General features: G+C 58.8%; 59 protein-coding genes (2 of these 59 only partly in view). 19 read left to right on the forward strand and 40 right to left on the reverse strand.

Features of this window, described 5'->3' with window-relative positions; translation table 11 throughout:
* Positions 1-983, reverse strand: partial view of a rod shape-determining protein gene (locus tag Q0837_RS05790; protein ID WP_298466344.1) — the 5' portion only. It extends 61 nt beyond the left edge of the window; the window shows 983 of its 1,044 coding nt (coding positions 1-983); its start codon is at positions 981-983; its stop codon lies beyond the left edge, outside the window.
* Positions 984-1,171: 188 nt separating this feature from the next.
* Here Q0837_RS05790 and mutL point away from each other — a divergent pair, with 188 nt between their 5' ends.
* Both mutL and Q0837_RS05800 read left to right on the forward strand, forming a co-directional pair.
* Positions 1,172-3,001, forward strand: coding sequence for a DNA mismatch repair endonuclease MutL (gene mutL, locus Q0837_RS05795; protein ID WP_298466346.1), 1,830 nt, complete (start codon positions 1,172-1,174; stop codon positions 2,999-3,001).
* Between the two features lie 227 nt (positions 3,002-3,228).
* The gene (locus Q0837_RS05800; protein WP_298466348.1) at positions 3,229-4,371 is read left to right on the forward strand and encodes a hypothetical protein; all 1,143 of its coding nucleotides are present in this window, start codon (positions 3,229-3,231) and stop codon (positions 4,369-4,371) included.
* A gap of 22 nt (positions 4,372-4,393) precedes the next feature.
* Here the strand turns inward: Q0837_RS05800 and ychF are convergent, their stop codons facing one another.
* The 5 genes from ychF to Q0837_RS05825 all read right to left on the reverse strand — a co-directional run bounded on the left by ychF (position 4,394) and on the right by Q0837_RS05825 (position 8,231).
* Positions 4,394-5,494, reverse strand: coding sequence for a redox-regulated ATPase YchF (ychF, locus tag Q0837_RS05805; protein WP_298466350.1), 1,101 nt, complete (start codon positions 5,492-5,494; stop codon positions 4,394-4,396).
* Between the two features lie 77 nt (positions 5,495-5,571).
* Positions 5,572-6,564: an SDR family oxidoreductase gene (locus Q0837_RS05810; protein WP_298466352.1), complete on the reverse strand. Its 993-nt coding sequence runs from the start codon at positions 6,562-6,564 to the stop codon at positions 5,572-5,574.
* Positions 6,565-6,702: 138 nt separating this feature from the next.
* Positions 6,703-6,930: a DUF3918 family protein gene (locus Q0837_RS05815; RefSeq protein ID WP_298466354.1), complete on the reverse strand. Its 228-nt coding sequence runs from the start codon at positions 6,928-6,930 to the stop codon at positions 6,703-6,705.
* Positions 6,931-7,062: 132 nt separating this feature from the next.
* Positions 7,063-7,473: a topology modulation protein gene (locus Q0837_RS05820; RefSeq protein WP_298466356.1), complete on the reverse strand. Its 411-nt coding sequence runs from the start codon at positions 7,471-7,473 to the stop codon at positions 7,063-7,065.
* Positions 7,474-7,574: 101 nt separating this feature from the next.
* A complete protein-coding gene (locus Q0837_RS05825) occupies positions 7,575-8,231 on the reverse strand; it encodes a CPBP family intramembrane glutamic endopeptidase (RefSeq protein ID WP_298466357.1) in 657 nt (218 codons plus the stop codon).
* A gap of 167 nt (positions 8,232-8,398) precedes the next feature.
* Here Q0837_RS05825 and Q0837_RS05830 point away from each other — a divergent pair, with 167 nt between their 5' ends.
* Positions 8,399-8,725: a hypothetical protein gene (locus tag Q0837_RS05830; RefSeq protein WP_298466359.1), complete on the forward strand. Its 327-nt coding sequence runs from the start codon at positions 8,399-8,401 to the stop codon at positions 8,723-8,725.
* A gap of 12 nt (positions 8,726-8,737) precedes the next feature.
* On the opposite strand, the gene pth is transcribed toward Q0837_RS05830, so the two are convergent.
* The 10 genes from pth to Q0837_RS05880 all read right to left on the reverse strand — a co-directional run bounded on the left by pth (position 8,738) and on the right by Q0837_RS05880 (position 14,861).
* The gene (gene pth / locus Q0837_RS05835) at positions 8,738-9,304 is read right to left on the reverse strand and encodes an aminoacyl-tRNA hydrolase (RefSeq protein WP_298469804.1); all 567 of its coding nucleotides are present in this window, start codon (positions 9,302-9,304) and stop codon (positions 8,738-8,740) included.
* A gap of 175 nt (positions 9,305-9,479) precedes the next feature.
* Positions 9,480-10,157, reverse strand: a complete 678-nt coding sequence (locus Q0837_RS05840; protein ID WP_298466361.1) for a 50S ribosomal protein L25/general stress protein Ctc — start codon at positions 10,155-10,157, stop codon at positions 9,480-9,482.
* A 115-nt stretch (positions 10,158-10,272) separates the two neighbouring features.
* Positions 10,273-11,199, reverse strand: coding sequence for a TraB/GumN family protein (locus Q0837_RS05845; RefSeq protein ID WP_298466363.1), 927 nt, complete (start codon positions 11,197-11,199; stop codon positions 10,273-10,275).
* Positions 11,199-12,122 carry a TraB/GumN family protein gene (locus Q0837_RS05850; RefSeq protein ID WP_298466365.1) on the reverse strand — a complete coding sequence of 308 codons (924 nt, stop codon included), beginning with the start codon at positions 12,120-12,122 and terminating at the stop codon, positions 11,199-11,201. The genes Q0837_RS05845 and Q0837_RS05850 overlap by 1 nt, the downstream gene beginning before the upstream one ends.
* Positions 12,123-12,187: 65 nt before the next feature.
* Complete coding sequence (locus Q0837_RS05855; RefSeq protein ID WP_298466367.1) at positions 12,188-12,895, reverse strand: hypothetical protein; 708 nt, start codon at positions 12,893-12,895, stop codon at positions 12,188-12,190.
* Complete coding sequence (locus Q0837_RS05860) at positions 12,873-13,076, reverse strand: helix-turn-helix transcriptional regulator (protein ID WP_298466369.1); 204 nt, start codon at positions 13,074-13,076, stop codon at positions 12,873-12,875. The genes Q0837_RS05855 and Q0837_RS05860 overlap by 23 nt, the downstream gene beginning before the upstream one ends.
* Entirely contained in the window at positions 13,073-13,504 is a 432-nt protein-coding gene (locus Q0837_RS05865) for a hypothetical protein (protein WP_298466371.1), read from the reverse strand. Before Q0837_RS05865 ends, Q0837_RS05860 begins: the two co-directional genes overlap by 4 nt.
* Positions 13,505-13,569: 65 nt before the next feature.
* Positions 13,570-14,019, reverse strand: coding sequence for a hypothetical protein (locus Q0837_RS05870; protein WP_298466373.1), 450 nt, complete (start codon positions 14,017-14,019; stop codon positions 13,570-13,572).
* 1 nt (position 14,020) lies between these two features.
* Positions 14,021-14,425: a hypothetical protein gene (locus tag Q0837_RS05875; RefSeq protein ID WP_298466375.1), complete on the reverse strand. Its 405-nt coding sequence runs from the start codon at positions 14,423-14,425 to the stop codon at positions 14,021-14,023.
* Positions 14,426-14,519: 94 nt separating this feature from the next.
* On the reverse strand, positions 14,520-14,861 hold the full coding sequence (locus Q0837_RS05880; protein ID WP_298466377.1) for a UrcA family protein: 342 nt from the start codon (positions 14,859-14,861) through the stop codon (positions 14,520-14,522).
* Positions 14,862-15,170: 309 nt separating this feature from the next.
* Between Q0837_RS05880 and Q0837_RS05885 the strand changes: the two genes are divergently transcribed.
* The 3 genes from Q0837_RS05885 to ppdK are packed head-to-tail and all read left to right on the forward strand — an operon-like array spanning position 15,171 to position 20,757.
* Positions 15,171-16,040 carry a glycine--tRNA ligase subunit alpha gene (locus Q0837_RS05885; protein WP_298469807.1) on the forward strand — a complete coding sequence of 290 codons (870 nt, stop codon included), beginning with the start codon at positions 15,171-15,173 and terminating at the stop codon, positions 16,038-16,040.
* Entirely contained in the window at positions 16,040-18,091 is a 2,052-nt protein-coding gene (glyS, locus tag Q0837_RS05890) for a glycine--tRNA ligase subunit beta (protein WP_298466379.1), read from the forward strand. Before Q0837_RS05885 ends, glyS begins: the two co-directional genes overlap by 1 nt.
* Positions 18,091-20,757 carry a pyruvate, phosphate dikinase gene (gene ppdK / locus Q0837_RS05895; RefSeq protein WP_298466380.1) on the forward strand — a complete coding sequence of 889 codons (2,667 nt, stop codon included), beginning with the start codon at positions 18,091-18,093 and terminating at the stop codon, positions 20,755-20,757. Before glyS ends, ppdK begins: the two co-directional genes overlap by 1 nt.
* On the opposite strand, the gene Q0837_RS05900 is transcribed toward ppdK, so the two are convergent.
* On the reverse strand, positions 20,754-21,509 hold the full coding sequence (locus tag Q0837_RS05900; protein ID WP_298466382.1) for a methyltransferase: 756 nt from the start codon (positions 21,507-21,509) through the stop codon (positions 20,754-20,756). The genes ppdK and Q0837_RS05900 overlap by 4 nt on opposite strands.
* A gap of 56 nt (positions 21,510-21,565) precedes the next feature.
* On the opposite strand from Q0837_RS05900, the gene Q0837_RS05905 reads away from it, so the two are divergent.
* From Q0837_RS05905 to Q0837_RS05920, 4 genes are all read left to right on the forward strand, one after another.
* Positions 21,566-22,411, forward strand: a complete 846-nt coding sequence (locus tag Q0837_RS05905) for a ComF family protein (RefSeq protein WP_298466384.1) — start codon at positions 21,566-21,568, stop codon at positions 22,409-22,411.
* 343 nt (positions 22,412-22,754) lie between these two features.
* The gene (hisI, locus tag Q0837_RS05910; protein WP_298466386.1) at positions 22,755-23,153 is read left to right on the forward strand and encodes a phosphoribosyl-AMP cyclohydrolase; all 399 of its coding nucleotides are present in this window, start codon (positions 22,755-22,757) and stop codon (positions 23,151-23,153) included.
* A gap of 32 nt (positions 23,154-23,185) precedes the next feature.
* A complete protein-coding gene (locus tag Q0837_RS05915) occupies positions 23,186-23,650 on the forward strand; it encodes a MerR family DNA-binding transcriptional regulator (RefSeq protein ID WP_298466388.1) in 465 nt (154 codons plus the stop codon).
* A 51-nt stretch (positions 23,651-23,701) separates the two neighbouring features.
* Positions 23,702-25,507, forward strand: coding sequence for an acyl-CoA dehydrogenase C-terminal domain-containing protein (locus Q0837_RS05920; protein WP_298466390.1), 1,806 nt, complete (start codon positions 23,702-23,704; stop codon positions 25,505-25,507).
* A 68-nt stretch (positions 25,508-25,575) separates the two neighbouring features.
* Here Q0837_RS05920 and Q0837_RS05925 read toward each other — a convergent pair whose 3' ends face one another.
* The 6 genes from Q0837_RS05925 to tyrS form a co-directional block, all read right to left on the reverse strand.
* Positions 25,576-25,749, reverse strand: coding sequence for a hypothetical protein (locus Q0837_RS05925; RefSeq protein ID WP_298466392.1), 174 nt, complete (start codon positions 25,747-25,749; stop codon positions 25,576-25,578).
* Between the two features lie 55 nt (positions 25,750-25,804).
* The gene (locus tag Q0837_RS05930; protein ID WP_298466394.1) at positions 25,805-26,581 is read right to left on the reverse strand and encodes an aspartyl/asparaginyl beta-hydroxylase domain-containing protein; all 777 of its coding nucleotides are present in this window, start codon (positions 26,579-26,581) and stop codon (positions 25,805-25,807) included.
* Between the two features lie 173 nt (positions 26,582-26,754).
* Positions 26,755-27,675, reverse strand: a complete 921-nt coding sequence (cysK, locus tag Q0837_RS05935) for a cysteine synthase A (RefSeq protein ID WP_298466396.1) — start codon at positions 27,673-27,675, stop codon at positions 26,755-26,757.
* A 1-nt stretch (position 27,676) separates the two neighbouring features.
* A complete protein-coding gene (locus tag Q0837_RS05940; protein WP_298466398.1) occupies positions 27,677-28,969 on the reverse strand; it encodes an MFS transporter in 1,293 nt (430 codons plus the stop codon).
* Between the two features lie 84 nt (positions 28,970-29,053).
* A complete protein-coding gene (locus Q0837_RS05945; RefSeq protein ID WP_298466400.1) occupies positions 29,054-29,392 on the reverse strand; it encodes a PilZ domain-containing protein in 339 nt (112 codons plus the stop codon).
* A gap of 172 nt (positions 29,393-29,564) precedes the next feature.
* Positions 29,565-30,797 (reverse strand): tyrosine--tRNA ligase, encoded by a 1,233-nt coding sequence (gene tyrS, locus Q0837_RS05950; protein ID WP_298466402.1) that lies wholly within the window; start codon positions 30,795-30,797, stop codon positions 29,565-29,567.
* Between the two features lie 77 nt (positions 30,798-30,874).
* Between tyrS and Q0837_RS05955 the strand changes: the two genes are divergently transcribed.
* Positions 30,875-31,393 carry a hypothetical protein gene (locus tag Q0837_RS05955; protein WP_298466404.1) on the forward strand — a complete coding sequence of 173 codons (519 nt, stop codon included), beginning with the start codon at positions 30,875-30,877 and terminating at the stop codon, positions 31,391-31,393.
* A 224-nt stretch (positions 31,394-31,617) separates the two neighbouring features.
* Here the strand turns inward: Q0837_RS05955 and Q0837_RS05960 are convergent, their stop codons facing one another.
* The gene (locus Q0837_RS05960; RefSeq protein WP_298466406.1) at positions 31,618-32,109 is read right to left on the reverse strand and encodes a TspO/MBR family protein; all 492 of its coding nucleotides are present in this window, start codon (positions 32,107-32,109) and stop codon (positions 31,618-31,620) included.
* A 72-nt stretch (positions 32,110-32,181) separates the two neighbouring features.
* Here Q0837_RS05960 and Q0837_RS05965 point away from each other — a divergent pair, with 72 nt between their 5' ends.
* Positions 32,182-33,378, forward strand: coding sequence for a DUF1343 domain-containing protein (locus Q0837_RS05965; protein ID WP_298466408.1), 1,197 nt, complete (start codon positions 32,182-32,184; stop codon positions 33,376-33,378).
* Between the two features lie 4 nt (positions 33,379-33,382).
* Here Q0837_RS05965 and Q0837_RS05970 read toward each other — a convergent pair whose 3' ends face one another.
* From Q0837_RS05970 to Q0837_RS05980, 3 genes are read right to left on the reverse strand one after another with little or no spacing between them, the layout of a single operon-like run.
* Positions 33,383-34,600, reverse strand: a complete 1,218-nt coding sequence (locus Q0837_RS05970) for a serine/threonine-protein kinase (RefSeq protein WP_298466410.1) — start codon at positions 34,598-34,600, stop codon at positions 33,383-33,385.
* A gap of 54 nt (positions 34,601-34,654) precedes the next feature.
* Positions 34,655-35,083 carry a hypothetical protein gene (locus Q0837_RS05975; RefSeq protein WP_298466412.1) on the reverse strand — a complete coding sequence of 143 codons (429 nt, stop codon included), beginning with the start codon at positions 35,081-35,083 and terminating at the stop codon, positions 34,655-34,657.
* A 60-nt stretch (positions 35,084-35,143) separates the two neighbouring features.
* Entirely contained in the window at positions 35,144-36,328 is a 1,185-nt protein-coding gene (locus tag Q0837_RS05980; protein WP_298466414.1) for a VWA domain-containing protein, read from the reverse strand.
* Between the two features lie 123 nt (positions 36,329-36,451).
* Here Q0837_RS05980 and Q0837_RS05985 point away from each other — a divergent pair, with 123 nt between their 5' ends.
* Positions 36,452-37,852 carry a methyl-accepting chemotaxis protein gene (locus Q0837_RS05985; protein ID WP_298466416.1) on the forward strand — a complete coding sequence of 467 codons (1,401 nt, stop codon included), beginning with the start codon at positions 36,452-36,454 and terminating at the stop codon, positions 37,850-37,852.
* Between the two features lie 224 nt (positions 37,853-38,076).
* The gene (locus tag Q0837_RS05990) at positions 38,077-38,856 is read left to right on the forward strand and encodes a L,D-transpeptidase family protein (protein WP_298466418.1); all 780 of its coding nucleotides are present in this window, start codon (positions 38,077-38,079) and stop codon (positions 38,854-38,856) included.
* Position 38,857: 1 nt separating this feature from the next.
* On the opposite strand, the gene Q0837_RS05995 is transcribed toward Q0837_RS05990, so the two are convergent.
* The 4 genes from Q0837_RS05995 to Q0837_RS06010 all read right to left on the reverse strand — a co-directional run bounded on the left by Q0837_RS05995 (position 38,858) and on the right by Q0837_RS06010 (position 42,278).
* Entirely contained in the window at positions 38,858-39,715 is an 858-nt protein-coding gene (locus Q0837_RS05995) for a MoxR family ATPase (protein ID WP_298466420.1), read from the reverse strand.
* A 117-nt stretch (positions 39,716-39,832) separates the two neighbouring features.
* Positions 39,833-41,134 carry a serine hydrolase gene (locus Q0837_RS06000; protein ID WP_298466421.1) on the reverse strand — a complete coding sequence of 434 codons (1,302 nt, stop codon included), beginning with the start codon at positions 41,132-41,134 and terminating at the stop codon, positions 39,833-39,835.
* Positions 41,135-41,181: 47 nt separating this feature from the next.
* Positions 41,182-41,757 carry a hypothetical protein gene (locus Q0837_RS06005; RefSeq protein ID WP_298466422.1) on the reverse strand — a complete coding sequence of 192 codons (576 nt, stop codon included), beginning with the start codon at positions 41,755-41,757 and terminating at the stop codon, positions 41,182-41,184.
* A complete protein-coding gene (locus Q0837_RS06010) occupies positions 41,754-42,278 on the reverse strand; it encodes a sigma-70 family RNA polymerase sigma factor (RefSeq protein WP_298466423.1) in 525 nt (174 codons plus the stop codon). The genes Q0837_RS06005 and Q0837_RS06010 overlap by 4 nt, the downstream gene beginning before the upstream one ends.
* A gap of 110 nt (positions 42,279-42,388) precedes the next feature.
* On the opposite strand from Q0837_RS06010, the gene Q0837_RS06015 reads away from it, so the two are divergent.
* Positions 42,389-43,609, forward strand: a complete 1,221-nt coding sequence (locus Q0837_RS06015; RefSeq protein ID WP_298466424.1) for an alpha/beta fold hydrolase — start codon at positions 42,389-42,391, stop codon at positions 43,607-43,609.
* A 12-nt stretch (positions 43,610-43,621) separates the two neighbouring features.
* Here Q0837_RS06015 and Q0837_RS06020 read toward each other — a convergent pair whose 3' ends face one another.
* The 5 genes from Q0837_RS06020 to Q0837_RS06040 form a co-directional block, all read right to left on the reverse strand.
* Complete coding sequence (locus tag Q0837_RS06020; RefSeq protein WP_298466425.1) at positions 43,622-44,563, reverse strand: alpha/beta fold hydrolase; 942 nt, start codon at positions 44,561-44,563, stop codon at positions 43,622-43,624.
* A gap of 197 nt (positions 44,564-44,760) precedes the next feature.
* Positions 44,761-45,135 (reverse strand): hypothetical protein, encoded by a 375-nt coding sequence (locus tag Q0837_RS06025; RefSeq protein WP_298466426.1) that lies wholly within the window; start codon positions 45,133-45,135, stop codon positions 44,761-44,763.
* On the reverse strand, positions 45,128-45,670 hold the full coding sequence (locus Q0837_RS06030; RefSeq protein WP_298466427.1) for a hypothetical protein: 543 nt from the start codon (positions 45,668-45,670) through the stop codon (positions 45,128-45,130). The genes Q0837_RS06025 and Q0837_RS06030 overlap by 8 nt, the downstream gene beginning before the upstream one ends.
* Positions 45,667-47,658, reverse strand: coding sequence for a DNA topoisomerase IV subunit B (gene parE, locus Q0837_RS06035; RefSeq protein WP_298466428.1), 1,992 nt, complete (start codon positions 47,656-47,658; stop codon positions 45,667-45,669). Before parE ends, Q0837_RS06030 begins: the two co-directional genes overlap by 4 nt.
* 56 nt (positions 47,659-47,714) lie before the next feature.
* A complete protein-coding gene (locus tag Q0837_RS06040; RefSeq protein WP_298466430.1) occupies positions 47,715-48,923 on the reverse strand; it encodes a penicillin-binding protein activator in 1,209 nt (402 codons plus the stop codon).
* Positions 48,924-49,003: 80 nt separating this feature from the next.
* Here Q0837_RS06040 and rsmI point away from each other — a divergent pair, with 80 nt between their 5' ends.
* From rsmI to gshB, 3 genes are read left to right on the forward strand one after another with little or no spacing between them, the layout of a single operon-like run.
* Positions 49,004-49,819 (forward strand): 16S rRNA (cytidine(1402)-2'-O)-methyltransferase, encoded by an 816-nt coding sequence (gene rsmI / locus Q0837_RS06045; RefSeq protein WP_298466432.1) that lies wholly within the window; start codon positions 49,004-49,006, stop codon positions 49,817-49,819.
* A complete protein-coding gene (locus tag Q0837_RS06050) occupies positions 49,816-50,172 on the forward strand; it encodes a YraN family protein (RefSeq protein ID WP_298466434.1) in 357 nt (118 codons plus the stop codon). Before rsmI ends, Q0837_RS06050 begins: the two co-directional genes overlap by 4 nt.
* Before the next feature lie 18 nt (positions 50,173-50,190).
* Entirely contained in the window at positions 50,191-51,141 is a 951-nt protein-coding gene (gshB, locus tag Q0837_RS06055) for a glutathione synthase (protein ID WP_298466436.1), read from the forward strand.
* 505 nt (positions 51,142-51,646) lie between these two features.
* Here gshB and Q0837_RS06060 read toward each other — a convergent pair.
* Both Q0837_RS06060 and hemW read right to left on the reverse strand, forming a co-directional pair.
* Positions 51,647-52,546 carry a tyrosine recombinase XerC gene (locus Q0837_RS06060; protein WP_298466437.1) on the reverse strand — a complete coding sequence of 300 codons (900 nt, stop codon included), beginning with the start codon at positions 52,544-52,546 and terminating at the stop codon, positions 51,647-51,649.
* A complete protein-coding gene (hemW, locus tag Q0837_RS06065; protein WP_298466439.1) occupies positions 52,543-53,694 on the reverse strand; it encodes a radical SAM family heme chaperone HemW in 1,152 nt (383 codons plus the stop codon). The genes Q0837_RS06060 and hemW overlap by 4 nt, the downstream gene beginning before the upstream one ends.
* A 183-nt stretch (positions 53,695-53,877) precedes the next feature.
* Here hemW and Q0837_RS06070 point away from each other — a divergent pair, with 183 nt between their 5' ends.
* Positions 53,878-54,531, forward strand: coding sequence for a CAP domain-containing protein (locus Q0837_RS06070; RefSeq protein WP_298466441.1), 654 nt, complete (start codon positions 53,878-53,880; stop codon positions 54,529-54,531).
* 12 nt (positions 54,532-54,543) lie between these two features.
* Here the strand turns inward: Q0837_RS06070 and rdgB are convergent, their stop codons facing one another.
* Positions 54,544-55,176 carry an RdgB/HAM1 family non-canonical purine NTP pyrophosphatase gene (gene rdgB, locus Q0837_RS06075; protein WP_298466443.1) on the reverse strand — a complete coding sequence of 211 codons (633 nt, stop codon included), beginning with the start codon at positions 55,174-55,176 and terminating at the stop codon, positions 54,544-54,546.
* Positions 55,173-55,470, reverse strand: partial view of a ribonuclease PH gene (rph, locus tag Q0837_RS06080; RefSeq protein ID WP_298466445.1) — the 3' end only. 416 nt of this gene lie beyond the right edge of the window; the window shows 298 of its 714 coding nt (coding positions 417-714); its start codon lies beyond the right edge, outside the window; it ends in the stop codon at positions 55,173-55,175. The genes rdgB and rph overlap by 4 nt, the downstream gene beginning before the upstream one ends.

The following is a 55,470-nucleotide window of genomic DNA, read 5'->3' on the forward strand; positions in this document are numbered from 1 at the left end:
GCGACGCAGGTCAGCGGATCTTCGGCTATCGAAACAGGCAGGCCGGTTTCTTCGCGCAAATGTTCGTCCAGACGGCGGATCAGTGCGCCGCCGCCGGTCAGGACGATGCCCTGGTCGACGATATCGGCGGCGAGTTCGGGTGCGGTGTTCTCCAGCGCGATGCGGACGCCTTCGACGATCGCACCAATCGGTTCGTTCAGCGCTTCGGCAACATGCGCCTGATTGATCGTGATCTCTTTCGGCACACCGTTGACGAGGTCGCGGCCTTTCAGCGTGATGACTTCGCCCACGCCGTCTTCCGGAACCATGGCGATGCCGTAATCCTTCTTGATCCGCTCGGCCGTGGAGTCCCCGATCAGCAGGTTGTGGTGTCGGCGAACGTAGGAAACGATCGCTTCGTCCATCTTGTCACCGCCGGTCCTCACCGATGTTGTGTAGGCGAGTCCTCGCAGCGAAAGCACCGCGACTTCGGTTGTGCCGCCGCCAATATCGACCACCATGCTGCCAACCGGTTCGGTCACCGGCATGTCAGCACCAATCGCAGCGGCCATCGGCTCTAGGATCAGATGCACTTCGGAGGCGCCCGCATTCGAGGCAGCATCGCGGATCGCGCGTTTCTCGACCGAGGTCGAGCCGGAGGGAACGCAGATCACAATCTCCGGATAGCGGAACAGATTGCGCTTTCCGTGAACCTTGCGGATGAAGTGCTTGATCATTTCCTCGGCAATTTCGATGTCGGCGATCACGCCGTCGCGCAGGGGGCGGATTGCCTCGATTGAATCTGGCGTCTTGCCCATCATCATCTTCGCATCGTCGCCAACTGCCTTGACGCGCTTGATCCCGTTGATCGTTTCGATGGCAACCACAGAGGGTTCGTTCAGGACGATGCCCTGATCCTGCACATAGACGAGGGTGTTGGCTGTTCCGAGGTCGATCGCCATGTTCTGCGAACCGAATTTGAACAGATTGGCAAGAAAGCTCATTATATCGTTGTTCCGTGGATGCCGGGCCGGTTCTCGCAGACCCCCTGCAAGGTGAACGACCCGAAATTGAGGTGTGCATTTGCGCCTAGCGAATCCCTACAGAAAACGCCAAAAATTTTGTTGACGAGGATGGTAATTATGCACGGCAGCCCTCGAATTTGCGGTACATGAGGGCTAGCGTACGATTAATGCCCCAAATTCGCCGCCTTCCATCCGATCTTGTGAACCGTATTGCCGCCGGTGAAGTGGTTGAACGGCCTGCCGCTGCGCTCAAGGAATTGGTCGAGAACGCGGTTGATGCAGGCGCGGCGCGAATCGATGTGGCTCTGACTGATGGCGGTCTGACGCGGCTTGAAGTGACTGACGATGGCTGCGGGATGACGCCGGACGATATGGCGCTCGCGCTGGAACGGCATGCAACATCGAAGCTTCCCGATGATTCGATCGAGTTGGTTTCGACGCTTGGTTTCCGCGGAGAGGCTTTGCCGTCGATTGCTAGCGTCGCACGGCTGACCATTGAATCGCGCGTCCGCGAGGCGACTGAAGGTTGGCGGCGGGTGGTCGATCATGGCGAGCTGGTTGAGGATGCTCCCGCCGCGCTCCCTCCGGGTACGCGCGTCCGGGTCGAGCAATTGTTCGCCAAGGTACCCGCGCGACGCAAATTCCTGCGCACGCCGCGCAGTGAGTATATCGCTTGCCTCGATATCGTTCGACGTTTGGCCATGGCACGCCCCGATATTGCGTTCTCGATGACGAATGGTGCGGAAGGTAAGAGCCGCACGGCGCTATCGACGCAGGCGAATGAGGAATTGGCAACACGCGTCTCGCAGATTGTTGCGCGCGAATTGAAGGACAATGCGGTCGCGATCGACCTTGGGCGCGACACGCCCCATGGCGTGATGCGGCTTACCGGCTTGGCGGGCCTGCCAACCTACAATCGCGGTGTGGCCGATCACCAATATCTGTTCGTGAATGGCCGCCCGGTGAAAGATCGCCTGCTGGTTGGCGCGGTGCGCGGTGCCTATTCCGACATGCTCGCGCGGGATCGCCACGCGGTGCTGGCGCTGTTCCTCGAACTGCCGCCGCAGGATGTGGATGTGAACGTGCATCCGGCAAAAACCGAGGTGCGCTTTCGCGATGCGAGCGGGGTGCGCGGGTTTATCGTTTCCGGTTTACGGCAAGCCTTGGCCACCGGTGACCGGCGAAGCGCGCAGGGGCCGGACCGCGCGGCGATGGAGAAGTGGCATGCGGAGCCTGTGCGTGAGGAACCGGCAGCGCTGCGTTCGATCTTCGAAGGCCGCGATTGGTCAGCGCCTTCATCATCTGTCAGCGAACCTCGTCCAGATTGGAGATCGCAGGATCAAGCGCTTCCGATCGGGCGCGCCGAGGAAGCAGCGCCGATTCCCGAAGAGGCGCAGGACTACCCGCTCGGTATTGCGCGCGGACAAGTCGCCAACACCTACATCGTCGCCGAGAGCAAGGATGGCTTGGTCCTCGTCGATCAGCACGCCGCGCATGAGCGGCTCGTGCTTGAACGGCTGCGGGCTTCCGGGGCTGGGGAGGCGGTTGCTCGGTCACAAGCTTTGCTGGTGCCCGACGTGGTCGAGATGGACGAAGCTGATTGCGACCGTCTTGAAGAAGCTGCCGAGGGTTTGGCGCGGTTTGGCCTGACGGTTGAACGCTTCGGTCCCGGCGCGATGCTGGTCCGTGCAGTGCCTTCAGCCATCGCCAAAGCTGACAGCGGGAAGCTGCTCCAAGACGTGGCCGACGATATCGCCAAGCACGGCCCGCAAGAGGACAGCGGATCGCTGTTGCTGGCAGAACGCCTTGAATATGTGCTCGCGACCATGGCCTGCCATGGATCGGTGCGGGCAGGGCGGGTGCTCAGCGTCGCAGAGATGAACGCGCTGCTGCGCGAGATGGAAGCAACGCCAAGGTCAGGGCAGTGCAATCATGGGCGACCGACCTGGGTGAAATTGGATATGGAAGACGTCGAGAAGCTGTTTGGGCGGCACTAGTCTCACTCGGCGAGACAGCGGCAACAAATTTCGGATGTCCTGATCTGTTTTCCGATCAAAATTCGCATTGTTTCATGACAGGCATTGCGAAGCTCCAAAATTCTAGGGGGCTATCGATGCGCTCGAAAGGGTTCATCATAGTCGTTGGTCACAGAATGAGCGTTTGCGAACCTGCCCGGTTGAACGGAATTCAAGTCGGCATTCGAAAACGCAAAGGGCTTCTAAGGATGATCAATCATGAATCATACACCAACAAGTACGGCACCAAATTCTGGATTGATCACAAGGGCATCCAGCTTCTGTGCTTTCGGTATGCTTTTCGCCGCATTGCATATTATCGGCCAAACGGAACTCTATCGGAGAACATGGAGTCGATGAGCCGACAATACTCGCTGGCAATCAATGACATTTATCGAAATATTGAGCATCAAAAGCACTACACCCGGGCGCAGGTTAGGGTGTGTCACTACGCTTCCAAGGTGATCGACTATCAGAAGTGGTTTGCTGAACGGGTTCACAAAGAGCACATCGCAACGAAGAGGCGTCTAGACAATTATCTGTACGACCAATTCAAATCTGTGATTGCAGTTGCCGAAATCGGCGTGATTATAGCTGCGGCTGCCGGGGTGGTTGGCGGTCCCGTGACTCTGACGGTTGCCATTGTCGCAGGTGGCTACAACGTGATTTACGAATACAAGGTCAATAAGCGGCGCGGAATGCGCCTGGCCGGAATTGGTGCTGCTAATCTTGTGCCGGTTGGTTCAGAGATATTTCGGTCGGTCAAAGGCGCTAGCAATTTCAAGACCGCCTATGGTCTGGTCCTGTCGGAGACGGTTGCAGTGGGCGGCAATGAAATGCTGACATCTGGCGATGTGAAGAAAGCCACATTCAAATCATTGATGAGCTTGCTAACCGGGTCGACGCGGGCTGAATCGGACGACGCCAAAGAGGTTCTGGAGGCGTTAAAAAAGGCACCGAATCCAACAGAGTATATCAAAGGCCTCGCCGAAAGATCGGCTGAAGCCTACGACAAATTGGCCAAGACGCATAACATCTCGTCAATGGGAATTGGGGGCATACTCGCAACGGACAACGCATTGGCATTCAGACGCGCAAGGCAAAACGTTGCCGGTAAAGGAAGAAAAACGGGCGGGCGGACCAAGGCGCCAAGCAAGATCCCACACACTTCCACCAAGTCACGCCGACATAAATCGGCTCTACCAACGCCTGACAAAAGAGCTCAGAGTCTGGCCCAGTTGCCGAGCATCGCTCAATATCCGAGCGCGCCCGGACAGCTCTGCAGATTGTTGGTGATGAGAGACATCTCAGATCGTCCCATTCTGCCGAAACCAGAGGTCCGCATTTGGTAGCGCTGAGAAATCTTGGCCTCGACTAGACGTTGAACTTGAACAGCATCACGTCGCCGTCCTGCACGTCGTAATCCTTGCCTTCCTGACGCATCTTGCCCGCTTCTTTCGCTCCTGCTTCGCCGTTCAGGGCGATGTAGTCGTCATAGGCAATCGTCTCTGCGCGGATGAAGCCCTTTTCGAAGTCGGTGTGGATTTCGCCAGCGGCCTGAGGGGCCTTTGCACCCGCCGGGAATGTCCAGGCGCGCGATTCCTTGGGACCGGCGGTGAAGAAGGTGTTGAGGCCCAGCAGCGTGTAGCCAGCGCGGATCACGCGGGCGAGGCCGCTTTCTTCGAGACCCAGGGCTTCGAGATACTCGGCGCGGTCTTCCAACGGCATTTCGACCAGTTCGGCTTCGATGGCGGCTGATACGACGACCGCTTGAGCGCCCTCTGCCTCGGCCTTGGCGAAGACCTTGGCCGACAATTCGTTACCTTCCGACGCTTCGTCCTCAGCGACATTGCAGACATACAGCACCGGCTTGGCGGTGAGCAGCTGCGCCTGAGCGAACAGGCGTTCTTCCTCGTCGTCTTTCGGCTCGGTAAGCCGCGCGGGCTTGCCGTCTTTCAGCAGATCGAGCGCTTGCCCGAGGACACTGGCGAGGGCTTTCGCTTCCTTGTCGCCCGCATTCCCGCGCTTCTGCGCATTGGGAACGCGCTTTTCGAGGCTTTCGAGGTCGGCGAGCATCAGCTCGGTTTCGACCACTTCGGCATCGGTGATCGGATCGACCTTGTTGGAGACATGCTGGATGTCGTCATCCTCGAAACACCGCAGCACATGCACAATCGCATCGACTTCGCGGATGTTGCCGAGGAACTGGTTGCCCAGACCTTCGCCAGCGCTCGCGCCTTTCACTAGACCTGCAATGTCGACAAAGCCAAGCTGTGTGGCGACGACCTTCGCGCTCTTCGCAATCGCGGCGATCTTGTCGAGCCGCTCGTCCGGAACCGCGACCTGACCCACATTGGGCTCGATTGTGCAGAACGGATAGTTCGCAGCCTGCGCAGCCTGCGTTTCGGTAAGTGCATTGAATAGGGTGGACTTGCCGACGTTAGGCAAACCGACGATCCCGCAACGGAAACCCATGGGAATTCTCTTTCAGAACTGGAAAGCGCGGCGCTTAGCGAGCCGGACGGTTTTTGGCCAGCCTGCTTCGCATCGCGTCAAACGTTGTGAACCGCCTTGACCCAAGGGCCGTAGCCGGAATTGCCCAGCCATCCGACCTGCACCTTGGCGGTTAATTCATTGATGGCGATCTGCGGTTTGCCTCCAGGATGGACCGGTCGGCGCAACGGACGGGTGCCTGGGGCCATCGCAATCACTTCGGCCATGGCCTTGGGCACGTCCATCGGATCGGTGCTGCCGCCGCCGGTGCGCTTGCCCAGAGGCTCGATCAGCGCGGGGTAGCCGGACGTGTGTTTTTCGTCAGCGCGGTCAAGCAGTTCGAGGCTGTTCTTGTTAGCGTTCGACCAGATCATCGTCGGGTAGCCGCCCGGCTCGATGACCGTCACGTCGATCCCGTGTGGGACCAGCTCGTACGCCATGCCTTCACTCATTGCCTCAAGCGCAAACTTTGTGGGTGAGTATTGGCCGTAAGATGGCGCGATCACTCGGCCGAGTTGGGACGAGACGTTGATGATCAAACCCGACTTCGCCTTGCGCATCGCAGGCAGGACGGCGCGGGCCATGCGGTGCGGGCCGAAAACATTAGTGTCGAACGTGAGCTGCGTCGCCTCCATGTCCTGGATTTCGATGGGTCCGCCAAATGAGATACCGGCATTGTTGATCAGGACGTCGATGGCGCCGCCGGATTCCTTTTCAGCATAGGCGACCGCAGCGTCGATCTCGTTCTGTTGCGTTACATCGAGCTGCACGACGTTTATGTCGAGATTGTCATGTAGTGCGATTACCATCAGCTCATCAGCTTCGGGCCGCGGGGTATTTCGCATTGTCGCGAATACCTTCGCTCCCATCCGGGCGAAATGCTCGGCAGCCAATCGTCCAAAACCAGTCGAACAGCCGGTGATGAGGATGCTTTTGCCGGTTAGGTCAGGTTTGGTTTCCAGCACATCCTGCTGAGCAAAGGCGGCGGTAGCGGCGAGGGCGCCTGTGGCGGCTGCCCCGGCGAGCAGGGTGCGTCGATTGATTTGTGTCATGGGTATTGAATAGCACCGAGCGCAGACGGTTCCAACGCATTACAATTCAATGCCCCAGAAACGGGTAGGGCGCGTCTCCGACCACAGGAGACGCGCCCAAACTAGCACCACGCAGAAGGTGCTCAGGAAACTATATTTTTAGTCGCGAGCTTGCTTGCGACGCTTGGCCATCATGAACGCAGCTGCACCTGCACCGAACAGCAGCACGCTGGAAGGCTCAGGAACTTCCGTGCCGCCACCCGAACTGCTCGAACCGGTCGGCGGCGTATCCTTGGGCGGAGGCTTCAGCGCTTGAGCCGGAGCGGCAAGCGAAGCGCCGACCATGGTGACGGCGAGGAGGCCAGGAATGATATTGAAACGACGCATGATTTCGCAAATCCCTATTGAACAAGCATGTATCGAAGACTGAATTTAGACATGAGGGATAACAGCTAGTTCGGCGGTGTCTCGCGCGGATCGGCACAGTGTTTCGAATTGGAGCAGCTTCAAAATGCGGGGTTAACCGGCTTTCGATGACAGCCAGTTTTTTAGCTCTTTGGGATGACGGAAGCGTAGCACCTTGTCTTCATGTCCAACCAGCTTCGCCTCGGTTCGCGGCTTTGGCCCTGAATTCCAGCGAGCAACGTACCAAAGAAATGAAAGGTTCAACTGCTCTGGGCAGCCTTCGCCCATGTCCGGGCGAGTGCGACCACGATAACGCATGACACGTTTGACTATGCGGAACAGACAAAGAGGGATGGGATAGTCGAGGTAGAATACGGCTTCGGCGCGGGGCAAACGAAGCTCCATCGTGCCTCCGTAGTTGCCCTCGATAACCCAGCTGTCGTGCGCGGCGACTTCAGCAACCTTCGAGCGCAACTGCAGGGTTTCCGTTTCGACCCAGCCCGGCTTCCAATTGAGCTTATCCATGTGAAAAAGAGGTAGGTCGAACAATCGCGCGATCTCAAATGCCGCAGTGGACTTCCCGGCGCCGCACGGACCGATGACCATGATCCGCTTGTATTTGGCAGTCATGACGTTTGTGGTTCGACAGGTCCGTCATCTGTGGTTTCATCGAAATAGCCAATCCGGTGCAGCTCTTTCTGCACGTACCACAGCGCAAAGACGTCATAGAGTGCGTGGCCGATCATCACCGCGAGGAGGCTGCCGGTTTGCCAGTAGATCACAGCAAAGAAGGCGCCGATCATGAAGATAATTGCGCTGATAATCGGCTTGGCAAAGTGGATCAGCGCGAACAGGAGCGAACTGAGGATGATCGCCAAAGGCATCGCCATATAGTCGCTTGCAAGGGTCATCAGGCCCGCACGAAACAATGCTTCCTCACCCACGCCCGCGCCGATCGAGATGACGATGATCGCACCGAAACCCAGTCTGTTCTCGAGAAATTTGAGATTATGTCCCTGCGCGCGAACGAGCTGTTCGGAGATTTTCGGGAAGCTGAAAAAGAACCCGCCGACCACCGCGCTCAGGCCAGCGCCGATGGCAATGCCCAATGTGATCTGCGAGGTATCTACACTGATGAAATCCGCCAGCGCGCGGCCTGAGAACCACCAGACCGCGATTCCAAGCCCGGCCGTCAGCACTGTCTGCACCATCATCAGGCTCAGCAGTTTGGGCGTGGTCAGAAGCTCGTCGGAAGCGTCAGTTGGCCGATTCTCACTCATCATTCTTACCTATGTCATGTCGCCAATGTTGTCGAAAATGCACAAGGAAAACCGAGCAGAATCGTTAGATTTGCATATTCGTTGATTGGCCGAGGTCGAACGTGATGGCCGTCATGGATGATCTCAGATTGGTAGTTATCGGGATCAGTGCCAAACAAAGGGAATAGGAAATGGAAGCGATTACCACAGCCGCGCTTACTTCGCTGGTTACATCCGGAGGCGTCATCTGGGCGATGTTTCGGTTCCGGCGCGAACACCTGTTAGATCTTCAGGCTGAGCGATTGATCAAGCGGTTGCTTAACAATCCCAAATATCGCTTCAGAACCTTCACGACGATCAAACATCATCTCGGCGGGTTCGAGGACAATGAACTGCGCAAGATGATTGTTCGGGCAGGAGGCATACGCTTCAGGGACAACCTCGATGAAGAAATATGGGGTCACTATGACCGAGTTGGCGAGGTCCTTGATGCGGAGTGGAAAACTAAGACCAATTAAGGTTGGGGATACTCATTGCATCCGCAGCGCCACATCGCCCATGAAGCGGGGGTTGTCGCCTTTGACGAGCCATTCTGCTTCGGCGCCAATCGCGCCAAGCATGGCGACGAGACCGTCTTGTTCCGCTTTAGAATAGTTTCCGAGCACATGGCCGGTGACGCGGTCCTTGTGCCCTGGGTGTCCGATCCCGAGCCGCACCCGGCGAAAGTCTGCACCTAGGTGTTTGTCGATTGAGCGCAGACCGTTGTGCCCGGCCGTGCCGCCGCCTTGTTTGACCTTCACCTTGAATGGCGCGAGGTCCAGTTCGTCATGGAAAACGGTGAGTGCTGACAGTTCGAGCTTGTAGAAGCGCATCGCTTCGCCGACGCTGCGACCGCTTTCATTCATGAAGGTGGCGGGTTTCAGCAGAAGGACCTTCTCGGTGCCGATCCGCCCCTCCTGGGTCCAGCCCTGAAACTTCTTCTGAACGGCACCGAAACCGTGCATTTCGGCAATGACGTCCATCGCCATGAAGCCGACATTGTGCCGGTGCATCGCGTAACCCGGTCCGGGATTTCCAAGGCCAACCCATAGTTGCATCATTTTCCCTTAGCAGGCTTCGTCTGCCCCTCAAGCACTTGGCGCAGCGCGTCCGCTCACAGCCCATGCGTGCAACGGGCCCGGCGGTTGGTGTGCTTACAACACACAAAAACACCGGACTGGTTTCCCAGCCCGGTGCTTTGGTGATTGCATTGAAAAAGTGGGTAGAGGAGGCTTACTCGCCGTCGCCGCCTTCTTCTTCGTCGCCCTTCTGAGCGGTTGCTTCGACCTCGTCAGCTGCAACCTCTTCTTCGCCTTCGGTCTCTTCCTCTTCGCTCTTCTTGAGCGCGGATGGAGCAACCAGCGTTGCAATGGTGAAGTCGCGATCGGTGATCGCGCTTTCGCTGCCGTCGGGAAGCGTCACTTCGCTGATGTGGATCGAATCGCCGACTTCCTTGCCGGTGACGTCGATTTCGATCTGGTCTGGAATCGCGTCCGACTTGCAAACGAGATCAAGTTCGTGACGGACCACGTTGAGAACGCCGCCCTTCTTGAGGCCAGGCGATTCTTCTTCGTTGACGAACACGACCGGGATCTGAACCTCGATCTTCGCATCCTTGGACAGGCGCAGAAAATCGACGTGGGTCGGGCGATCGGTCACGGGGTGCAGCGCCACATCTTTTGGCAGCGTGCGCATGCTCTTACCGTCGACTTCGATTTGGACAATCGAGTTCATGAAGTGGCCAAGCATCAGCTGACGGACCAGTTCCTTTTCCTCGATGTGAATCGGAGTGGGTTCTTCCTTGCCGCCGTAAATTACAGCGGGAATCCGACCTTCGCGGCGAAGTGCTCGGGAGGCTCCCTTGCCTGCCCGTTCGCGCGCTTCGGCCGGTAGTGTGAGAGCGTCGCTCATAATGCTACCTTTCGAATGCGTATGTTTGATATCGTCTTCGTGCGCCACGCCTCCAGGGATGACCATAACGCCGAAGCGCGGGCCGTTACCGCGAGCGCCCCCGTAAAGCAAGCAATTATCGCGTGATTGCAGTGACCGTGTAGCCGCGTTGTTCGAGCATGGCAGAAAGGCTGTCTCCGCCTACCAGATGAGCCGCTCCAACTGCTACCAGGGGCTTTTGCTCAGCGCGCAATATTGCGGAGAGCCTGCCCGACCAAGCGCGGTTTCTCTTCACCAGCAACGCTTCACGCAGTTCAGCGTCTGCCATAATGCCGGTAGTTGTGGCCTGCTCCAGCGTTGCAGTGTCACCCTTCAGCCATGCATCCCGCAATCGACCGGGGTTTTCCTTCGCAAGCTGCGATTCTTCTACGACACCGGAGAGCAAATCGCGCTGGTCGTCTTCAGGCAGGCTGTCGAAGATCGTGAGCTGAGCCACCGCACCTTCGAATTCAATGACCTCGCGGCCATCGAATTCTTCGATCACAATGCGGTCGACGCCGTTCTTCGGATCACCCTGAGCATTGACCTGCGCCAAGGCCAAAGCAGCGGCCCATGTCTCGGTGCTCGTCAATTGAGCAGGTTTTAGGCCTGCTCGTTCGATCATGTTCGAAAGAGCCGCGCGTTGGCTTGGAGGTAGACGCTGAGGCAGAGGCGGGAGGTTGGGCGAGATCGCAAGCTCAGCATAAACATCAGCGATAGCCTGCCGATCGTCGAGATTTGCGATCTCAACCACCAGCATATCGGCCTGATCAATGACTCGATCTATCGCCTCGGTTCGCCAGGCCACATCATCTGGCAAAGCGTGGATCGTGCCGAGCATCCAACCTTCAACCGCGCCTTCGCTGTTGGTGATTTCAAACAGCGGCGGACTGGTATCGGGGGCGGGCTCAGGCGGCTCGTGAAAACAGCCGCTCAGAGCAAGCGATGCAATGGCAGTGAGCGCCAACCCTCCGAGCCGGCGCAAGTCGCGAAGCCCGGAAATGTTGGCGCCCCCATGATCCATTATTGAACGCGGTCTGTGGCGATGCCGCGTTCGGCAAGGTAATCCTGAACGCTCTTCTCACCGGCAAGGTGACCTGCACCCACAGCGATAAAGATCGTGCCAGGGCTATCCATGCGAGCGTCGATCCACTCGGCCCAGGTCTTGTTGCGCTCATAAAGCAGCTTTTCAGCAACCATCGGATCCGTCAAACCTTCGTTCATGATCGCGGCGAGCGCATCGGCATCGCCTTCGACCCATTCGGCGACCATTGAATCGAGGATCGGTTTAACCTCATCGATGCCTTCGGCTGCTTCCATCATGAAGGCGATCTGCGATTCCTGCGGCAGTCCATCGAAGATCCCGATCTGGAATTCGGCGGTCTCAAGCGCTTGCTGTTCAATGTCGCCAGCCTTGCTCAGGATTACCTTGTCGACGCCAGCATCAGGCGAATAGCCCTGCTGCATCAGTGGGAGCATGGTGAGTGAGAGCGCAGCCATCCACGGCTCCAGCCGATCAAACGCCTCGGTTGGCAGGCCGAGCTTGGTCAGCGCAGCCTCGTAGCTCTGGGTCTGATCGGGAGTGAGCAACGAACGCAGGCTAGTTTCAGGCGGAAGAAGGCCCTTGCTGATCGCAATCTGCTGCATCGCGGCCTCGCTGCCGGGGTCCATCTTGATTTCGGTTACAACGGTGTCGGAAGATGTCAGCGCTTCCGCGATCTCGGCATCATACCATTCGATCTCTTTCGGCAGCGCGTGGATCGTGCCGAACAGGTAAATGGTGGTGTCCTGATCAGCGACTTTCCAAAGGGCGGGGCCTTCCGATGCGGCCGCTGCAGTATCGGCAGTTGCTGTGGCCGTAATGACCGGATCTTCGGCCAAGACGGGGTTTGCGGAGAAAAGCGCGACCGAAGCCGCTGACAGAGCGAGCAGTTTGAGGTGTTTCATATGTGATGCTCCTAAGAGGTGAAGATGAGTGGATATTGAACGCGGTTTGGAAATCGGCTTCGTGGCTATGTGAATTTCTTGTAAAACCAGGCGGCGGTCCAGACGACGCAGACGGCCAGGAACACAATCATCGGGTCTTGCGATGGCACCCATCCGGCACGCGCGGCGATCCACCATCCGGGAGCCAGGAAGAAATAGAAGTGGAGGGAGACCACACTGCCATAACGGTATGCGTCTGCTTCATGTTCGTCGATCGAGCGCCACCACAACAGCGTGATAATCGGCGCGATGATCAACAAGCCAAACAAGACTATGATGGCCGGTGTTGAACCGATTGGGTCGTTTGAAAACAGGAGGTTGTTCTCAGGTCCTTCGATCAATGCGAAAGCCACGCCTGCAACAATGCTCAATCCGATGAGCAGGACCATCAGATCACGCGATCGCTTTACGCTTGGGCCGACCGGTTCCGGGCCAGTATCGGGCCATAACTTCACACAAAGAAGCACCACTCCGGCGATGAAGAGGAGGCCTAAGCCGATGATCACCGCGTCGATCAGCGACGGCACGCCATGCTCGAGAATTGCCGTAGAATAGCCAAGCAGGAATGCTGCAAGGAACAGCAGGGCCACGCCGCCGATGCTCATGATCAGCGTCTTGCGCAGCACCGGATTTTGTTCGTCGTCGCTCTCGATGTCGGTCACGCAGACACTCTTTTCTGAATTGGGGTGGTTGTGATTGATCGGGCTGGTGTCATTTGCCTCTTGCTTCGTCATCGAACACCTCCTCGATCGATAGGCTGAAAAGCCGCGCTATGCGGAATGCGAGGGGAAGGGACGGGTCGTGCTTGCCGGTCTCGATAGCGTTCACGGCCTGACGCGATACATCGAGTTGAGCGGCGAGTTCAGCCTGGCTCCAGTCGCGTTCGGCGCGCAGCACTTTGAGGCGATTCTTCATCCGCCGGTTCCTTTCCAGCGCAAGAAGGCATAGCCAATCGACCAGGCGAACGCCGCGATGGGCACCATGCCTTGGATCATCGAACGTGGGCTGTCGACGTTCAGCAAAGGGCCAAGAAGAAAGTCGATCGCCACTCCGCAAAGCAGCAGAGTGACCATGCCGATCATGGCAGACTGGGTCACGATCTGTCCCATGTAGTCATCCCATCCTTTTCGGTCGATCCGATGCATCACACATGCTGAAATGCCGATCAAAACAACTGTCGCAAGGGTGATCGTCCCACTAAGCAGGGGGGGAAGGGGAGCGTGGATCGGTGGAAGGGCGAGCGACTGCCCGTTAGCGAGCAGAACCGCTGATCCCAGCCCCATGATCGCGAAGGTAAAATCCACTAGGCGAGGTGCGTAAAGACCTTTGGCTGTGTGTGGCATGCGTCATTCCTATTCGCTCATGAATGATTGTTCGTATTCTTAAAAGTCGGAGGACCTCTACGACTTCAATGACCCCTGAAGCGCTTGATGTGAAACGCGACGAAAAACGCGGCGATGCAAACCGGAGCTGTCCAGTAATCGACCATCTGCATTTCCGCGGATTCAGTGGCCTGCACGTCGGCTGTGAGGCCCCAGTAAAGGCCAGTGATCATATTGCCGAAGAGAGCCCAGACAATCAGGGCGATGAAGGCTGCGGTCACGCCGGAATGCCACAGAGCGAGTGTAAACTCGTCCGCATCCCGATGGCGGAACAAGTGAACCATGGCCCACAGGAACGCCACGACACAGACAAGCAAGACGATGGACAGAGCGCTATCAAGATCTGCAGGACCATATACGGTGTCGTAAAAGTCGAAGATCGAGAATAGGACCAGCGTCACCGCCCCTACATTTGCCGCGCGTAAGTAGCTATCAACGGCCTTCTGGCGGTCGCTTGCTGATTTTAGTTCGGCCATTTCAATACCCCCGGATCCGTTTGAGATTGAAAGCGACGAGAAACGCGCCGAGCGACACGAACGAGGCAAAGTCGGACGGCAAATCCTGACCACGCTCGTTTCCTACGAGACCGTCGTAAAAACCTTCCGCAAACGGTAGGAAAAGCAGCCACGCCATCGCGGCGATGAAGCCCGCATTTGCTCCCGCAGACCACAGGGAAGCGATCCATTCGTCGCTGTTGCGGGTGGCAAACATCACGATGATCGCCAGGATACCGAATGTGATACCGATTAGCGCGAATTCGTCTGGGATGATGTCGTTGCGGCCCAGCACCATGAGCACGAACGATGCCGCAGCCACGTGGCTAAGCACCAAGTGCATTCTGCCGTAGCTGCGCGGTCCGTGTGGGTCTTCTTGCAGGCTCATGTGATCTCAGTTCCTGATTGGGTGTTTGAAGGGGGTGCCGTGCTCGGCGGGAGTGCGGGGTAGGCTATACTTCCACCGAGACACGGCTGTTTCGTCAGCCTTGGGGTGAAACTGGAGTGCCCTGGGCGAGACGAACCTTCGTGGCCTTTGCTTCGAGGATCGCAAAGCGAACCTGATCTTTGACAGCTGCCCGGGCGCTGGCCCGACAAGCGCGTTCGAGGCGCAGCGATTGAGTGTCGCGCCCGCCATTGGCGCATTTCTGACGGATGATGGTCTTCAAACGCTCATCGAGCAGTGCGACACCCTTTTGCGTGGTGAGGTCTACGCCGTCGATTTCGACCTCGGCAGAAAAGTCATTGGCATTTATGCCTGAAGCAGCAGCCGGTACTGCGGCCAGTGCGATGGCGGGAGCGATAAGAGCAGCAACGAAACGCATATGAAATCTCCTGGGGAGCGAGAATTTGTCGTATCAACCTTCCGTTATGTCAGGTTGCCCTTACTTTATGTCGCGATTCACTGACTGTGTCAACAAGACCTGACTTTTAGTAACGCGAGCCTGACCAAAACCGCAGAATTCTGCGTGTTTGAGCGGTGGAAACTGGGCGAATGCTGCACTGCATCATTGACGCTGTTGGGGGCATAAGCCATGGCGCGACGCATGGAATCCGAGGTCAAAACCCCTTCTGGCGAATCGATTGCGAAGCCCGGCGATTCGGGTCGCGATCCGCGTCGTTCATTCCAGGACATGATTCTGACGTTGCATGATTTCTGGAGCGCGAATGGCTGCGTGATCCTGCAACCCTACGACATGCGTATGGGGGCAGGGACGTTCCACACCGCAACCACTCTGCGCGCGCTCGGGCCGGAGCCGTGGAATGCGGCGTTCGTTCAGCCGTGCCGCCGCCCCACCGACGGTCGCTATGGCGAAAACCCGAACCGGTTGCAGCACTATTATCAGTATCAAGTGATCCTGAAGCCATCGCCTGGCGATATTCAGGAACTTTATCTTGCCAGCCTGCGTGCGATCGGGATCGACCCGCTCAAGCACGACATCCGCTTTGTCGAGGACGATTGGGAATCGCCCACGCTCGGCGCATGGGGGCTGGGCTGGGAGGTCTGGTGTGACGGAATGGAAGTCACCCAGTTCACCTATTTCCAGCAAATGGGCGGGTTCGATTGCAAGCCAGTTGCGGGTGAACTGACCTACGGGCTCGAACGCCTCGCAATGTACATTCAGAGCGTCGACAGCGTCTACGACCTCGCTTTCAACCAGCACGGCGTTTCATACGGCGACGTGTTTCTCGAGAACGAGAAACAGATGTCTAAATGGAACTTCGAAGTCGCCGATACAGACGGGCTGTTCGACCTGTTCAACAAGGCCGAGGCCGAGTGCCAGAATGCGCTCGCCGCGAGCGTTCCGATTGCCGCCTATGAGCAGGCGATCGAAGCCAGCCACATCTTCAACCTGTTGCAGGCGCGCGGCGTGATTAGCGTGCAGGAACGCGCGAGCTATATGGGCCGGGTCCGCGACCTCGCGCGCTCGTCTTGCGAAAAGTACGCCGAGAAGATGGCGCCTGAATGGGCCGAGAAATATCCGGGCTGGAGTCTCGTCTGATGGCCGATTTTCTGCTCGAACTTCGCAGCGAAGAAATCCCTGCGCGCATGCAAAAGGGTGCGCGCGCCGAGTTGGAAAAGCTGTTCCGTCGCGAATTGGACACCGCTGGCGTTGCCGTGGGTGAGATCACAGTCTGGTCGACCCCGCGCAGGCTCGCTCTGATCGCGAAAGGCCTGCCGATCGAAACCGAGGCGGTGCGCGAAGAAGCCAAAGGCCCGCCGGTCGGTGCGCCCGATCAGGCGGTCGATGGTTTTTGCCGCAAGAACGGCGTTACCCGCGACCAGTTGGAAGAGCGCGACGTCAAAGGCCGCGCGACTTACTTTGCAGTGATCGAAAAGCCGGGTCAGGCCGTCAGCGATCTGCTCGCAGCCGCAATCCCTGCGATCATCCGCGATTTCTCCTGGCCCAAGAGCATGCGCTGGGGCGAGGCTTCAATCAGCTCCGAAAGCCTCAAATGGGTGCGGCCGCTGTCGGGCATCGTGGCGCTGCTTGATGGCGAGGTTGTACCGTGCCTCACCGATGGGCTTGCCAGCGGTCGCGAGACCGTGGGGCACAGGTTCCATCACTCCGGCACCATCGAAGTGGCCGGGGCGGACGACTACGCAAAGAAGCTGCGCGATGCGCATGTGATCGTCGATCACGAAGAACGTCAGGACATGGTCCGCGCCGGCGCGAAAGCTGCCGCCAAAGCGGCAGGGCTCACGCTGGTCGAAGATGAAGGCCTTGTGGTCGAGAATGCTGGTCTGACCGAATGGCCGGTGCCGCTGCTTGGCCGTTTCGACGAGAGCTATCTCGACGTTCCTCCGGAGGTTATCCAGCTGACCGCGCGGGTGAACCAGAAATACTTCGTGTGCGAGGATGCTGGCAAGAAGCTCGCCAATGCCTTTATCTGCACCGCCAATATCGACGCGGTCGATCCGGCAGTGGTCGTCGACGGCAACCGCAAGGTGCTGGCGGCGCGTTTGAGCGACGCGCGGTTTTTCTGGGAGTTGGATCAGAAGACGACGCTGGCCGAGCATGCACAGAAACTGGAGCGGATCACGTTCCACGAGAAGCTCGGCACGGTCGCCGACAAGGTGGACCGTGTTGCCAAACTGGCGTCGTGGTTGGTTTTCGATGCGAAAGAGCCCAACGGCGACCATCAACTTACCCGGCAGGCCGCCGACTTGTGCAAGGCTGACTTGGTCACTGAGATGGTCGGGGAGTTCCCGGAGCTTCAGGGCTTGATGGGCGGATACTACGCAGAGAAGGAAGGCTTGCCGCAAGAAGTCTCCGACGCGATCCGCGACCACTACAAGCCTGTGGGGCTGGGCGACGACGTGCCAACTGCTCCCACGACGGTGGCCGTCAGTCTTGCAGACAAGCTTGATAATCTCCTGAGCTTCTTCAAGATCGATATCCTGCCGACCGGTTCGAAGGATCCCTTTGCTCTCCGTCGAGCGGCCCTTGGGTATATTCGCTTGGTTCAAACAAACGGTCTGAAACTCTCGCTCGACACTGTGGTTCATGCTTGGGATAGCCAGCCAAACGCTGTGCTTGCCGCCAAGCTTGGCGAGTTTCTCTTGGATCGTCTCGCCGTCCAGTTGCGCGAAGAGGGTGTGCGACACGATTACATTCAAGCATCGCATGATTGGGCAGGATCGCTCGACCTCAGACTGGATCGTGTTGAGGCTCGGGCTAGGGCGCTAACTGCATTCCTAACTGGGGATGATGGTGCAAACCTCCTCGCCGGATACAAGCGCGCGGCCAATATCCTAAAGAAAGAGGAATGGGAGCCCGGCGCGGCCAACCCCGCACCAGAACCCGCCGAGCAGGCGCTGACTGATGCGCTTGATTCCGCTGCTCCAACAGCCGCGCAGGCCATCGAAGCCGAAGACTTCGAAGCCGCCATGGCTGCGCTTGCGAGCCTGCGCGCGCCGATTGATGCGTTCTTTGATCAGGTTACGGTCAATGATGACAACCCCACCAAGCGGTCAGCCCGGCTCGATTTGCTGGCGCGTTTTCGTGATGCGGTCCACCGCGTCGCCGATTTTTCGAGGATTGAAGGTTGATGATCCAGACGGTCTACCCATTCGGCGGAAGCGCCGCTCATGATGACGCTCGCCAGAAGGACAAGACCGTCACCGGCGGGAAGGGCGCGAACCTGGCCGAGATGGCGAGCATCGGGCTGCCGGTCCCTCCGGGTTTCACGATCACGACCGAAGAAAGCGTCCGCTACCTCCAGGATGGTGCGGATTTCTCGGAGGAACTGCGCGGCGAGGTTGCGAAAGCGCTGACGCATATCGAGCAGGCTGTCGGCAAGAGCTTTGGCGATGCCGCCGACCCGCTGCTCGTGTCGGTCCGCTCGGGCGCTCGTGTTTCGATGCCGGGCATGATGGACACCGTGCTGAACCTCGGCCTCAACGATGCAACGGTTGAAGGGCTTGCAAGCACCAGCGGAGACGAACGCTTCGCATGGGACAGCTATCGCCGCTTCATCCAGATGTATTCCGACGTTGTGCTCGGGATTGACCACGGTCTTTTCGAAGAAGCGCTGGAAATCTGCAAGGAAGACAATGGTTTTTACGCGGATACTGAGCTTTCGGCTGAAGACTGGAAAGCGATTGTCGCCGAGTACAAAGGCATCGCTGAAGCGGAGCTGGGCAAGCCATTCCCGCAGGATGTAACCGAGCAGCTTTGGGGCGCGATCCGCGCAGTTTTCGATAGCTGGGACAGCGACCGCGCCAAGGTCTATCGACGCCTGAACGACATTCCGGCCGATTGGGGCACTGCCGTCAACGTGCAGGCGATGGTGTTCGGCAATATGGGCGACACCAGCGCCACCGGTGTTGCGTTCACTCGTAACCCGGCGACGGGCGTGCGGGCCTATTACGGCGAGTACCTGATCAACGCGCAAGGCGAGGACGTTGTCGCGGGCATCCGCACGCCGCAATACCTGACCAAGGCCGCGCGCGAGGCGGCGAATGCCAAGCCGCTGAGCATGGAAGAGGCCATGCCTGACGCATACACCGAGCTGGCGCGCGTGTTCGACCTGCTCGAAGGCCATTACCGCGACATGCAGGACATCGAGTTCACCGTGGAACGCGGCAAACTCTGGATGCTGCAAACCCGCTCGGGCAAGCGCACGGCCAAGGCGGCGCTGAAAATGGCAGTCGAGATGGTCGGCGAAGGGTTGATCGACCAGAAAGAGGCGGTGCGCCGGGTCGATCCGATGGCGCTTGATCAGCTGCTTCACCCGACGCTCGATCCTGATGCTGCGCGCAATGTGCTGACCACCGGCCTTCCGGCTTCACCGGGCGCGGCGGCAGGCAAGATCGTCCTTGATGCCGATACAGCCGAGCAGTGGGTCAACCGCGGCGACAAGGTGATTCTGGTCCGGGTGGAGACCAGCCCCGAAGACATTCACGGCATGCACGCCGCGCAGGGTATCCTGACTGCGCGCGGCGGCATGACGTCACATGCTGCGGTGGTTGCGCGCGGGATGGGTAGACCCTGTGTTTCCGGCGCAAGCGGCGTTTCGATTGATCGCGACGGGCGAACTTTGAGGATTGGCGAGACCGAACTCAAAGAAGGCGATGAAATCACACTCGACGGCGCAAACGGGCAGGTGATGCTCGGGATTGTGCCGACTATCGAACCAGAGCTTGTCGGTGACTTTGGGACTTTGATGGTGTGGGCCGACGAGCTGCGCCGGATGCGCGTGCGTACCAATGCGGAAACGCCAGCGGACTGCAAAATGGCGCGGCAGTTTGGCGCGGAAGGTATTGGGCTGTGCCGGACCGAGCATATGTTCTTCGACGCTGGCCGGATCAGCGCGGTGCGCCAGATGATCCTTGCTGAAGATGAGGCCGGACGGCGCAAAGCGCTTGAGATGCTGCTGCCCGAACAGCGCAAGGATTTCACCGCGATTTTTGAAGTGATGGCCGGCCTGCCGTGTACGATCCGGCTGCTTGATCCGCCGCTGCACGAATTCCTGCCGCATGGCGACACCGAGTTTGCAGAACTCGCGGACGCGACCGGGCTAGGTGTCGACCACCTCAGGCGCCGCGCGGGAGAACTCCACGAATTCAACCCAATGCTGGGCCATCGCGGTTGCCGACTGGGAATCACATTCCCGGAAATCTACGAAATGCAGGCGCGTGCAATCTTTGAAGCGGTTTGCGCTGTGCAGAAGGCAAGCGGCGAAGCGCCGTTGCCCGAAATCATGATCCCGCTGGTCGCCACCAAGCGCGAACTGGCGATCTTGCGGGCGCTGGTCGACCGCGTCGCCGAAGAAGTCTTCGAAGAGCAGGGCGCCCGGGTCGAATACCTGGTCGGCACAATGATCGAGCTGCCGCGTGCGGCTCTGATGGCCGGTGAAATCGCCGAGGAAGGCGCATTCTTCAGCTTCGGCACCAACGACCTGACGCAGACGACTCTTGGTGTGAGCCGCGACGATTCAGCGCGTTTCCTCGCGCCTTATGTCGACAAGGGCATCTTCCCGCGCGACCCGTTTGTCAGCCTCGATATCGATGGGGTTGGCCAGCTGGTTGAACTGGCAGCGGAGCGGGGCAGGGGAACGCGGGTTGATATCAAGCTCGGCATCTGCGGCGAGCATGGCGGCGATCCGGCGAGTATCGCTTTCTGCGAGAAGGTCGGCCTGGATTATGTCAGCGCCTCGCCATACCGCGTGCCGATCGCCCGCCTCGCAGCGGCGCAAGCTGCGTTGAAAGACTAGTTTTTCCAACCTGTCAGAACGAGAATCTCGAAGGTTTCGACGACTTTGCCGTCGTCCTCCTTCAGCGCGTCGAACGCCGTCTTCGCGCGTTCCAGCCAGTCGCGGGTCAACGAGGGAACAGGCGATGTGAGCGAACGGGTCAGGCCATGGTCGCGCAGATCGTTGATCATCCGCTCAAAGGACGGGAAACGCACGCGGATCGGGTAGGAATCGACCACCTGCCGCTTGAACCCGGCGCGCTCCATGAGGCCCGTCGCTGCGCGGATATCGACTTGGGGATGGACGCGAGCCGCTGGACGTTCGCCATCGGCTTCGAGCGCGATCTGGCGCAACACCGGCAGGCTTCCAGCACCCGGGAAGGCGGCAATGAACAATCCGCCCTCTGCCAAAGCGTTGCGGCCATGGATCAGCGCACCGGGTAGGTCATTGACCATGCCCAGGCCGAGCAGGTGAACAATCAGGTCAAACATCGCGACCGGACCCGGTTGCTCTTCGTCGAAGGTGCCGAGCAGCCCGACATTGCCTGCCGTACCTTTGGCGGCGAGTGACGATTGCAGTTCTCCGCTCGCCTCTCCGACGATCAGTGCCTTGGCCGGTTCGAAGCGCATGAAGTCGAGCCGCTCGGCGATATCCTTCGCCATTGTGTCAGCGAGATACGTCGCCCCGCCGATCGATTGACGAGAGCGCGCGCGCGCCCATTTCGCGGCGGCTTGTTTGCGGTCGAAGATGTTCGGGACTTGCGATGTGGCCATGTGCGTAGCCCTGACGCGCTTGCCTCGGGAGTGCAAGATATGCGACTTCTTGGGCCATGGGCATAGGGTCGCGCCTTGGCGCCAATCTGAAAGAGGGACTGAGGCCGATCGTCGATCTGGTCTATCCGCCGCGTTGCCCCTTGTGCGGAGATGCCATTGCCGATCAGGGCGGGCTTTGTGTCGAGTGCTGGGCTGAGCTGGAGGTGCCGGGAGAGCCCGCGTGCAAGAGCTGTAATCGCCCAATGGGCAGCGACGGCACGAAGCGCGACACCGAATGCACGCCTTGCCAGCTCGATCCGCCGCGTCATTCGGGGATTCATGCGGCGACCCTCTATGACGATGCCTCTCGCAAACTCATTCTGACGTTCAAGCATGGCGGCAAGATCGCGCTTTCACGTTTGCTCGGGAGGCTGATGGCCGCGCGCTTGCCCGACCCGGTGCAAGGTAAGGAGCCTCTGCTGATCCCGGTCCCTTTGCATAGGCTCAGGCTGTGGGAGCGCGGATACAATCAAGCGGCATTACTGGCTCGGGAGCTTGAGAAACGTGGCAAGGGAACACTCTTCGTCGATGCGCTGGTGCGCATAAGGCGAACGCCGAGCCTTGGTGGGTTGGGGCGAGAGGAACGCGAGCGGGCTTTGCGCGGTGCGATCGCGGCTCGTGCCTCGCGGATACACCGGCTCAAAGGTCGAGACGTCGTCCTGGTCGATGATGTTCTCACCAGCGGTGCGACAAGCGATGCCTGCGTTGCGGCTTTGCTGGAAGCTGGGGCAGCGTCGGTGCGGATTGCCTGCTTCGCGCGGGTGGTGAGCGGGGTCGGGGGCAGAGAGCCGTCAGCTATCTTCGCGAAAACACATCCCACAAACGAAACGCCCGAGGTCGTTAAGACCCCGGGCGCCACGTGACGAAATGATGTGGAACCGCTCTAAAGAGCTCAGACGGCGACCCCCTAACTTCGCCATCAGGATTCCTATCCCTCATCGTTCAATCAGACCTTCCAACACCCCGCTGTTGGCTTGATCCGACCACCCCCTGAACCTGGCACTATACTGCGCCGTTGTCTGGTGGACGAACTCGCTAAAGCTCGTGGAGAGACTTGTTCCAAACAGACCTGCTCAGGTGAAGGTGAATCCTTGTTCGCCATGGATTTTGGCGCGGGTCTGTGGTTATCGTGCAACAAACAGTCGCATCTGGCGCTCAACTCGTCGATCCGGCAAGATTCAATTAACCAATTTGGGAGCCGCAACTTTGACTGACGTCAATTTGTCTCGCGATGATCGTGAGCACGGGACGCAGTTTGCGCCCAAGTTCGATTCGCTGGGTTTGCTAACCGCAGTGGTAGTGGATTCGGCTACGGGCGGCGTGCTTGTTGTCGCGTTTATGAACGCGGAATCGTTGGCGAGAACGCGCTCCACCGGGAAGGTGCATTTCTGGTCGCGTTCCCGGCAGAAGCTTTGGATGAAGGGTGAGACGTCGGGGCACGTTCTCGAAGTTGAAGAGATACTGGTCGATTGCGATCAGGATGCGCTGGTGATTTCTGCGAGGCCGGCTGGACCGACATGCCATACTGGCGAACAGAGCTGTTTCTATCGGCGGTTAGATCCCGGTGCTGAAGACACGCGTGCTCTCGTAAAGGTCAATACTTGACGCTCACGTAAAGGTAAGGTAGTCAGAAGCTCATGGCTACAGCACCTGCTCAACAAACTGATTCGAAAGCGTCCGAAGGCGAAGGCCGTCGCAACGGCGCGCATCTGGACCGGCCCGACAAGCATGAGCGCGAACAGTTCTCGATCTCCGATCTGACATCGGAATTCGGCTGCACCGCGCGTGCATTGCGCTTCTATGAAGACGAAGGATTGATCAGCCCGGCTCGAGTTGGCCTGACCCGCGTTTATTCAAAGCGCGACCGGGCTCGTCTCGCGTGGATCATGCGGGCCAAGAATGTCGGGTTCAGCCTGACCGAAATCCGCGAGATGATCGACCTCTACGATCTCGACGATGGACGGGTCGAACAACGCCGCGTCACGATTGAGAAATGCAGGGCGCATATCGCCAAGCTCAAGGCGCAGCGCGCCGATATCGATTCCTCGATCAAGGAACTGACCGAATTTGTTGGCGAGATCGAACAACTCGACCTCGGCTGACACGCCAAGCAAACAAATAGACACGCAAACGCTCAATAAAGGGATCAAGTGATGCCGACTTATACCGCCCCCACTCGCGACACGCGCTTTGTTATCAATGAAATGCTGGATCTCGCCAGCTACGGCAACTTGCCGGGTTTCGAAAACGCATCGCAGGACATGATCGATGCAGTGGTCGGTGAAGCCGGCAAATTCTGCTCCGAAGTTCTCGCACCGCTCAATCAGATTGGCGACGAGCAGGGCTGCACCCGGCACGAAGACGGTTCGGTCACCACACCAGACGGTTTCAAGGAAGCCTATGATCAGCTCGTCGAAGGCGGTTGGACGACTTTGACCGCTCCTGAAGAGTTTGGCGGGCAGGGCCTCCCACACGTGATGGGCTTCGCGTTTGAAGAGTATATCGGCACCGCCAACCAGGCGTTTGCGATGTATCCCGGCCTTACTGGCGGCGCAGCTGCGGCGCTTCAGGCTGCCGGATCGCAGGAACTGAAAGACCTCTATCTGCCGAAGATGGTTTCGGGCGAATGGTCTGGCACCATGAATCTGACCGAGCCGCATTGCGGCACCGACCTCGGCATGATCCGCACCAAGGCTGAGCCTCAGGCTGACGGTTCTTACGCCATCACCGGCACCAAGATTTTCATCTCCGCCGGTGAGCACGATCTCACCAGCAACATCATCCACCTCGTGCTCGCCAAGACCCCAGGTGCTCCAGACAGCTCGAAGGGCATTTCGCTGTTCGTCGTGCCAAAGTTCATTCTCGACGAGAATGGCGAGCCGGGTGACCGGAATGGCGTGTCATGCGGCTCCATCGAGAAGAAGATGGGCATCCACGGCAATGCGACCTGCGTGCTGAACTATGACGGCGCGAAAGGCTGGATGGTCGGCGAAGAGAACAGGGGCCTTGCTGCCATGTTCGTTATGATGAACGCTGCGCGCCTCGGTGTCGGGCTTCAGGGTCTGGCGCAGGCCGAAGTCGCGTACCAGAACGCTGTCACCTACGCGCTCGATCGCCGTCAGGGCCGCGCCCTTTCCGGCCCGGCTGAGCCTGAAGCGCAGGCCGACCCAATCTTCGTGCACCCGGACGTTCGCCGCATGCTGATGGACGCCAAGGTGTTCAACGAGGGCATGCGCGCACTGTGCCTGTGGGGCGCTTTGCAAGTCGATCTGTCGCACAAAGCGCAGACCGAAGAAGAGCGCCAGCTGGCTGACGACTTAATCGGTCTGATGACCCCGGTCATCAAGGGCTACGGCACCGACAAAGGTTACGACATCGCGAACAACATGCAGCAGGTTTATGGCGGGCACGGCTACGTCAAAGAGTGGGGCATGGAGCAGTTCGTGCGCGATAGCCGCATCGCCATGATCTACGAAGGGACCAACGGCGTTCAGGCGATGGACCTGTGTGGGCGCAAGCTTGCATCGAAGGGCGGCCGCGCCGTTCAGGCGTTCTTCGCCGCAATCGACGAAGAGATCGCAGGCGCCAAGGAAATCGAAGGTCTGGCCGAGATGGCCGGAAAGCTTGAAAAGGCTCTTGGCGAGCAGAAAGCGGCAACCATGTGGTTCATGCAGAACGCCATGCAGAACCCGAACCACCTCGGCGCAGGCGCGCATCACTACATGCACATCATGGGCATCGTGACGCTCGGCTTTATGTGGCTGAAGATGGCCAAGGTTGCCACTTCTGCTTTGGAAGGCTCGCCTGAAGACGCAGCGTTCTATGAAGCGAAACTGACCTCGGCTGCCTACTACATTGAGCGCTTTTTGCCGGATGCAGGTGCGCTGCGCCGCAAGCTCGAAGCGGGTAGCGACAACATGATGAAGCTGACGGAGGAGGCATTCGCCACCGCAGCTTAAGCGATTACGATATCGTCACCAAAGGGGCCGGTCCGGGGGGATCGGCCCTTTTTCGTCCAAACCTGAACCTAGTCGGCGCCGATCTTGGCGGCGACTTCCTCGATTGAGCCGGTCACAAGCAACGGTGCACCGCCAACCATGCCCACATTGGTCTGGCCGTTTTCTCCGGTACGCAGCCACGCGATATTCTGCGCGACGACCATGTAATTGCCGCCACGCGATTCAAGCTTCACGAACTTCATACCAATTCTCCGATCTGGCGGACTTTGCGCCTCGCACATCAAGATCGGATTAAGATTACAGCTCGCCGCGCTCTGCCTTTGCGAAGACTCTTTCCCAGTCCGCAAGATTGCTCTTGGCGTCCTGAACGAAGTGGCTGCGCTTGATGTAGTTCATGGTCGCATTGGCCAACCATGATCCAGGGGCCTTGAGCGGGCGAGTTATCTGGCAAAGCAGCACAATTCGCGTTTCATCGGTCTCGTTCTGCACTTCGTGTTCGTAAGTGTCGTCAAACACCATCCACTTGCCTTGACCCCATGTCAGGCGCTGATCGTGGATGCGCATCCAGCACTTTTCTCGTTGCTTGGGTACGACGAGTCCGAGATGTGCGGTCATGAACGCCTTTGTCACGCCGCGATGCGGGACTATCACCGCTCCGGGTGCCAGAATGGAGAAGAACGCCGAGTTAAGCCCCGGAATATGGGAGAGGAGTTCGGCGGTCTTTGGTGCACGCGCGATATTCTCCTCTATTCGGTTGCCGTAACCGACGAGAAAGAAGCTGCGCCATGAATTGTCTCGCATGATTCGCCGGTGGTCGGGCGACACTTCACGCAGCGGTGGGATTGCGTCGCGATGTTCGAAGATCGCCAGCGCCTCATCTCGGATCGCTTCCCAGTGGCGCGATAGCTTGCTGCTCCAGTCGAACTGAGCAGAATCGAGCACCGGATCGTTCGAAATCAACGAACTGTTTGCGATCACCGAATTCATCTTGTGGCGCTGCTTCTTTGCAAAACGGTAATGCAGCGGCTTGCTGCGATCGTTGGAAAGCAGTCCAAATGCATTCGACAAGCCCATCGCACCCTCCATCTTGCAGCGTGCGACCCGAAGGTGACACTAGTGTGCGATGAGGGACGATGCTTGTCGAAACGCGACGCTTCACGCCGTTAACGACGACTGGTCGCGACGCTTCGACAGACGAAATGCAGTTTCGGCGAACCGGTTTTCGTGATCGCCGGAACGCTGGGCGCTTATTCGACCGGCAGGAACTCCGGCACTGAGAGGTATCGTTCACCGGTGTCGTAGTTGAAGCCGAGGACGCGCGTGCCGGCGTCCAATTCCGGCAGCTTCTTCGCGATGGCGGCGAGCGTCGCGCCTGAGGAAATGCCAATCAGCATCCCTTCTTCGCTCGCAGCGCGGCGTGCCATTTCCTTGGCGTTGTCGGCATTGACTGGAACCGCGCCGTCGATGGCGTCGGTGTGGAGGTTATCCGGGATGAAGCCAGCACCAATGCCCTGGATTGGGTGAGGGCCGGGCTGGCCGCCATTGATGACCGGGGAAAGTTCGGGCTCGACAGCGTAGGCTTTGAAGCCGGACCAATGCTTTTTGAGTTCTTCAGCGCAGCCCGTCAGGTGGCCACCGGTGCCGACCCCGGTGATCATGACGTCAACCGGAGTATCCGCGAAGTCGGCGAGAATTTCCTTGGCGGTCGTGCGGGCGTGAACTGCGACATTCGCCGGGTTCTCAAACTGGCTCGGCATCCATGCGCCTTCGGTCGATTGGACGATCTCCGTGGCGCGTTCGATCGCGCCTTTCATGCCCTTTTCCTTGGGTGTCAGGTCGAACGTCGCACCATAGGCGAGCATCAAGCGGCGGCGCTCGATCGACATCGATTCCGGCATGACAAGCACCAGCTTGTAACCTTTGACGGCGGCGACCATGGCGAGGCCGATGCCGGTGTTGCCGCTGGTCGGTTCGACAATCGTGCCGCCGGGAGCCAGTTTGCCTGCCTTTTCGGCATCTTCGACCATCGCCAGCGCAATACGATCCTTTATCGAGCCACCGGGGTTAGAACGCTCCGATTTCAGCCAAACTTCATGATCGGGAAACAGCCGCGACAGGCGAATATGCGGGGTGTTGCCGATTGTCTCGAGGATGTTTGCAGCTTTCATATCAGGCCTCCTGGGGATTTTTTGATTGCTCGCCTTCTAGCAGATCGGCGGGCGGATCGAAGCTCTTCGTTGTTCGTAGTACTGGGAATATTCGGCTCCAGAGCAAAACGGTTACAAGCGCGCCTGCACCGCCAGCAATGATGGCCGCCACCGGACCGATCAGGAATGCGAGGCTGCCGGAAAACGCGTCGCCGCCTTCGTTCGAGGCGCTGATCGTCATCATACTGACCGAGGATACCCGGCCGCGTTTGTCGTCCGGCGTGTGGAGCTGGATCAGGGATTGGCGCACATAGACGCTGAACATGTCCGCCGCGCCGATGATAAACAGCATGGCAAGGCTGAGTGGAAGGCTGGTCGAGAGGCCAAACACGATTGTGGCGATCCCGAAAACCGCCACCGCGCCCAGCATCTTCGGTCCAACCTGTGTTTTGAGCGGACGGAAAGAGAAGAAGATCGCCGTCATCAATGCGCCTGCCGGAGTTGCCGATGCCAGCATGCCCAGACCGAATTCGTCGGTTTGCAGGATGTCGCGTGCGAAGACCGGGATCATCGCGTTGGCTCCGGCGAGGAACACCGCGAACAGATCCAGCGTGATCGTGCTCAGCACCATCTTGTTCTTCACCACATAGCGAAGGCCGTCGATGATGGCGCCGATCGGACGCTGGTCCTTGCGCATTACGGGCTGAGGAACCTTGCCGACTTGCAGCAACGCCAGCGCGGACACGGCGAAGAGTGCGGTTGCGATCACATAGGGAAGGGCGGGTTCGAAAGCGTAGGGCACGGCGCCTATTGCCGGCCCTACCAGTGCGCCGGCCTGCCATGAGATCGAGGAAAGCGCGATCGCCGTTGGCAATATCGCCTTCGGTACAAGGTTTGGTGCGAGGGACGACAATGCCGGTCCCGCAAAAGCACGCGCGACACCAAGCACAATCGATATGCCGAACAACAGGCTAAGGCTCACGCCGTCGATCCAGCTGAACCAGGCGAGCGCTACCGCGCATCCCAGTTGGAGGATGACGGTAAGCAGGCCCAAAGAGCGTCGATCAAATCGGTCAGCGGCCAGGCCGCTGAACGGTGTGAGGAAAAAGAGCGGCAGGAATTGCAGTAAGCCGATCAGAGCAAGCGTGCCCGAACCCTCGGCGATGTTCATGCCGCTGTCGCGTGCGAGATTATACGCTTGCCACCCTATGACCAGCAGCATGGCGTATTGCGCCAGCGTCATGGTCAGCCGCGCGGTCCAGTAAGCGCGGAAGTTGTGAACCTGGAACGGGTGAGTTGGAACAGCGTCAGTCACGCCGCCGCCATGGCAGGCACTATGCGTGCTGCCAAGCCAACGAATGTATGCGGCGGGTTAGTCTAGCTTGGATCGATGCTTGCTTCAGCGATTGCGGCGCAGGCGCGGGTTCGGCTGAAGCGTGTCGATAATCGACACGAAATCGTCGAGACGGATGATCCGCTCGAACTGGAAACCGGCGCGGTCATCGCGGGTCCAGATCACATATGCCTCAATCCGGCCGACGACCGGGAGGCGAATGATCACGCGTTCGCCGCGGCCAAGATCGGCTGCATCATCGACCATAAAGCCGTGTGCAGACAGATTGGAGATGTGAAGATTCATATCGCCGCGAACATGATGTTCGGCGATTACCGGGAAATCCACCGGATGGCGCGCCGCGCGGCGCATGTCAGTTACACTCAGGTTTGCTCCGGCAGACACAGTCCCCGACCCTCCATTATTATGCGAGTAAAGTCCCTAATGGGGCAGAAAGGCTGACATTTGGTAAAGCGCGTGGGACAGGTCGGAAGGCGCGAGAGACCACTAGGGCCGCTCGCGAGGCAGAATTGCCGGAGGTGTGCGTTGGCAGCGACGAAGCTTCGCCGCCGAACCGCTACCGGGTGACGATGGCGTGCTTCTTCTTGCCGAGGCTGAGCTTCAGGCTGTCGCCTTCGCCGGGTGACACGACAAAGCCGGGATCACTCACGGTTTCTCCGTCCAGCTTCACCGCACCTTCGGCCAGCTTTCGCTTGGCTTCTCCGTTGGAGGCAGTGAAGCCCAGATCGGTCAGCACCGCACCGATGCGGAGCCCGTCGGGACCGACCGCGAGGGTCGGCAAATCTTCGCCCGCTCCGCCGCCAGCGAATGTCTCTTTCGCAGTGGCTTCTGCAGTCGCAGCGGCTTCCTGGCCGCGCACCATCTTTGTCACTTCATTGGCGAGAACGACCTTGGCGTCATTGATCTCCGCGCCCTCAAGTGTTTCGAGGCGGGCAATTTCGTCGAGCGGAAGGTCCGTGAACAGCCGCAGGAACTTGCCCACATCGCGGTCATCCGTGTTCCGCCAGTACTGCCAGAAATCGTAAGCAGGCAGGGCGTCTTCGTTGAGCCAGATCGCACCATCGACCGACTTGCCCATCTTCGCACCATCGGCGCGGGTGATCAGCGGCGCGGTAAAGCCATACACCTCACGCCCGTCGATCCGGCGGTTGAGCTCGATCCCGTTGACGATATTGCCCCACTGATCGCTGCCGCCGAGCTGCAGCCGGCAATCATAGTCACGCGCCAGCACCAGATAATCGTAGGCCTGCATGATCATGTAGTTGAATTCGAGGAAACTGAGCGGTTGTTCCCGATCGAGCCGCAGCTTCACCGAATCAAATGTCAGCATTCGGTTGATGGTGAAATGCGGACCGACGTCGCGCAGCATTTCGACATAGCCGATCTTGCTGAGCCAATCGTCGTTGTTGATCAGCAATGCGCCCGTCGGGCTGTCGTCGAAACGCAGGATCCGTTCAAAACTTCCTTTGATCCCGGCAACGTTCGCAGCGAGCCGCTCTTCGGTCATCAGTTGCCGCGTTTCATCCTTGCCGGATGGATCGCCAACCTTGGCCGTGCCGCCGCCCATGATCACGATCGGGCGATGTCCTGCCTGTTGCAGACGTTTGAGCAGCATGATCGAGGCGAGATTGCCGATATGCAGCGACGCCGCAGTAGGATCGAACCCGACATAGCCCGTTACCACTTGCTTTGCGGCGAGCGCATCCAGCGCGCCCGCATCTGTGATTTGGTGCAAATGGCCGCGCTTTTCGAGCAGGCGCAGCAGATTGGATTCGTAGCTTTCAGACATGGCGTTGGCGCTTAACAGCGAGGGCGGGGCGGGGGAAGTGACTTGCTCATGTGTGCACGCTTCGCGATAGGCGGGCCATGCAACCGCTCATGCTTCACCAGACCTGCGATCTCGGCCCTATCAAGGCGGTGACCGCATCCATTACGGCAACTCCATCCGGGTTCGACGCCGAATTTCGCTTTGATGGAAACGTTTCGGCGATCCGGCTTCCAGCGGCGGGGCCATCTGTGCGCACCGACGATCTTTGGAAGACAAGCTGTCTCGAAGTGTTCTGGCAGCCGATTGGAGAAACGCATTATCGCGAGTTCAATTTCTCGCCGTCAGGCCGCTGGGCCGCCTACGATTTCTGCGCGTTTCGCGAAGGAATGCGCGATGCGCCCATCGATGCGATTGCGGTGTCGTGTTCGCATTCGGACGGCGAGTTGATCCTGAAAGCCAGCGTGGCGGCGGATTTGCCTGCTCCAGCCCAAGTGGCGCTCAACGCGATCGTCGAGCATGCTGATGGCGGCAAGCAATATTGGGCGCTCGCCTTTCCGCCGGGTAAGCCTGAGTTTCACTCGGAGGCATGCCGGCAAATGATCGTCGAGCGCGACTAGCAACGTCGGCATTTTCCTACTTCACGGTTGCCCGATACCAAGTGGGCATGCCGTTCAGCTGTCCCAACGAAGAAATCAGAGTGACCTACGGCTCTTCCCGAAGGGCATTTCGAGTTGGAGAAGTGTCAACTTCGCGAAAACGCGAAACATCGCATTATTTCAGAGCTAAAGTTGGGAGCAGGACGGTTGACAGGGTGTCAATTGTGGCAACTTCGCGGGGGCGATCAGGCTTCTACGCCGTTGTTTCCGAACGGTCCGTTCAACTGCACGATCTTCCAATTCAGGAATGCGGCAAAGCTGACCCATGCAAGGTATGGCACGTTCAGCCAGGCTGCGAACTCGGTATAGGGCATCAGGAATACGACCAGCGCCAGCACGGACAGCCACAGGAAGACGACTTCAAACAGCGCGAAGTCTGGACGCTTGAATTTGAAGAACAAAGGCGACCAGGCGAAATGCGCGGCGAAATTGGCCAGGAAAAGCCCTCCAATGAAGGCTTTGTCGCCAAGCGTCGGCGCGCTTGTGACCGCCACGTACAGGCTCCAGCCAGCAAGACCGAGGATCACGGTCCATGCCGGGCCGAACAGCCAATCGGGCGGCTGCCAGCTAGGCTTCTTCAGTTTGCGGTACCACGGGCCGATCTCGGTCAGAAATCCACCCACTCCGCCGAGAATGATCGCCCAAGCGGCGGCGATGATCGCAATGGTCCAATCCATGTTGGGGGCCATACGCGGATAGAGGCGCAAACACCATTGCGTTTGGCGATTGGCTGTTCCAACTCGAATGCCATGAAATTTGGAATAGATCGCCTGCTCGCCGACCCGGATTTGCTTGGAGCGCTAAATGGCAAGCGTGTCTCGCTTGTCGCGCATCCTGCCAGCGTGACCGAAGACCTGACGCACAGCCTCGATGCGCTGATTGCGGCGGGTGTGAATGTGACCAGCGCATTCGGGCCGCAGCACGGGCTGAAAGGCGACAAGCAGGACAATATGGTCGAGACGGCTGACGAGCTCGATCCGCATTACAACATCTCGGTGTTCTCGCTTTACGGAGAGGTGCGCCGTCCGACAGGCCAGATGATGTCGAGCGCGGATGTCTTCCTGTTCGACCTGCAGGATCTTGGTTGCCGCATCTACACCTTCGTCACCACGCTGCTCTATCTGCTCGAAGAGGCGGCGAAGCACGGCAAAGAGGTGTGGGTTCTGGATCGTCCGAACCCCGCTGGCCGTCCGGTCGAAGGGACGATGCTGGTGCCAGGACACGAGAGCTTCGTGGGTGCCGCACCGATGCCGATGCGTCATGGCCTGACTTTGGGCGAGATGGGGCATTGGTTCACCGCGCATTTTGGTCTCGACGTCAGCTACCGCGTGGTCGCGATGGAAGGCTGGCAGCCTGACGGCGAAGGGAGTGGCTGGCCGACGTCACGCGTATGGATCAATCCGAGCCCGAATGCCGCCAGTGTGAACATGGCGCGCTGCTATGCCGGGACCGTGATGATCGAAGGCGCAACCGTGTCCGAAGGGCGCGGAACAACTCGGCCTTTGGAGGTTTTGTTCGGCGCTCCGGACATTGATGCGAAGGCTGTGCTGGCGGAGATGCAACGCTTCGCACCGGATTGGTTGCAGGGCGCGCGACTGCGTGAATGCTGGTTTGAACCAACCTTTCACAAACACTCTGGAAAGCTCTGCAACGCATTGATGATTCATGCAGAAGGTCCGCACTATGATCACGGTGCGTTCAAGCCGTGGCGGATGCAGGCGTTGGCGTTCAAGGCGATCCGGCGGCTCTATCCGAGCTACGATCTGTGGCGCGATTTTCCCTACGAGTACGAGCTCGATCGGCTCGCGATCGACGTCATCAATGGCGGGCCGTCGCTGCGCGAATGGGTCGATGATGCCGCTGCGTCGCCGCACGATCTCGATGCAATGGCGTCGCATGACGAAGCCGCATGGATCGCCGATGTGAAGCAGCATTTGCTGTATTGAGGGGTCAGATCTCAATGCCGCCGAACGTTATCGCTGCGAATGCGGCGAGGGCGGCGATGGCTGCGAACAGGATGATTAGGAGGACAACATTGCCGGCGGTCTGGTTCGGCGCGTCCTCTTCATACTCATAGTCGTACTCGTCATCGTCGTAGCTTTCTTCTTCCCAGTCTTCTTCGACCTCTTCCGTGGCAGGAGCATGCGGAATAGCTTCGAAGGCAGGATGGGATGATGGATCGGGCGCGGCAGGAGTTGGCGTCGGAGTCGGTTCCTTGGCGGGGCGATACAGAGCGTTGAGCTTCTCTGCAGGGATCATCACCGTCTTGTCCGCGTTGTCGGGCCACGGTTCGGGATCGGGTTCACCGCGCTGGATCTGCTCCACCCGCATCATCACCTCTTCGGTCGAACGCAGGCGGTGATCAGGGTGCGTGGCCAGCATATCGGACAACAACGAGCGCAGCTTCGGGTCGACAGATGACAGATCAATCGGCTCATGCCGCTTGCGGATCGCAGCGCCGGGCGTGTGGCCCATATCGATCTCTTTGCCGCTGGTCAGGCCGAGCAGCACCAGAGCGAGGCTGTAAATGTCGGTCCACGGACCGATCTCGTATTCCGGTTCACCCAATTGCTCAGGCGCTACGTAGTTCAGCTTGCCGGCAAACCCGGTCCCAACGATTGTCTCACCTTGCAACGTGTCTTTTACGATTCCGAAATCGATGATCTTGGGACGGTCTAGGTCGCCATCCTCCAGCAGGATGTTGTCCGGAGCGAGGTCGCGGTGGATGACCCCGGCTTTGTGAGCCGCGCGCAGTCCGATGCAGATTTCGGTGAGCAGCGTCAGCAACTCTTCAGTGCCAAAATCTTGATCGTTCTTGATCAGTTTCTCGAGGCTCGGACCGTCGATGAACTCAGTGACGACAAAGCTCAGATCGAGGTCCGGGTCATGCGCAAAAGTGCGATACGACACGATCCGCGGGTTGGTGATCCGCACCATTGCGCGGACTTCCTTGCCGAACATTTCGCGTACCAACTCGTCATGCACCTGCTCGGACCGGATCATCTTGATCGCGACCTTGTCTTCTTCGATGAAGGTGTTGGAAGCGAGGTATACCTTGCCCATGCCGCCTTCACCGATAGCGCGCTCGATCTTGTAATTGTTGTTGAGGATCGTCCCCGGCTCAAGCCGGTTGGGCGCAGCGCGCTTTCCTGTTGGTATGTTGGTCATCTCTTGCCCACCCCGGAAAGGCAATATGGCAGCGGAGATGCGAGCGCGCCAGCCTTACTCGTCGATGGTTTCCGCAGGGATCCTGAGAAACGGTCCCCTCGGTGGGAGTGGCAATTGGCGAATATCGTCGCGATTGCCCTTCATCACCATCACCGAACAGCCATCCTGCCGCCGATCAACGGCATAAATCAGGTGCGGCTTGTCGGGCGAAGCTGGCTCGCGATCGAGCTGCGGTGGTAGGCCGAGCGCTTCGCGTGCCTTGGATATGCGGTCACGGCAGTCTTGCGGGTCGATTGTGCCTAGTCTTACGCCTCTTTGGGTTTCGTACACGACCGGCTTCGTTGCATTCTCGATCGTTGTCCAGGGTTTTGCAGGAGACACATATGCGGGGTTGTTCAGCGGCATTTTGAGATTTGTGTCATCCGCGGAGGCAGGGACCATCAAGAACGGTAGCGCGGTCAGAATGAGGAACGAAGATCGCACGATAAGCCTCCCTGTATTCACTCTGACTTAGCACAGGTTGGGGGGATCTTCTATCTTGGATCAATGCCCTTGCTTCCGGCTCAGTTCTCGCATTGCGTCGTCCAGCCCGTCCAGCGTCAGCGGGAACATCCGGTCGCCAACCAATTGCTTGAGCATCTTCGTCGATTGCGAATAGCTCCACTGCTTTTCGGGCACCGGATTGAGCCAGACGGTTGCGGGGTAGGTATTGGATACGCGATCCATCCACACCGTCCCTGCTTCTTCGTTCATGTGCTCCACGGAGCCGCCAGCGTGGGTGATTTCGTAGGGACTCATCGCTGCATCGCCGACGAAGATCACTTTGTAATCATGCCCGTATTTGTGAAGGATATCCCACGTTTTGGTCCGCTCCTGCCACCGGCGGCGGTTGTCCTTCCAAACGCCTTCGTACAGGCAGTTGTGGAAGTAGAAGAACTCAAGATTTTTGAACTCTGCCGTGGCCGCGCTGAACAGTTCTTCAACCAGCTTGATGAACGGGTCCATCGATCCGCCGACATCCAGGAACAGCAGCAGCTTCACCGCATTATGCCGTTCTGGCCGCATATGGATATCGAGCCAGCCTTGCTTGGCCGTGCCGTCGATCGTTGCATCGAGATCAAGCTCGTCCGCTGCACCTTCGCGAGCAAACCGGCGCAGGCGGCGCAGGGCCATCTTGATGTTGCGGGTGCCAAGCTCCTTGGTGTTGTCGAGATTCTTGAATTCGCGCTTTTCCCAGACCTTGATCGCGCGCTTGTGCTTGCTCTCGCCGCCAATCCGCACGCCTTCCGGATTGTAGCCCGAATTGCCGAACGGTGATGTGCCCCCGGTGCCGATCCACTTGTTGCCGCCTTCGTGGCGCTCTTCCTGTTCTTCGAGCCGCTTTTTCAGCGTCTCCATAATCTCGTCCCAGTCGCCGAGCTTCTCGATCTCAGCCATCTCTTCCTCGGACAGGAATTTCTCCGCGACAGATTTCAACCAGTCTTCTGGAATATCGACGGGGTTCTGACCGTAGTCAGACATGATCCCTTTGAAGACTTTGTGGAACACCTGATCGAACCGGTCGAGCAGGCCTTCGTCCTTCACGAAGGTCGCACGCGACAGGTAATAGAACGCTTCAGGTGACTGTTCGATCACCTCTTTCTCAAGCGCTTCGAGCAGCGTGAGGTGTTCCTTAAAGCTCGCGCCGATACCGGCTTCGCGCAGTTCGTCGATGAAATTGAAAAACATGGGAGTCGTCTAGCCGGGCGAGTGCTCACATTCCAGCCCCATTACGAGGGAGAGAGCCTCTCAATTTAAGCCTTCGCTAACCATCTCCGCTTACTGCCGGTCTCCGCAAGACAGAGGCCAACAATGAAACCGATCGCAGTCGATACCAGCAGCGCAACCGCCCTCGAGAAAATTCCTGAAAGTTGCGGTGCCGTGACGGTCGGGTGCACCGATGTGGCCGGTGTGGTCGAGGCTGTCATCCAGTCGTCCGAGAAACTGCGAGAAGAACACGAAGCTTTGCGCGGAACCGTCAGCGCGCTCGAAGCCGATCAGACAAAAGTCGCTGAAGCCAGCGACGAAGCGCGCCTTTTGTCCGAGCGCGCAATCGAACGATTGGGCGAGGGCACCTCGCTGATTCAATCGTCACTGGCGCAGATCAACTCACTGCTTGAGTTGGTGGATACGCTCGGCCAGCATGTGACCAGCTTTTCCGCCGCGATCGAGCAGGTACGCCGCAGCGCGCAGGACATCGATAACATTGCCGAGACGACTAACATCCTGGCGCTGAATGCGACCATTGAGGCGATGCGGGCAGGCGAAGCAGGTCGGACCTTTGCGGTGGTTGCCAGCGAAGTGAAGAGCCTCGCCAACGATACCCGCAAGGCCACCGAAGAGATTACTCAAACCGTTGAAGCACTTGGCGAAGAGGCGAGCACGGTCATCGGCCGGATCGAGGCAGGCGCGCAGGCAAGTGGCGATGCAAAGGCATCGGTTGCACGGATCGAAAACACGATCTTCAGCGTCGGCGAACTCGTCGAGGAGGTCGATAAGCAGAATGATGTGATCGCGCGTTCAACGGGTACGATCAGCGGGCATGTGGATGCTGTGCAACGAGTCCTGACCAGTTACGATGCAGCCGCGCGCACCAATGAAAGTCAGCTTGAGGGCGCTCACACACGCATGGGCGAGCTTGAACTGACTGCGAGCGAGATGTTCGACCGGATCGTGCAGGCTGGCCTGAGTCCGGAAGACAGTGCGATGGTCGACAGGGCGCAGGGCATTGCATCTGACCTTAAAGAGGCGACCGAACGGGCAATCGACGCTGGCGAGTTGACCGAGGCGCAGTTGTTCGATGTCCAATATCAGGAAGTCGCCGGGACCGATCCGCAATTGTATCGGACATCATTGAGCGACTGGGCCGATGCCAACTGGCGCCCGGTAAACGATGCACTCTACGCGGAAGGTGGCGCGATCATCATGTGTTCGGAATCCGACATGAACGGCTTCCTTCCTACGCACATCACCGATTGGTCACGCAAGCCGACTGGCAATCCCGCGCATGACATTCGATATTGCCGCAATGGGCGCAAGATCCTCGAGAGGATCGACCGAAAAGCCAAGGAAAGCGACGCGCCTTACATGATGGCGATTTACCGGCAGGAAGGCGACGGCAAGACCTATCGGATCGTGCGCAACGTCTATGTTCCGCTGACTATCAAGGGCAAACGCTGGGGTGATCTGGAGCTGGCTTACAGCTTCGATTGAACCGCAAAACTGGATTGAGTTAAGTCACTGAACTGCCCGATCCTTGCCGGATTAACCACAATTGTTTACCCGTTAGCCTTGATAACTAACGGAGTCGCAGCGTGCCGCGTTCGGTTTGGAATGCGATTAGTCTATTCGTAATCGCCCTTGTGGCGAGCTCCTGCGTGCCGCATGCGAGAGGCGCGGAAGTCGAAACGGACGAAAGTGTTGCAATAGAGTTGCCGGTGCCGGCTCCAACCTCAGCACCCACCCCCGACCCCCCTCCGCAAAAGTTCGTCGAAGATGTTCTGGATGACGGCGTTGTGATCGTGGTGAGCACGTCATCGCAGCAGATGCACGTATTCCGCGACGGCGGTCTATGGCGGACGAGCCCCGTTTCGACAGGCAAGCGAGGCAAGGAAACTCCGTCTGGCGTTTTCGCGATCCTCCAGAAAAAGAAGTTCCATCGATCGAACCTCTACAACAACGCGCCGATGCCATTCATGCAGCGTCTGACCTGGGATGGTATCGCAATCCATGCGGGCAAGCTTCCCGGCTATCCCGCTTCGCATGGCTGCATTCGGCTACCGAGCGCGTTCGCGAAAGAACTGTTCCGCGTGACAGGTCACACCTCGACAGCCGTGATTGTTGTCGATGAGCCTCTTGCGAATGATGAGGATGCTCTCGCTTTGGCGAAGCAGACTGATGCGGCGATTCCGATCAGTCCTAAGCTGCTGGCGAAGAAGCCGCCTGTTCGCGCGGCCGCAAAACGCACGATCCCTGCACGCAAAAGTGGTGCGGGTCAGACGATCCAGTTGGCAGCAACGCTCTCGCCTGAACTTGCAACCGCCCGTTGGGACTCGCTGGTGAAGCGCAGGCCGGAACTGGCCGAGATGCGTATGGCTGTCATCCCGGCAGTGGTGAATGGAACGCAATTCTACCGCTTGCGTGTTTCTGCATCGGACGCGCACGCCAAATGTAGCGCGCTGAAACGCGCTGGCATTGAGTGTTTTCCTGTCGGTTAGATCAGCTCGGGTTCCGCCGCGCCATAAAGGCGAGCCGTTCGAACAACATCACATCCTGCTCGTTCTTGAGCAGCGCGCCGTGCAGCGGTGGAATTGCGCTGTTGGGGTTGCTGTCCTGCAGCACTTCAAGCGGCATGTCTTCGTTCAGCAGCAGTTTCAGCCAATCGAGGAGCTCGCTGGTCGATGGCTTCTTTTTCAAACCCGGCACGTCGCGCAGCTCGTAGAAGATATCCATCGCCTTCTTCACCAACGTCTTTTGAATGTCCGGGAAGTGCACGTCGATAATTGACTGCATGACGTCACGATCAGGGAACTTGATATAGTGGAAGAAGCAGCGGCGCAGGAATGCGTCGGGCAATTCTTTCTCATTGTTTGAGGTGATGACGACAATCGGGCGTTCGCGCGCTTCGATCCGCTCCTGTGTTTCGTACACGTCGAAGCTCATACGATCGAGTTCCTGCAAGAGATCGTTCGGAAACTCGATGTCGGCTTTATCGATTTCGTCGATCAGCAGCACGGGCAGTTCGGGGCTGGTGAAGGCCTCCCAAAGTTTGCCCTTCTTGATGTAGTTGCGGATGTCGTGGACGCGCTCTTCGCCCAGCTGACCATCGCGTAGGCGAGCGACGGCATCGTATTCGTAGAGGCCCTGTTGCGCCTTGGTGGTCGATTTGACGTTCCATTCGATCAGCGGCGCGCCGATGGCTTTGGAAATCTCGTGCGCCAGAACGGTCTTCCCGGTTCCGGGCTCACCTTTCACCAGTAGGGGGCGGCGCAGGGTCACTGCAGCATTGACCGCAACTTTAAGATCTTCGGTGGCGATGTAAGAGCTGGTGCCTTCAAAGCGCTGCTGATCGGTCATGCGGTTCCCTCTCGTCTGAAATGTGGTTTGATTGCGTTTGGCAACTGAAATTTGTGCGCTGCGATAGGGGGAGGGCCGCGCCCACGCAAGAGGAACAATGCTATCGGATTTGCGAGGCTAGTCGCGCGGGAGGGACAGAATGCGCTGTGCGATCAGTTCAAGCGTAGTCTGTTCGATATTCGCTTCGGGATTGCTCCAGCTAAGTGTCAGAACGTGCCCTTTCCCCTTGGGGTCCACCAACAACCAAGTCAGGTTGAGCACACCGGGCTCCGAACCGCCCTTATATCCGATGTAGTCCCATCTCGCGCGGATTGGCGGTGGCACGGAAGGGTTGATCGCAAGGATATCGTAGGTCGTGTCATCGGCGTAGGAGCCCATATACTGGAAAAGGTTTTCCAGATCCTTCGCGCTGCCGAACCATTCGACATCGATAGCAACGGGACCGCTCAAAAAGGCGCGCGCTACCTGCCCAGCTCCGGGAGGGTTGTCTTCCAGGCCGCCGAGTATTTGGGCGCGTACTTCGGCGTCGGCTGCAGAATAGGCTGAAAGCCTTGCTCGATCGCCGCCTTTCAGCAGGAATAGCTCGCGCGTGGTCAGGAACGGCTCGTTCAGATCGGCGGCAGAATGACCGCTCGCATCCAAGATCTCATCCAGACGGCCTTTGCCGACGAGTTTGATCAACTGATCCGTCGCGGTGTTGTCGCTGATAGAGATCATCAGGCTGGCGAGTGTGTGTAAGGTCACTGGCGCGCCATCTGGCCAGTCCTGCATCATGCCGCTTGGAAAGCTCTTTGTGTCAAGCGCGACGACATCATTCCATGAACGCCCCCCCTTCCTGACATCCTGAGCCAAGGCGGCGAGAACATAGAGTTTGAAGGTGGAGCCGAGCGCCATTTGCTTCTCGGGATCGACCGAGATTAATGGAGGCCCGCCACCTACGGGAGCGAACAATGCGCTCACTTCCCCTGGCAGAGCGCGTAGGTCGGCTTCGATCTTCTCGGGAGAATCGTCCACCGGCTCGAATTCCTGGAACAGCAGCTCGCTGATACGGTTGTCATCTGCCGGGTCGATAGCGATTCCGCCTTTCGCGATCGCCCGTTCAAGGCGAATGTGCAGACCGGCACGTGTCTCATTGATTGGGTAGAGACCTTCAACCGCGATGGCCGCGCCGAATTGAGTGGTGAGCTGCTGAGAAATCGCTGCGAGCTGCGAAATCGGCACCGCAGCAAGGAAGCCGTCGGTAAAGATCCCTTCTGGCTCGATCTCGCTGTTAAGCAGCGCAACTACCTGCTCGCTGCGGATACGCAGCTGGCTCTTTTCTGCCTCTTCCGTTTCGGCAGATGGGGCTTCTTGAGCAATCACCGGAGTTGAGAACGCAAAAAACGAGGCGAGAATGAGGGCGAGAAACGCACGGGTCATCTTCCGGTTAACTCCTGATTTCGTGATGTTTAAGACACGCGGCAGGCTCACGCCAGAGCCTCCATCGAAAGCAGCTTGCGCTTGAGCGTACGCGCGGCCCACATATTGGCAAGGGCAACCGCTCCGAACACGCCGAATGTGACCGCCGCAGGACCGGCCAACCCTTCCAATGCACCGACCCACCCCGTGCGTTCGGCGACTTTCGCTATCACGACGAAGTAAAACCCAATGACACCAGGCAGCAGCGGCGCGATATACCAGAGTGGCACGGCCCGCAGAGCCTCGTACTGGCGGCGATATTGCCGGGTGAGATAAGCAAGGCACGGTTCCTCAGGATGGCGAACCAGATTGCTCGCCCGCTTGTTGAGGTTCCACATCACAATTGCCGTGCCAACCACCACTAGGGCCATCGTCAGCGCCATGAGGTTCTCACCTTCGACGAAGAATTTGACCGCCAATGCTCCGAAGATCGCGCCGACCAAAGCGCCAGCGCCGTATTCGGTGATGTTACGGATCCGGATGCGCCGTTCGAAGCTGTCTGCTCGCTTGCTGCAATCGATGGGATCGCTGAACGCGGCATCGGGTGCCGCATCGCACCAGCCTGGGATGGGAGGATTGCTCATGGATTGGTTCCTTGATTTGAACTCATGGTGAAATGGTCTGCCAGCAGGGCTTTGGTGCGGTGTACCCGGACACCTACCGCGGAGGGTGAAAGACCGGTGATGTCGGCAATGTCTGTGCCGCTTTCGCCCTCGAGCCAAAGTACGATTACCTGTGCGTCGAGCGGCGGAAGCTGCTGGATCAGGGCGGCGACTTGCGAGAGCGCATGCGCCTCGGCAGCTTCAGCTTCGGGATTGCCTGACGCGGGCAGTGTCTCGATTTCTTCGAGCGGAACCTTTTTTGGCCCCCGCGCCGATTTCGAAACGTGATCCGCTGCGACATTGTGGGCGACCCGATAGACCCAGGTCTTCAGCGCGCATTGGGCCTCGAACCGCTCAAAGCTGCTCCACAGCGCACAGTGTATGTCCTGTTCGAGGTCGCGCGCCTTATCGGGATTGCGCTCCACCGCCCGGGCGAGACGCGCAATGGCTGGGGCAAACTGGTCGCCCGCCTCGCGATAAAGCTGTTCCTGCCGCTTGGTCATACCCGTTTAGTCTTGCCACGCAGAGATTTCTTACACGGAGCCGGAAAAATATGTCGCTCTGCGCAAATTGAGTGCAGGGTTGATTACAACAGACTTTGGGAGACCTGACGATGCCGATGCAGACACTTTCGATCCCGACGCCAAGTGGGCATGCTCTCGAGGGCGCGCTCGAAATGCCAACGGGGCTGGTGCGCGGAGCGGCGATCTTTGCGCATTGCTTTACCTGTACCAAGCAGAGCAAGGCCGCGATCAGCGTGTCGCGCGCGTTAGCAAAGCAAGGCATTGCTTGTCTGCGGTTCGACTTCACCGGTCTAGGCGGGAGCGAGGGCGATTTCGGGCGCGCCGGTTTCGCTGCCGATATCGCTGATCTGGTGGCGGTGGCCGACGATCTTTGCACCCGGTTCGAAGGAAAGTTGCTGCTTGTCGGGCATAGTCTAGGCGGTGCGGCGGTTCTAGCTGCCGCCCACGAACTCGGGAGCGAGAAGGTTGCCGCCGTTGCCACAATCGGCGCGCCATCGGATGTTCCGCATGTCCTGCATATCATCAAGGGCGATCACGAGGCGATCAAACGCGACGGCGCAGGTCCGGTCACGATTGGCGGGCAAAGTTTTTCGATCAGCCGCGAATTCCTCGAGCGAACCGAAACGGTGAACTTGCTCGATCTGGTGAAGGAATTGCGCCTGCCATACCTCGCGCTGCATTCGCCGACCGACACAATCGTCGGTGTTGAGCATGCCAGCGCACTGTTTGCGGCGGCGTTTCACCCAAAGAGCTTTGTAAGTCTCGCCGGCGCGGATCACTTGCTGACCAAGAGCACTGATGCGGAGTTCGCAGCCAGCATGATTGCGAACTGGGCGCATCGCTACCTGCCGCTGCGCGAGGACTGGCCGATGCCGGAAGAGGGTGTGGTCGTGCAAACAGGCCACGGGAAATTTGGGACTGAGGTCCACACGGCATCGCATCGCTTTGTCGCCGACGAGCCGCGTTCCTATGGCGGCGACGACACGGGGCCGACGCCCTATGATCTACTGCTCGGCGCGCTGGGCACGTGCACGGCAATGACGATGAAAATGTACGCCGACCGCAAAGAATGGCCGATGACTGGCACTCGCATCCATGTGACGCATGAGCGCAGCCACGCCGAAGACTGCGGGCACATCGCCTATGAGGAAGAGGGGATGGAAGTTCAGGCGCTTAACCGCGTCATAGAGGTGCTCGGTGACGATCTAACCGATGAACAGCGTACCAAGATTATCGAGATTGCCGACAAATGCCCGGTCCACAAAACGCTGGAAGGGCATCTGCATATCCACACCGAAAGCCAAAGCTAGCGCCGCACCTGCTCACATGATGGGGCGACACGGTGCGCCTTCGTAATCCATCCGCGCGTCGATCTTGAATCCCGTCAGGCCATCGTCGTTCAGAAGGATGCTTCGGTAGAGTGGCGGTTCTTCGTCTCGAAGAAACGCCCTCAAATCCTCACGCACCTGACAACTCTTCAGAAAGTCGTTGTGCCGCAGCAAGCCCTTCGCATCGGAAGGGCCAGTATCGACGACCGCCAAGCCTTCGCGCGGCTCGGTCAGGTGGCAGTTGCCATCCTTCCCTAAGTCCCGGCGATTGAACACGACATCGTGTTTGCAATTGGTCGATCCGAGACGCGAATAGCCATTCACATTGCGTGAAGCACGAAGCGCCTGATCCTTGCGCGAGGCGTAGATCAACAGTTTTCGATCATGTCTCAGCACCTGATCGACCATACCACCCTGGCGCAGCGCCCGGTGCCGGTCGACATCGGGGGAGGCTAGGGCGACACGCCTGATCGACTGCGGAATGGCCTTCTTGTCGCGATCGATCGCAATCACCGCATTGGTCAACGCCTGGGCGCCAAGCGAGTGGGACACAAGCGTGATATCGCTCGACAGATGGGTCAGGCGGGCGATTTGGCGCGTGATCTCGTCCTGCGCCCAGGCGATACTCGCCCGGTCGCTGATGTAAGCGGCGGCTTTGTCGCGCGACGGCCAATGCAACAGCACGAGCGGAATATCGTCGCCTGCGAGCGCGCGGACTTCGGCGGCGTCCATATGCGCCTCGTCAAAGCCGGTTGCGTAGCCGTGGATGAAGACAATCAGGCGCCCATCAGCCTCAGGTCGACCAACCGCCTGTTTCAGTGCGGCGAGCCAGCGAACCTCGGAGTGTTTGGCAAGAACAGGATCGTCTGGTTCCTCTCCCACAAACTGATAGCTGCCCGTTCCATAAGTCGGCTCGGTATGCCGAAACAGTTCCATTGCGAATTGCGGTCGGCTGCAGTTTGGGATCGCTGTCGAATGGAAGAAGGAAAGCTGGCGAAGCCCATCCTCCGGCTCGGCGACGTCTACCTCGGCGCAACCCTGTGTCAGAGGGAGTGGATCAGGCGGCTGCAAGGCGCAGGCGGAAAGGCCGAATGCTCCAGCTGCCACGGTGCAAATTCGGATGATCGTTCGTTTCACAAACGGTCGCTGACCCCAATGCAGATGAGCAGGAACTGAATTGCCATCACAATGATCGTCGCGCTGCGCCAGCCTGTGCCGGCCCGGCCAATGCCCCGATCCCACGACCAATGCAGAATGCCGAGGCTGGCAACGCCTGCCAGCAGGATGGTGAACCATCCGCTCTTGGCGACAAACACAAAGAAGATCATCGAGATCGCAACCGTCTGGATCAGGACGGCCGCCGCGAACCACGCAATCGGTATCGGCCGATAGGACGCGTCGGGAATGTACCAATCGGGCATCGAACTGTCTGGACGAGAAATACGCCGATCGCCCGCCATGATGTCTTCCTCGCGCGGGTCGGGGTAGTCGTCTTGGCGGTCAGTCATCAGTGCGCACCCGGACGAAGCTGCCGCCATACCAGTTTCCAGTCGGCACTCCTGCATCGTCATACTGCACTGAGCGCATGACATATTCATTGTCTGACACCCAAGTGTATGTGTATTTTCTGGAGCTTCCTTGCGGCTCATCGGTGAAGCGAATGCTGAGCATCAAATCGCCATTCTCTTCCATCCGACCAGTTCCGCGACCTAACCGCGCTTCGCCGAAATGGGACAGGTGAGAGACTGCGCGTGTCGCAGGAATCACGGCCCACAGAATGTGCCCTCGGAAGTCGACGGCATCGACCACGCAAAGCACGGACTTGTCTGTGTTGACGCGGGAGCAATTGGTGCGGTGACCAGGAATGGACAGAGTCTCGACCGTCTTGCCGTCCCATACTTGCTGAAACTTGTCGTCCTTCAGCTTCCATTCGCCATCGAAGCGCTGAAATGGGTAGGGCTCTTCCAACACATTTCGCTCAGCCGCACTCGAAGTGGCTATCAGTGCCGCTGCCGCGAGAGCGATTGTTGCCGTCAGCTTCACGCGTCAATCATATCGCGATCAACATCGCTGGCGTGGTTCTGGATGAAGTTGAAGCGGTGTTCGGGATTGCGGCCCATCAGCTCATCGACCAGCCGGGTCACGCTCGCGCGGTCTTCGAATTCCTGTGGCAGGGTGATGCGGATCAGAGAGCGAGTTTCCGTGTTCATCGTGGTTTCGCGCAGTTGCTGCGGGTTCATTTCACCGAGGCCTTTGAACCGCGAAACTTCCACCTTCTTGCCCTTGAAGACCGTTTCTTCGAGCTGCGTCCGGTGCGCTTCGTCGGTGGCGTAGCGGCTCTCCTTGCCCGCCGTCAGCTTGTAGAGCGGCGGCTTGGCGAGAAAGAGGTGCCCCTTGCGCACTAAGTCGGGCATCTCCTGAAAGAAGAACGTCATCAGCAACGTGGCAATATGCGCCCCGTCGACATCGGCGTCGGTCATGATGATCACGCGGTCGTAACGCAGGTTCTCTGCGTCGCAGTCCTTGCGTGTCCCGCAACCGAGCGCGAGCCCGAGGTCGGCGATTTCGGAGTTCGCCCGGATCTTGTCTGCTGTGGCCGAGGCGACGTTGAGGATCTTGCCCCGGATCGGCAGGATTGCCTGCGTCTTGCGATCGCGCGCCTGTTTGGCGCTGCCGCCCGCAGAGTCTCCTTCGACGATGAAGAGCTCGGTCTCGCGGTCACCTTCGCCCGAGCAATCGGTGAGTTTGCCAGGCAAGCGCAGTTTCTTGGCATTGGTCGCGGTTTTGCGCTTGATCTCGCGTTCCTGCTTGCGGCGCAGGCGCTCATCCATGCGCTCCATAACCTCGCCGAGCAGCGCCTTGCCGCGCTCCATATTGTCGGTGAGGAAATGGTCGAAGTGATCGCGCACGGCGTTTTCGACCAGCCGCGCGGCTTCTGGCGAAGTCAGGCGGTCCTTGGTCTGCGACTGGAACTGCGGATCACGGATAAAGACACTGAGCATCACCTCAGCGCCGGTCATCACATCGTCGGCGGAGATGTCCTTGGCCTTTTTCGTGCCGGTTAATTCGCCGAATGCCCGCAGGCCCTTGGTGAGGGCTGCGCGGAGGCCTTGTTCATGTGTGCCGCCATCGGGGGTCGGCACAGTGTTGCAATACCAGCTCGTCGAGCCATCCGAATAGAGCGGCCATGCAATCGCCCATTCCACCTTGCCCTGTGAAACGCCGTCATCGTTCTCAGGGAACTCCTGATTACCGGTGAAGGGCTGAGAGGTCACACATTCGCGCGCACCAACTTGCTCTGCAAGGTGATCGGCGAGGCCGCCGGGAAACTTGAACGTGGCCTCGGCAGGCACGTCCTCGCTGACGAGGCTTTCGGCGCATTTCCAACGGATTTCGACTCCGGCGAAGAGGTAAGCTTTGGATCGCGCCAGCCTAAACAGCCGATGCGGTTTGAACTTGCGGTCTCCGAATATCTCGCTGTCCGGCGTGAATGTGACCATCGTCCCGCGCCGGTTGGGCGCGGCACCCAGCTGTTCGATCTTTCCGAGGGTCTGGCCCTTGGAAAATTCCTGAGCGTAGAGCTGCTTGTCGCGCGCGACCTCGACCCTTGTGTGAGACGACAGCGCATTGACGACGCTGACACCGACGCCGTGAAGACCGCCGCTGGTCGCATAGGCCTTGCCCGAAAACTTGCCGCCCGAGTGCAAGGTAGACAGGATCACTTCAAGCGTCGACTTGCCCGGAAACTTGGGATGTTCGTCGACAGGGATGCCGCGGCCATTGTCCGAAATGCTCAGGCGGTTGCCTTCTTCCAGCCGAACTTCGATCCGGTTGGCGTGACCCGCGACTGCCTCATCCATCGAGTTGTCGAGTACCTCGGCGGCGAGGTGATGCAGTGCGCGGTCATCGGTGCCGCCAATATACATGCCCGGGCGTCGGCGTACCGGCTCGAGCCCTTCGAGAACCTCGATAGAGGAGGAGTCGTAGTCGCCGCTTGATGTCGGCGTGTTTTCAAACAGGTCGTCGGACATGCATCCGATATAGGGCGTGCGCCCTACCGCTCACAAGCTACTGAGTTTTCTTTTGCTCAGTTGCCGAAGCTGGTTGGCGCCGCGTCTACAGCGATGACCTGATTGCCGCGCACTTCGCGAACCTCAAGCGCACGTTCGACGACGCCGTTGCGGCCAAAGCGGAATGGTCCATCGACACCCAAAAAGCCCCCGCTGTCATAAAGCTGGTTCTTCGGGAAACGATTTCCGATCCGCCAGTCGCGCGCCACGCGCAGGGTCAGCAGAACGGAATCGTAACCCAGCGTCGCAATCCGATACGGCTTACCGCCGAACCGTGCCTCATAGCTATCTGAGAAGCGCCTGTACCGGCTATCGGAAACTGCCGAGAACAACGCACCATTGATCGCATTCGAGCGGGTGAGGGCCGACTCGCCGCTCCACAGCTCCGTTCCAAGGACCCGCGTATCGCCGCTTTTCTTGAGTTCACCGGCGGCTTGCACCGCAAGACGCGCTCCGTCGGCGATCAGAACAGTGTCATAGCCACCACGTGTGCGAAGACGCTGCGCCGCGCCGACAATCGACGTATTGCCGCGCGCATAGCGCTCAAACGCGGCCAGTGTTCCGCCATGCTGCCTGATGGAACTGGTCAGGGCGGTGTAGGACCGCTGACCATAATCGCCTTCGGGTAGAAGCGCTGCGAAGTTGCTCGCGCCCTGCTGCCGGGCATACCGCACGCTTCGGTTGATCGATTGCTCAGGAATATGTCCCATCACGAACACGTCGGCACTGGCGACGGTCGTGTCGTTAGAGAATGCGATTGCAGGAATACCCGCTGGTCGTGCTGCGGCTTGCACCGCTGGCACATTGCCGGCGAGCAGCGGGCCGAGGATCAATCGGTTGCCATCGGCAACCGCGCGGCGGGCTGCGGCTGCTGCGCCTTGCGACGTGTCGTAGGTCGTGATGCGCAGGTTGCTGGCATTGGTATCGATCAAAGCCATAGTGGTTGCATTGGCGAGCGATTGCCCGACCGCGCCGGTGTTGCCGGACATGGGCACGAGCAAAGCAACGCGGTGACGCGTCGCATCGGTCGGCAGAGCGGTCGCGCTCGGCTCTGGAGTTGGGGTCGCTTCGGGAATTGAAGTGGTCGGTTCCGCAGTGTCAGGGATGATCTGGCAGCCGCCCAACAGTGCCGCCGCACCTGCCAGCGCAAGCGTCCTGCGGTTGATGACCGATTTCGTTTTCTCGACCAGCGACGTGCCCGAAATGGCTGCGCTTAGAAGCTTCATTCTTGCCGACCCCCGATGGCTGCTCCAAAGGTGGACATGTGAACACGTCTCAACCTGAATCAGCTTATTCTGAACCAATTATGCCCGGTCTCTATATCGTGGCGACACCGATTGGCAATCTAGGCGACATAACGCTCCGTGCGGTCGACGTATTGCGGCGCTGCTCGATGATTGCGTGTGAAGACACACGAGTCACGGGGAAATTGCTGAAGCATCTCGGTGTGTCGACACGCATGCAGCGATATGACGATCACGCCTCGGAAGAACAGCGTGCAAGAGTGATCGACGCGGCGCGGAACGAGCCAGTCGCGCTAGTCAGCGATGCCGGGACCCCGCGTATCTCCGATCCGGGATACCGCCTTGTACGCGATGCGCGCGAAAACGGGGTGGATGTGTTCACCGTGCCCGGTGCCTGCGCAGCTATTGCAGGATTGACGCTGGCTGGATTGCCAAACGACCGGTTTCTGTTCGCCGGATTCTTGCCGGTGAAAGACAAAGCACGCGGCGATGTTCTGGAAGAGCTGGGATCGGTTGCCGCAACGCTCGTATTCTATGAGACTGGCCCTCGACTTGTTCGGAGTCTTGGAGCGATCGCCAGCCTCTGGCCTGAGCGAGAAATTGCTGTGGCGCGCGAACTGACCAAAATGCACGAGGAATGCAGGACGGGTTCGGCAACAGAATTGGTCGAGCACTTTTCCGTACATCCTCCCAAGGGTGAGATCGTGCTCCTTATTGGGCCTCCGGTCGCATCTGCAAGTACAGCGGATCCAGACGAATTGCTGCGGGCCGCTTTGGCAGAGGCCAGCCCGAGCAAGGCCGCAGGGAAGGTTGCCAAAGCGACCGGGCTGGACCGGCAGACGCTCTACGCCCGTGCCGTGGAACTGAAAGCGCAATGACAGCCAAGCGCGAGATAGCGGAGCGCAAAGGGCGGGAAGGCGAAGCGCAAGCTGCGCAATGGCTCAGCACGCAAGGCTGGAAAATCCTCGCCGAGCGCGTGAAGACACCGCTTGGCGAGATTGACCTGATTGCTCGTAAAGATGGCCTCATTGCCTTCGTCGAAGTCAAATGGCGCAAACGGGTTGCCGATCTCGCCACGGCAATCGACGAGCGTCGCTTGGCCAGAGTCGCTGCAGCGGTGGAATGCGTGGCGCATGAATATGCTGGCATGGACGACGATCTGAGAATTGACGTGATCCTCCTTGCACCCGGCACCAGCCCACGCCACATCACCAACGCTTGGCAGCCATAAGCCGCAAGGAATTATCGAATGTCGTTACGCATCGCAGTCCAAATGGACCCGATCGAAGATATCAATATCGCCGGAGATTCGTCGTTCGCGCTGATGCTTTCAGCGCAGGAGCGCGGGTACGAAGTGTTCGAGTATCACGTCGAAAGCCTGACGCTCGATGCCAATGATCGGCTGTTTGCCGAAGCTTATCCGGTCAAGTTGCAACGCGTCGTGGGCGATCATTTTGAGAAGGGTGAAGCCCAGCGGCTCGATCTCGGCAAAGACATCGACGTGGTGCTTATGCGGCAAGATCCGCCATTCCACATGGGCTATATCACGGCGACGCACCTGCTGGAGCGCATCCAGAACGAGACGCTTGTGGTCAACGATCCCGCCAATGTCCGCAATGCCCCCGAAAAGGTGATGGTGCTCGATTACCGCCGGTTCATGCCGCCCACGCTTGTCACGCGCTCGCCAGACGAAGTGAAACGCTTCATGGCCGAGCACGGGGCTGTGGTCGTCAAACCGATCCACGGCAATGGGGGTAAGGCGATCTTCCGCGTGCCGGAAAGCGGCGATAACCTGACAGCGCTATTCGAAGTCTTCAATCAGACCTGGCCAGAACCACACATGGTGCAGCCATTCCTGCCCGAAGTCTCAGACGGTGATAAGCGCATCGTCCTAGTCGACGGAGAGGTCGCAGGAGCGATCAATCGCATACCGGGCGAGGGCGAGTTTCGCTCAAACCTGGCGATGGGCGGCAGCGCAGAGGCGACACAGCTGACCGATCGCGAACGCGAGATTTGCGAGGCAATGGGGCCGGAATTGAAGCGCCTTGGCCTGACCTTTGTCGGCATCGACGTAATCGGTGGCAAATGGCTGACTGAGATCAATGTGACGTCGCCGACCGGGATCGTGGCCATTGATGCTTTCAATGGCACCGATACGGCGGGAATGATCTGGGATGCGATTGAGGCAAGGTTGACGTAGAGGGACATGATTGCGCTAATGTATCGGGCATAAAGGTCTAAACGAGGGGAAATGCCGGCCCATGGGCGAGTATTCAAAGGTTGTCTCCGATGGGATGAAGCGGGTTTGCAGCGCAATTACAAAGATGGTGCAACCATTGGGATACAAACGAGGGAACGGTCGCAAATGGGTCCGCAATGTCGCCGGTATCGAAGAGACCATTTTTCTCTCACGGAGCGGGGCTAACTATGGTGCGCCTTACTCGCCGAGCATAGATCTCCAAATCGATCTGTCGTCGACACGATTGAGCGACAGTGCTCGGTCGTATCTCGGTCGTCACGAAACTCAGCGGATTCGTCGGCCTACGGGATACTGTTACCATCATCGTTTCAATGCAGAGACGGGCAGCACCTATGACAGATGCTTGGAGGAATTGGACTTGTTCGTCATCGAGGTGGCCGAGCCCTGGTTTGAGGAACAACGAAGGGTACTCCGCTAAATAGCCTGCTGGTGTCGCTAGCCGCCTTCAATTCTTCTTCGCCCTGGGATGCGCATCGCGATAGTTCTCAAGCAAGGTTGCCGCGTCGACCTTGGTGTAGATTTGTGTGGATCCCAAGGATGCATGACCGAGCAGTTCTTGCAGGCTGCGCAAATCAGCTCCCGCACCAAGCAAATGTGTGGCGAAAGAATGGCGCAGCGCGTGGGGTGTCGCTGTGTCCGGTAATCCCAGGGCGCGCCGAGCCTTGGCCATCGCTTTCTGAACCAGGCCGGGCGAAAGCGGACCGCCTTTTGCGCCTCTGAATATTGGTTCCTCGGGTGAAATCGGCCAAGGGCATTCTTCCGCGTACCTACCGACTGCTTCGCGCGTCACGGGTAGGATCGGAACCACGCGTTGCTTCCCGCCTTTGCCGGTTACCTGCAGCACGTCACCGAGGGGAATATCTCGCCCTGTCAGCGAAAGTGCTTCGGCGATCCGCAGGCCGGATCCGTACATCAAGAGCAGCACGGCTCTATCCCGAGTTCCGATCCAGTCTTCTTCAGCGGTGCCATCGACAAGATTGGCGATGTTGACCGCTTCGTCGGGCGTGACGGGGCGGGGTAGCCCTTTCTTGAGGCGAGGCCCGCGCACTCGCGGTGCGGCGGGATCTGGATCGCCAGTTTCGGCGCGGGCAAAGGTGATGAAGGCCTTTAGCGCGGAGAGTTCGCGCGCGGCACTCGAATTGGCCAGACCATCGGCGCGTCGGGCGGCGAGATGTTGCCGCAGGTCTGACGCTTCCAGCCCAGCGATATCCTCAAAGGAGGTCAGATCGCGGGCGAACATCAGGCGCTGAGCGGCGGTGCAATAGGCCCGCACTGTATGCGGTGACCGGCGCCGGCTCTCCGCGAGATGCGTGCGCCAGATTTTCAGGGTCTCGGCTACGCTCATGCGGCGACCAAATTGTCGGAGACAAGCTCAGCAAGCAGGGCATCGAGGAGAGGCCGTCCGTCGGGAGCAACGCCCAATCGCGAACCATCCAACCAAATCAAACCCAGCTCGACGTATTGCGCCAGCTTTGACGAATCGATCAGATCGTCACGCTTTCTATCGAAACGTTGCTCCAGCGCCGATAGGTCGACACCCTCCGCCAGCCGGAGTCCCATCAAAAGGGCTTCGGCAGCTTGCTCCGAAACCGGCAACAGGCGCTGCTCCGAGATGCCGTGACCACGTTCGGATACCGCTTGCAGGAAATTCTCAGGCTTCTTGTGCCGGACGGTCGCAAACCCGCCGCGCCTGCCATGCGCGCCGGGGCCGATCCCGGCATAGTCCTGATATCGCCAATAGGTGAGATTGTGCCGACCCTCCTCGCCTACCTGCGCGTGGTTGCTTGTCTCGTAAGCGGGCAGTCCGGCGCCCTCGGTCAATTCCTGCGTCAGCACAAAAAGGTCTGCCGCCGCGTCATCGTTGAGCGGTTCGAACACGCCGCGTCTAACATCGGTGGCGAACTTAGTGCCGGGCTCAATCGTCAGCTGATAAAGTGAGAGATGCGATGTGCCGAAACCAAGCGCTCGCGAAATCTGATCTCGCCATTCGTCCAGCGTTTGGTCCGGCAGCGCATAGATTAGGTCGAAACTGACGCGCTCAAAGTGTTTCTGCGCCGTTTCAAGCGCTTTCAGTGCCTCTAGGCTCCCGTGAAGGCGGCCGAGCCATTGGAGCGTTTTGTCGTCGAGTGATTGTATGCCGAGCGAGACACGGTTGATGCCCGCCTGAGCCAATGCGGCAAAATTTTGTGCCTCCACGGACGAAGGATTGGCCTCGAGAGTGATCTCAATACTATCTGCAAAACCCCAGAGTTTCTCAGCTTCGTTGAGCAGCTCATCAGCCAATTCAGGTGGCATCAGCGAAGGGGTGCCTCCTCCGAAGAACACCGAGGTCAGCGTTTCACCGCTCGCGACCTCAGCTTCAGCCCGCAAATCGGCGATCAGGGCCTTGCGCCATGCATCCACATCGACGCTCTCCCGAACATGGGAATTGAAGTCGCAATAGGGGCATTTCTTCGCGCAGAATGGCCAGTGGATGTAGAGTGCTCGTGCCATCGTCTGCCCGCTATGGGGCGAGCAGGGATGATTGCCAATCCCGATCCCGAATTCCGTTCTGCCTGCTTTCGAACACGCATCGGCATTGGTCCGTGTTTGAAACAGGCTGAGAGGATTTGACGTCCGCTCCAGTAACCTCATGGCCTACCGCGATCTTAACTCGATATTTGCATAGGCGCGGCCATGAAAGAACGCATGATGAAAGTGGGTGCAAGTCGCATGATGGTATCGGCCTTGGCTTTGTGTATTGCGGCTTGCGGAGGCGATGATGCGCCGCCTCCTGCTGCGGCTAGCGCGCCAATTGCTGCGCCCTCTCCAACGCCTTCACCTTCGCCATCCCCGTCGCCCACACCTACGCCGACGCCAACACCCACGGGAGGCGGCACCTCCAGTGCGCAGGATCGCTTGCTGCAATCCATGCTCGCGTCCCACAATCAGGCACGCGCAGAAGTCGGAACACCAGACCTTGTTCTGGATGCCGATCTTAGCCGTCAAGCCTTGGAATATGCGACTGAAATGGCGCGCACCGGATCATTCCAGCATAGCCCGGGATCTTCACGTCCGAACCAGGGCGAGAACCTGTGGGCAGGCACAGCAGGACGCTTCACGCATGAAGAGCAAGCGGCCGGGTGGATCGACGAAAAACAATACTACATCCATGATCGCTTTCCCTATGTCAGCAGCACGGGAAGGTGGCAGGATGTGGGGCACTACACGCAGATTATCTGGCGCAACACAGAGCGGCTAGGATGCGGGATCGCGACCGGTGGCAATCGGGACTATGTGGTTTGCAGATACTCGCCGCCAGGTAATGTGACGGGACAATTCGCTTACTAAACGCGCGATTTTTCAGCTGCTTCCGAACTGATCGGCAACCAGTTTGGCAAACGCATCGGCCCGGTGGCTGATCGCATGTTTCTCAGCAGGTTCGATTTCCGCAAATGTCTGCTCGCGTCCGGTCGGAACGAATACCGGGTCGTATCCAAAACCAAGCGTGCCGCGCGGCGGCCATGTCAAAGAACCGGGGCACTTGCCCTCGTAAATGGCGTGTTCGCCGTCGGGCCAGGCGATCGCAAGAACGCAATGGAACGCCCCGCTGCGGTCGGTATCAGGACCGAACTGTTGCAGCATGCCTTCGACTTTACCCATGGCCAAATACCAGTCGCGTCCCGGCTCGCCTTCGAACCATTGGCGCTCGGCCCAGTCCGCAGTGTAGACGCCTGGGCGACCCTCCAAGGCATCCACGCTGAGGCCACTGTCATCGGCCAGTGCCACAATCCCGGACGCTTCCGCAGCGGCGCGCGCTTTTATCAGAGCGTTTTCGACAAAAGTCGTTCCGGTCTCAGCGGGCTCCGGAAGTCCAAGCGAACCGGCGGAAATGCACTTCAATCCATAGGGATCAAGCAGGGCGGAAATCTCCTTGAGCTTGCCCGCATTGTGCGTGGCAATGACAAGTGATCCTCCGCCCAGCTTACGTGTCATTTCACGGCGTCCAATTGTGCAGCGAAGATTCCGTCACAACCGATCCGGGCGAGACGCAGAAGGCGTAGGAGGCCTTCTTCGTCATACGTCGCACCCTCCGCAGTCGCTTGAACTTCGGCGATTTGACCGCCCGTTAGCAGTACGAAATTGGCGTCGGCATCCGCATCGCTATCCTCAGGATAGTCGAGGTCGAGCACCGGCGTACCTTTGTAAATCCCGCAAGAGATAGCGGCGACTTGCGATATGATCGGGTCTTCCTTGATATCACCAGAAGCGATGAGGCTGTTCACCGCC

This window comes from uncultured Erythrobacter sp., from assembly GCF_947499705.1.
Taxonomy (GTDB): Bacteria; Pseudomonadota; Alphaproteobacteria; order Sphingomonadales; family Sphingomonadaceae; genus Erythrobacter.

Excerpts from the sequence above, each read along its gene's own strand:
- mutL (WP_298466346.1), top strand. The coding sequence starts at position 1,172 with ATGCCCCAAATTCGCCGCCTTCCATCCGATCTTGTGAACCGTATTGCC.
- Q0837_RS05800 (WP_298466348.1), top strand. The coding sequence starts at position 3,229 with ATGATCAATCATGAATCATACACCAACAAGTACGGCACCAAATTCTGG.
- ychF (WP_298466350.1), bottom strand. The coding sequence starts at position 5,494 with ATGGGTTTCCGTTGCGGGATCGTCGGTTTGCCTAACGTCGGCAAGTCC.
- Q0837_RS05810 (WP_298466352.1), bottom strand. The coding sequence starts at position 6,564 with ATGACACAAATCAATCGACGCACCCTGCTCGCCGGGGCAGCCGCCACA.
- Q0837_RS05815 (WP_298466354.1), bottom strand. The coding sequence starts at position 6,930 with ATGCGTCGTTTCAATATCATTCCTGGCCTCCTCGCCGTCACCATGGTC.
- Q0837_RS05820 (WP_298466356.1), bottom strand. The coding sequence starts at position 7,473 with ATGGATAAGCTCAATTGGAAGCCGGGCTGGGTCGAAACGGAAACCCTG.
- Q0837_RS05825 (WP_298466357.1), bottom strand. The coding sequence starts at position 8,231 with ATGATGAGTGAGAATCGGCCAACTGACGCTTCCGACGAGCTTCTGACC.
- Q0837_RS05830 (WP_298466359.1), top strand. The coding sequence starts at position 8,399 with ATGGAAGCGATTACCACAGCCGCGCTTACTTCGCTGGTTACATCCGGA.
- pth (WP_298469804.1), bottom strand. The coding sequence starts at position 9,304 with ATGCAACTATGGGTTGGCCTTGGAAATCCCGGACCGGGTTACGCGATG.
- Q0837_RS05840 (WP_298466361.1), bottom strand. The coding sequence starts at position 10,157 with ATGAGCGACGCTCTCACACTACCGGCCGAAGCGCGCGAACGGGCAGGC.
- Q0837_RS05845 (WP_298466363.1), bottom strand. The coding sequence starts at position 11,199 with ATGGATCATGGGGGCGCCAACATTTCCGGGCTTCGCGACTTGCGCCGG.
- Q0837_RS05850 (WP_298466365.1), bottom strand. The coding sequence starts at position 12,122 with ATGAAACACCTCAAACTGCTCGCTCTGTCAGCGGCTTCGGTCGCGCTT.
- Q0837_RS05855 (WP_298466367.1), bottom strand. The coding sequence starts at position 12,895 with ATGACGAAGCAAGAGGCAAATGACACCAGCCCGATCAATCACAACCAC.
- Q0837_RS05860 (WP_298466369.1), bottom strand. The coding sequence starts at position 13,076 with ATGAAGAATCGCCTCAAAGTGCTGCGCGCCGAACGCGACTGGAGCCAG.
- Q0837_RS05865 (WP_298466371.1), bottom strand. The coding sequence starts at position 13,504 with ATGCCACACACAGCCAAAGGTCTTTACGCACCTCGCCTAGTGGATTTT.
- Q0837_RS05870 (WP_298466373.1), bottom strand. The coding sequence starts at position 14,019 with ATGGCCGAACTAAAATCAGCAAGCGACCGCCAGAAGGCCGTTGATAGC.
- Q0837_RS05875 (WP_298466375.1), bottom strand. The coding sequence starts at position 14,425 with ATGAGCCTGCAAGAAGACCCACACGGACCGCGCAGCTACGGCAGAATG.
- Q0837_RS05880 (WP_298466377.1), bottom strand. The coding sequence starts at position 14,861 with ATGCGTTTCGTTGCTGCTCTTATCGCTCCCGCCATCGCACTGGCCGCA.
- Q0837_RS05885 (WP_298469807.1), top strand. The coding sequence starts at position 15,171 with ATGATTCTGACGTTGCATGATTTCTGGAGCGCGAATGGCTGCGTGATC.
- glyS (WP_298466379.1), top strand. The coding sequence starts at position 16,040 with ATGGCCGATTTTCTGCTCGAACTTCGCAGCGAAGAAATCCCTGCGCGC.
- ppdK (WP_298466380.1), top strand. The coding sequence starts at position 18,091 with ATGATCCAGACGGTCTACCCATTCGGCGGAAGCGCCGCTCATGATGAC.
- Q0837_RS05900 (WP_298466382.1), bottom strand. The coding sequence starts at position 21,509 with ATGGCCACATCGCAAGTCCCGAACATCTTCGACCGCAAACAAGCCGCC.
- Q0837_RS05905 (WP_298466384.1), top strand. The coding sequence starts at position 21,566 with ATGGGCATAGGGTCGCGCCTTGGCGCCAATCTGAAAGAGGGACTGAGG.
- Q0837_RS05915 (WP_298466388.1), top strand. The coding sequence starts at position 23,186 with ATGGCTACAGCACCTGCTCAACAAACTGATTCGAAAGCGTCCGAAGGC.
- Q0837_RS05920 (WP_298466390.1), top strand. The coding sequence starts at position 23,702 with ATGCCGACTTATACCGCCCCCACTCGCGACACGCGCTTTGTTATCAAT.
- Q0837_RS05925 (WP_298466392.1), bottom strand. The coding sequence starts at position 25,749 with ATGAAGTTCGTGAAGCTTGAATCGCGTGGCGGCAATTACATGGTCGTC.
- Q0837_RS05930 (WP_298466394.1), bottom strand. The coding sequence starts at position 26,581 with ATGGGCTTGTCGAATGCATTTGGACTGCTTTCCAACGATCGCAGCAAG.
- cysK (WP_298466396.1), bottom strand. The coding sequence starts at position 27,675 with ATGAAAGCTGCAAACATCCTCGAGACAATCGGCAACACCCCGCATATT.
- tyrS (WP_298466402.1), bottom strand. The coding sequence starts at position 30,797 with ATGTCTGAAAGCTACGAATCCAATCTGCTGCGCCTGCTCGAAAAGCGC.
- Q0837_RS05955 (WP_298466404.1), top strand. The coding sequence starts at position 30,875 with ATGCAACCGCTCATGCTTCACCAGACCTGCGATCTCGGCCCTATCAAG.
- Q0837_RS05960 (WP_298466406.1), bottom strand. The coding sequence starts at position 32,109 with ATGGATTGGACCATTGCGATCATCGCCGCCGCTTGGGCGATCATTCTC.
- Q0837_RS05965 (WP_298466408.1), top strand. The coding sequence starts at position 32,182 with ATGAAATTTGGAATAGATCGCCTGCTCGCCGACCCGGATTTGCTTGGA.
- Q0837_RS05970 (WP_298466410.1), bottom strand. The coding sequence starts at position 34,600 with ATGACCAACATACCAACAGGAAAGCGCGCTGCGCCCAACCGGCTTGAG.
- Q0837_RS05980 (WP_298466414.1), bottom strand. The coding sequence starts at position 36,328 with ATGTTTTTCAATTTCATCGACGAACTGCGCGAAGCCGGTATCGGCGCG.
- Q0837_RS05985 (WP_298466416.1), top strand. The coding sequence starts at position 36,452 with ATGAAACCGATCGCAGTCGATACCAGCAGCGCAACCGCCCTCGAGAAA.
- Q0837_RS05995 (WP_298466420.1), bottom strand. The coding sequence starts at position 39,715 with ATGACCGATCAGCAGCGCTTTGAAGGCACCAGCTCTTACATCGCCACC.
- Q0837_RS06000 (WP_298466421.1), bottom strand. The coding sequence starts at position 41,134 with ATGACCCGTGCGTTTCTCGCCCTCATTCTCGCCTCGTTTTTTGCGTTC.
- Q0837_RS06005 (WP_298466422.1), bottom strand. The coding sequence starts at position 41,757 with ATGAGCAATCCTCCCATCCCAGGCTGGTGCGATGCGGCACCCGATGCC.
- Q0837_RS06010 (WP_298466423.1), bottom strand. The coding sequence starts at position 42,278 with ATGACCAAGCGGCAGGAACAGCTTTATCGCGAGGCGGGCGACCAGTTT.
- Q0837_RS06015 (WP_298466424.1), top strand. The coding sequence starts at position 42,389 with ATGCCGATGCAGACACTTTCGATCCCGACGCCAAGTGGGCATGCTCTC.
- Q0837_RS06020 (WP_298466425.1), bottom strand. The coding sequence starts at position 44,563 with ATGGAACTGTTTCGGCATACCGAGCCGACTTATGGAACGGGCAGCTAT.
- Q0837_RS06025 (WP_298466426.1), bottom strand. The coding sequence starts at position 45,135 with ATGACTGACCGCCAAGACGACTACCCCGACCCGCGCGAGGAAGACATC.
- parE (WP_298466428.1), bottom strand. The coding sequence starts at position 47,658 with ATGTCCGACGACCTGTTTGAAAACACGCCGACATCAAGCGGCGACTAC.
- Q0837_RS06040 (WP_298466430.1), bottom strand. The coding sequence starts at position 48,923 with ATGAAGCTTCTAAGCGCAGCCATTTCGGGCACGTCGCTGGTCGAGAAA.
- rsmI (WP_298466432.1), top strand. The coding sequence starts at position 49,004 with ATGCCCGGTCTCTATATCGTGGCGACACCGATTGGCAATCTAGGCGAC.
- Q0837_RS06050 (WP_298466434.1), top strand. The coding sequence starts at position 49,816 with ATGACAGCCAAGCGCGAGATAGCGGAGCGCAAAGGGCGGGAAGGCGAA.
- gshB (WP_298466436.1), top strand. The coding sequence starts at position 50,191 with ATGTCGTTACGCATCGCAGTCCAAATGGACCCGATCGAAGATATCAAT.
- Q0837_RS06060 (WP_298466437.1), bottom strand. The coding sequence starts at position 52,546 with ATGAGCGTAGCCGAGACCCTGAAAATCTGGCGCACGCATCTCGCGGAG.
- hemW (WP_298466439.1), bottom strand. The coding sequence starts at position 53,694 with ATGGCACGAGCACTCTACATCCACTGGCCATTCTGCGCGAAGAAATGC.
- Q0837_RS06070 (WP_298466441.1), top strand. The coding sequence starts at position 53,878 with ATGAAAGAACGCATGATGAAAGTGGGTGCAAGTCGCATGATGGTATCG.
- rdgB (WP_298466443.1), bottom strand. The coding sequence starts at position 55,176 with ATGACACGTAAGCTGGGCGGAGGATCACTTGTCATTGCCACGCACAAT.